At 73.0% G+C, this 57,671-nt stretch carries 49 protein-coding genes (2 of these 49 cut by a window edge); 25 read left to right on the forward strand and 24 right to left on the reverse strand.

Annotated elements, in window-relative coordinates; translation table 11 throughout:
- A protein-coding gene (locus AAD528_RS06055) for a DNA glycosylase AlkZ-like family protein (protein ID WP_345751148.1) crosses the window boundary here: on the forward strand, positions 1-235 show its 3' portion. 797 nt of this gene lie to the left of the window's left edge; 235 of the gene's 1,032 nt are visible here — the last part of the coding sequence; its start codon lies beyond the left edge, outside the window; the stop codon is at positions 233-235.
- Positions 236-243: 8 nt separating this feature from the next.
- Here the strand turns inward: AAD528_RS06055 and AAD528_RS06060 are convergent, their stop codons facing one another.
- Together AAD528_RS06060 and AAD528_RS06065 are read right to left on the reverse strand one after the other, a co-directional pair.
- On the reverse strand, positions 244-657 hold the full coding sequence (locus AAD528_RS06060; protein WP_345751149.1) for a VOC family protein: 414 nt from the start codon (positions 655-657) through the stop codon (positions 244-246).
- Between the two features lie 74 nt (positions 658-731).
- Positions 732-3,263, reverse strand: a complete 2,532-nt coding sequence (locus AAD528_RS06065) for an ATP-dependent Clp protease ATP-binding subunit (RefSeq protein WP_345751150.1) — start codon at positions 3,261-3,263, stop codon at positions 732-734.
- 178 nt (positions 3,264-3,441) lie between these two features.
- Here AAD528_RS06065 and AAD528_RS06070 point away from each other — a divergent pair, with 178 nt between their 5' ends.
- The 3 genes from AAD528_RS06070 to AAD528_RS06080 are packed head-to-tail and all read left to right on the forward strand — an operon-like array spanning position 3,442 to position 6,011.
- A complete protein-coding gene (locus tag AAD528_RS06070) occupies positions 3,442-3,804 on the forward strand; it encodes a PadR family transcriptional regulator (protein ID WP_345751151.1) in 363 nt (120 codons plus the stop codon).
- On the forward strand, positions 3,801-5,225 hold the full coding sequence (locus AAD528_RS06075; RefSeq protein ID WP_345751152.1) for a permease prefix domain 1-containing protein: 1,425 nt from the start codon (positions 3,801-3,803) through the stop codon (positions 5,223-5,225). The genes AAD528_RS06070 and AAD528_RS06075 overlap by 4 nt, the downstream gene beginning before the upstream one ends.
- Before the next feature lie 39 nt (positions 5,226-5,264).
- The gene (locus AAD528_RS06080; protein WP_345751153.1) at positions 5,265-6,011 is read left to right on the forward strand and encodes an EI24 domain-containing protein; all 747 of its coding nucleotides are present in this window, start codon (positions 5,265-5,267) and stop codon (positions 6,009-6,011) included.
- A 20-nt stretch (positions 6,012-6,031) separates the two neighbouring features.
- On the opposite strand, the gene AAD528_RS06085 is transcribed toward AAD528_RS06080, so the two are convergent.
- Positions 6,032-6,424: a histidine kinase gene (locus AAD528_RS06085; protein WP_345751154.1), complete on the reverse strand. Its 393-nt coding sequence runs from the start codon at positions 6,422-6,424 to the stop codon at positions 6,032-6,034.
- Positions 6,425-6,666: 242 nt separating this feature from the next.
- Between AAD528_RS06085 and AAD528_RS06090 the strand changes: the two genes are divergently transcribed.
- Positions 6,667-6,915, forward strand: coding sequence for a WhiB family transcriptional regulator (locus AAD528_RS06090; protein WP_029152980.1), 249 nt, complete (start codon positions 6,667-6,669; stop codon positions 6,913-6,915).
- Positions 6,916-6,991: 76 nt separating this feature from the next.
- Here AAD528_RS06090 and AAD528_RS06095 read toward each other — a convergent pair whose 3' ends face one another.
- From AAD528_RS06095 to AAD528_RS06105, 3 genes are read right to left on the reverse strand one after another with little or no spacing between them, the layout of a single operon-like run.
- Positions 6,992-8,521, reverse strand: a complete 1,530-nt coding sequence (locus AAD528_RS06095) for a sensor histidine kinase (RefSeq protein ID WP_345751155.1) — start codon at positions 8,519-8,521, stop codon at positions 6,992-6,994.
- Between the two features lie 9 nt (positions 8,522-8,530).
- Positions 8,531-9,814 carry a CpaE/TadZ family protein gene (locus AAD528_RS06100; protein ID WP_345751156.1) on the reverse strand — a complete coding sequence of 428 codons (1,284 nt, stop codon included), beginning with the start codon at positions 9,812-9,814 and terminating at the stop codon, positions 8,531-8,533.
- A complete protein-coding gene (locus AAD528_RS06105; RefSeq protein WP_345751157.1) occupies positions 9,811-10,572 on the reverse strand; it encodes an SAF domain-containing protein in 762 nt (253 codons plus the stop codon). Before AAD528_RS06105 ends, AAD528_RS06100 begins: the two co-directional genes overlap by 4 nt.
- A gap of 99 nt (positions 10,573-10,671) precedes the next feature.
- On the opposite strand from AAD528_RS06105, the gene AAD528_RS06110 reads away from it, so the two are divergent.
- Entirely contained in the window at positions 10,672-10,932 is a 261-nt protein-coding gene (locus AAD528_RS06110; RefSeq protein WP_345751158.1) for a helix-turn-helix domain-containing protein, read from the forward strand.
- 16 nt (positions 10,933-10,948) lie between these two features.
- Here AAD528_RS06110 and AAD528_RS06115 read toward each other — a convergent pair whose 3' ends face one another.
- Positions 10,949-11,566 carry a hypothetical protein gene (locus AAD528_RS06115; RefSeq protein ID WP_345751159.1) on the reverse strand — a complete coding sequence of 206 codons (618 nt, stop codon included), beginning with the start codon at positions 11,564-11,566 and terminating at the stop codon, positions 10,949-10,951.
- Between the two features lie 157 nt (positions 11,567-11,723).
- On the opposite strand from AAD528_RS06115, the gene AAD528_RS06120 reads away from it, so the two are divergent.
- Positions 11,724-12,167 (forward strand): Rv3235 family protein, encoded by a 444-nt coding sequence (locus tag AAD528_RS06120; protein WP_345751160.1) that lies wholly within the window; start codon positions 11,724-11,726, stop codon positions 12,165-12,167.
- Between the two features lie 394 nt (positions 12,168-12,561).
- Here AAD528_RS06120 and AAD528_RS06125 read toward each other — a convergent pair whose 3' ends face one another.
- Positions 12,562-13,824 carry a pyridoxal phosphate-dependent aminotransferase gene (locus AAD528_RS06125; RefSeq protein ID WP_345751161.1) on the reverse strand — a complete coding sequence of 421 codons (1,263 nt, stop codon included), beginning with the start codon at positions 13,822-13,824 and terminating at the stop codon, positions 12,562-12,564.
- A gap of 71 nt (positions 13,825-13,895) precedes the next feature.
- The gene (secA, locus tag AAD528_RS06130) at positions 13,896-16,712 is read right to left on the reverse strand and encodes a preprotein translocase subunit SecA (RefSeq protein WP_345751162.1); all 2,817 of its coding nucleotides are present in this window, start codon (positions 16,710-16,712) and stop codon (positions 13,896-13,898) included.
- A 435-nt stretch (positions 16,713-17,147) separates the two neighbouring features.
- Between secA and AAD528_RS06135 the strand changes: the two genes are divergently transcribed.
- Positions 17,148-18,614, forward strand: a complete 1,467-nt coding sequence (locus AAD528_RS06135; RefSeq protein WP_345751163.1) for a stealth family protein — start codon at positions 17,148-17,150, stop codon at positions 18,612-18,614.
- Between the two features lie 7 nt (positions 18,615-18,621).
- On the opposite strand, the gene AAD528_RS06140 is transcribed toward AAD528_RS06135, so the two are convergent.
- The 3 genes from AAD528_RS06140 to AAD528_RS06150 all read right to left on the reverse strand — a co-directional run bounded on the left by AAD528_RS06140 (position 18,622) and on the right by AAD528_RS06150 (position 21,929).
- Positions 18,622-19,566 carry a phosphodiesterase gene (locus tag AAD528_RS06140; RefSeq protein WP_345751164.1) on the reverse strand — a complete coding sequence of 315 codons (945 nt, stop codon included), beginning with the start codon at positions 19,564-19,566 and terminating at the stop codon, positions 18,622-18,624.
- An 82-nt stretch (positions 19,567-19,648) separates the two neighbouring features.
- The gene (locus AAD528_RS06145) at positions 19,649-21,364 is read right to left on the reverse strand and encodes a hypothetical protein (protein ID WP_345751165.1); all 1,716 of its coding nucleotides are present in this window, start codon (positions 21,362-21,364) and stop codon (positions 19,649-19,651) included.
- Positions 21,339-21,929: an RNA polymerase sigma factor gene (locus tag AAD528_RS06150; protein ID WP_345751166.1), complete on the reverse strand. Its 591-nt coding sequence runs from the start codon at positions 21,927-21,929 to the stop codon at positions 21,339-21,341. The genes AAD528_RS06145 and AAD528_RS06150 overlap by 26 nt, the downstream gene beginning before the upstream one ends.
- A 177-nt stretch (positions 21,930-22,106) precedes the next feature.
- Here AAD528_RS06150 and AAD528_RS06155 point away from each other — a divergent pair, with 177 nt between their 5' ends.
- Together AAD528_RS06155 and AAD528_RS06160 are read left to right on the forward strand one after the other, a co-directional pair.
- Complete coding sequence (locus tag AAD528_RS06155; RefSeq protein ID WP_345751167.1) at positions 22,107-22,715, forward strand: PadR family transcriptional regulator; 609 nt, start codon at positions 22,107-22,109, stop codon at positions 22,713-22,715.
- 160 nt (positions 22,716-22,875) lie between these two features.
- Positions 22,876-24,222: a hypothetical protein gene (locus tag AAD528_RS06160; RefSeq protein ID WP_345751168.1), complete on the forward strand. Its 1,347-nt coding sequence runs from the start codon at positions 22,876-22,878 to the stop codon at positions 24,220-24,222.
- A gap of 60 nt (positions 24,223-24,282) precedes the next feature.
- Here the strand turns inward: AAD528_RS06160 and hpf are convergent, their stop codons facing one another.
- The 5 genes from hpf to mtrA all read right to left on the reverse strand — a co-directional run bounded on the left by hpf (position 24,283) and on the right by mtrA (position 30,134).
- Positions 24,283-24,948, reverse strand: coding sequence for a ribosome hibernation-promoting factor, HPF/YfiA family (gene hpf / locus AAD528_RS06165; protein ID WP_345751169.1), 666 nt, complete (start codon positions 24,946-24,948; stop codon positions 24,283-24,285).
- A 141-nt stretch (positions 24,949-25,089) separates the two neighbouring features.
- Entirely contained in the window at positions 25,090-25,854 is a 765-nt protein-coding gene (locus AAD528_RS06170) for a ComF family protein (RefSeq protein ID WP_345751170.1), read from the reverse strand.
- A 106-nt stretch (positions 25,855-25,960) separates the two neighbouring features.
- On the reverse strand, positions 25,961-27,682 hold the full coding sequence (locus AAD528_RS06175) for an LpqB family beta-propeller domain-containing protein (RefSeq protein WP_345751171.1): 1,722 nt from the start codon (positions 27,680-27,682) through the stop codon (positions 25,961-25,963).
- On the reverse strand, positions 27,679-29,433 hold the full coding sequence (mtrB, locus tag AAD528_RS06180; RefSeq protein ID WP_345751172.1) for an MtrAB system histidine kinase MtrB: 1,755 nt from the start codon (positions 29,431-29,433) through the stop codon (positions 27,679-27,681). The genes AAD528_RS06175 and mtrB overlap by 4 nt, the downstream gene beginning before the upstream one ends.
- Before the next feature lie 5 nt (positions 29,434-29,438).
- A complete protein-coding gene (gene mtrA, locus AAD528_RS06185) occupies positions 29,439-30,134 on the reverse strand; it encodes an MtrAB system response regulator MtrA (RefSeq protein WP_345751173.1) in 696 nt (231 codons plus the stop codon).
- A gap of 122 nt (positions 30,135-30,256) precedes the next feature.
- On the opposite strand from mtrA, the gene AAD528_RS06190 reads away from it, so the two are divergent.
- The 6 genes from AAD528_RS06190 (at position 30,257) to AAD528_RS06215 (ending at position 36,643) form a co-directional block, all read left to right on the forward strand.
- A complete protein-coding gene (locus tag AAD528_RS06190) occupies positions 30,257-31,525 on the forward strand; it encodes a DUF7847 domain-containing protein (RefSeq protein ID WP_345751174.1) in 1,269 nt (422 codons plus the stop codon).
- Positions 31,522-32,199, forward strand: a complete 678-nt coding sequence (locus AAD528_RS06195; protein ID WP_345751175.1) for a DUF4129 domain-containing protein — start codon at positions 31,522-31,524, stop codon at positions 32,197-32,199. Before AAD528_RS06190 ends, AAD528_RS06195 begins: the two co-directional genes overlap by 4 nt.
- Positions 32,196-33,392, forward strand: a complete 1,197-nt coding sequence (locus AAD528_RS06200; protein ID WP_345751176.1) for a DUF4350 domain-containing protein — start codon at positions 32,196-32,198, stop codon at positions 33,390-33,392. Before AAD528_RS06195 ends, AAD528_RS06200 begins: the two co-directional genes overlap by 4 nt.
- 31 nt (positions 33,393-33,423) lie before the next feature.
- A complete protein-coding gene (locus tag AAD528_RS06205; protein ID WP_345751177.1) occupies positions 33,424-34,416 on the forward strand; it encodes an AAA family ATPase in 993 nt (330 codons plus the stop codon).
- A 10-nt stretch (positions 34,417-34,426) separates the two neighbouring features.
- Positions 34,427-35,761, forward strand: a complete 1,335-nt coding sequence (locus AAD528_RS06210; protein WP_345751178.1) for a DUF58 domain-containing protein — start codon at positions 34,427-34,429, stop codon at positions 35,759-35,761.
- Positions 35,762-35,851: 90 nt separating this feature from the next.
- Positions 35,852-36,643, forward strand: a complete 792-nt coding sequence (locus AAD528_RS06215; RefSeq protein WP_345751179.1) for an aquaporin — start codon at positions 35,852-35,854, stop codon at positions 36,641-36,643.
- Positions 36,644-36,694: 51 nt separating this feature from the next.
- Here AAD528_RS06215 and AAD528_RS06220 read toward each other — a convergent pair whose 3' ends face one another.
- Entirely contained in the window at positions 36,695-37,690 is a 996-nt protein-coding gene (locus AAD528_RS06220; RefSeq protein WP_345751180.1) for a stage II sporulation protein M, read from the reverse strand.
- Positions 37,691-37,706: 16 nt separating this feature from the next.
- Here AAD528_RS06220 and AAD528_RS06225 point away from each other — a divergent pair, with 16 nt between their 5' ends.
- A complete protein-coding gene (locus tag AAD528_RS06225; protein WP_345751181.1) occupies positions 37,707-38,552 on the forward strand; it encodes an RDD family protein in 846 nt (281 codons plus the stop codon).
- A 217-nt stretch (positions 38,553-38,769) separates the two neighbouring features.
- Here AAD528_RS06225 and AAD528_RS06230 read toward each other — a convergent pair whose 3' ends face one another.
- From AAD528_RS06230 to manA, 6 genes are all read right to left on the reverse strand, one after another.
- Positions 38,770-38,976 (reverse strand): DUF3499 family protein, encoded by a 207-nt coding sequence (locus AAD528_RS06230; protein ID WP_345751182.1) that lies wholly within the window; start codon positions 38,974-38,976, stop codon positions 38,770-38,772.
- A 55-nt stretch (positions 38,977-39,031) separates the two neighbouring features.
- Positions 39,032-39,472 (reverse strand): hypothetical protein, encoded by a 441-nt coding sequence (locus tag AAD528_RS06235; RefSeq protein WP_345751183.1) that lies wholly within the window; start codon positions 39,470-39,472, stop codon positions 39,032-39,034.
- A gap of 42 nt (positions 39,473-39,514) precedes the next feature.
- Complete coding sequence (locus AAD528_RS06240; RefSeq protein ID WP_345751184.1) at positions 39,515-40,927, reverse strand: DUF5719 family protein; 1,413 nt, start codon at positions 40,925-40,927, stop codon at positions 39,515-39,517.
- Positions 40,924-43,749 (reverse strand): glycosyltransferase, encoded by a 2,826-nt coding sequence (locus AAD528_RS06245; RefSeq protein WP_345751185.1) that lies wholly within the window; start codon positions 43,747-43,749, stop codon positions 40,924-40,926. Before AAD528_RS06245 ends, AAD528_RS06240 begins: the two co-directional genes overlap by 4 nt.
- A gap of 455 nt (positions 43,750-44,204) precedes the next feature.
- Positions 44,205-44,528: a WhiB family transcriptional regulator gene (locus AAD528_RS06250; RefSeq protein ID WP_345751186.1), complete on the reverse strand. Its 324-nt coding sequence runs from the start codon at positions 44,526-44,528 to the stop codon at positions 44,205-44,207.
- A gap of 158 nt (positions 44,529-44,686) precedes the next feature.
- The gene (gene manA / locus AAD528_RS06255) at positions 44,687-45,868 is read right to left on the reverse strand and encodes a mannose-6-phosphate isomerase, class I (RefSeq protein ID WP_345751187.1); all 1,182 of its coding nucleotides are present in this window, start codon (positions 45,866-45,868) and stop codon (positions 44,687-44,689) included.
- A 44-nt stretch (positions 45,869-45,912) separates the two neighbouring features.
- On the opposite strand from manA, the gene AAD528_RS06260 reads away from it, so the two are divergent.
- The 8 genes from AAD528_RS06260 to AAD528_RS06295 all read left to right on the forward strand — a co-directional run.
- Positions 45,913-47,307, forward strand: a complete 1,395-nt coding sequence (locus AAD528_RS06260) for an O-antigen ligase family protein (protein WP_345751188.1) — start codon at positions 45,913-45,915, stop codon at positions 47,305-47,307.
- Complete coding sequence (locus AAD528_RS06265; RefSeq protein WP_345751189.1) at positions 47,304-48,638, forward strand: O-antigen ligase family protein; 1,335 nt, start codon at positions 47,304-47,306, stop codon at positions 48,636-48,638. The genes AAD528_RS06260 and AAD528_RS06265 overlap by 4 nt, the downstream gene beginning before the upstream one ends.
- Before the next feature lie 65 nt (positions 48,639-48,703).
- Complete coding sequence (locus AAD528_RS06270) at positions 48,704-50,635, forward strand: glycosyltransferase (RefSeq protein WP_345751190.1); 1,932 nt, start codon at positions 48,704-48,706, stop codon at positions 50,633-50,635.
- Positions 50,632-51,624 (forward strand): glycosyltransferase family 2 protein, encoded by a 993-nt coding sequence (locus AAD528_RS06275; protein WP_345751191.1) that lies wholly within the window; start codon positions 50,632-50,634, stop codon positions 51,622-51,624. Before AAD528_RS06270 ends, AAD528_RS06275 begins: the two co-directional genes overlap by 4 nt.
- Positions 51,625-51,635: 11 nt before the next feature.
- The gene (locus tag AAD528_RS06280; RefSeq protein ID WP_345751192.1) at positions 51,636-52,778 is read left to right on the forward strand and encodes an acyltransferase family protein; all 1,143 of its coding nucleotides are present in this window, start codon (positions 51,636-51,638) and stop codon (positions 52,776-52,778) included.
- 235 nt (positions 52,779-53,013) lie between these two features.
- Positions 53,014-55,056 (forward strand): NlpC/P60 family protein, encoded by a 2,043-nt coding sequence (locus AAD528_RS06285; protein WP_345751193.1) that lies wholly within the window; start codon positions 53,014-53,016, stop codon positions 55,054-55,056.
- Positions 55,057-55,177: 121 nt separating this feature from the next.
- A complete protein-coding gene (locus AAD528_RS06290) occupies positions 55,178-56,545 on the forward strand; it encodes a hypothetical protein (RefSeq protein ID WP_345751194.1) in 1,368 nt (455 codons plus the stop codon).
- A 245-nt stretch (positions 56,546-56,790) separates the two neighbouring features.
- Positions 56,791-57,671, forward strand: the 5' portion of a protein-coding gene (locus tag AAD528_RS06295; RefSeq protein WP_345751195.1) for a hypothetical protein. The gene runs 463 nt beyond the window's last position; only the first 881 of its 1,344 coding nucleotides appear in the window; it begins with the start codon at positions 56,791-56,793; its stop codon lies off the right edge, out of view.

Genomic DNA, 57,671 nt, shown 5'->3' on the forward strand with positions numbered 1-57,671 from the left:
CGGGTACGCCGACCGCTCGCTCGTCGCGACCCCCGGGGGGCTCGCCGTGCAGGTGCCCGGCGGCAACGGCGTCTTCCGTCCCGTGATCCTGGTCGACGGCGTGGTGGTCGGCACCTGGCGCCTTCCCCCGCGATCATCCAGGGACCGCACTCCGGTCGTCGAGCTCGTCGAGCGCACGACCGCCGCCACCCGCCGCGCGATCGACAGGGCCCTCGCCGCCTGGCCGCACGGGTGAGGCGACGCTCACGGCAGCACGGACTCCCCGACCGGCCCCGGGTTGTACGCGACCTCCCAGCGGTATCCGTCGAGGTCGGCGAAGTAGCCCGTGTAGCCGCCCCACTCGCGCTTCTGCGGCTCGGCGACGATCTCCGCTCCCGCGGCGCGGGCCCCGGCCAGCACCGCGTCCACCTCGGTCTCCGTCGGCACGTTGTGCGCGAGCGTGACGGGTGGCGTGCCGCCCGTGGTCACGGGGCCGATCTCGTGCTCGGCGGCCATCCGGTCCCACAGGGACAGGATGAGGCGCTCCCCCATCCGCAGCATGAGCACCTCGCCCGCGACGTGCAGCTCGGGCTCCCACCGGAGGCCGTCGACGTAGAACCTCCGGCTCGCCTCGACATCCTCGACGACGAGCGTGATGAAGCTGATCCGCTGATCCATGACGGCATGCTCGCACGGACCCGGACACGGCGGAGCCCCCGGAGCGCACCGGCTCCGGGGGCTCCGCGCGCGGATCAGGCCGCGATGGCCATCGACGCGGCCTCGACCACGAGCTCGCCGCCGCGGGCGTCGACCGCGACCGTGCCGCCGTCGGCGAGCGCTCCCGTGACGAACAGGTCGGCGATGCGGTCGTCGACCTCGCGCTGAATCAGACGGCGCAGCGGACGCGCCCCGTACTCGGGCTCGTAGCCGTGCTCGGCCAGCCAGTCGATCGCCGCGGGCGTCACGTCGAGCGACACCTCGCGCGAAGCGAGCCGCGCACGCGTGGCGCCCAGCATCAGCGAGACGATCTCGCGCAGCTGCGGCTTCTCCAGCTTGCGGAACAGCACGATCTCGTCGATCCGGTTCAGGAACTCGGGACGCATCGACTCGCGCAGGCGTCCCATGACGCGGGCCCGGAGGTCTTCCTCGCCGTACGAGCCGTCGCCCGCCGAGAAGCCGATCCCGGAACGCGCCGAGAGGAACTCGGACCCGAGGTTCGAGGTCATCACGACGACCGTGTTGCGGAAGTCGACCGTGCGACCCTGCCCGTCGGTCAGGCGCCCGTCGTCGAGCACCTGCAGCAGCAGGTTGAACACGTCGGGGTGCGCCTTCTCGATCTCGTCGAACAGCACGATCGAGTACGGGTTGCGGCGCACGCGCTCGGTCAGCTGACCGGCCTCGTCGTAGCCGACGTATCCCGGAGGGGCGCCGACCAGGCGCGCGACCGTGTGGCGCTCCCCGAACTCGCTCATGTCGAAGCGGACGATCGCGGTCTCGTCATCGAACAGCGACGAGGCGAGCGCCTTCGCCAGCTCGGTCTTGCCGACGCCGGTGGGTCCGAGGAACAGGAACGACCCGACGGGGCGACGCGCGTCGCCCATGCCCGTGCGGCTGCGGCGGACGGCCTTGGCGACCGCGGTCACGGCGTCGTCCTGGCCGATCACGCGGCCGTGCAGCTCGTCCTCCAGCGCCGCGAGGCGCTCGCGCTCGGTCTCGGTCAGGCGCGCGACGGGGATGCCCGTGGCGCGGCTGACGACGGCCGCGATCTCGGGCTCGTCCACGGTCGCCGGGATCGCGGATCCGCGCGTCGCGGCCTCGTCGATCCGGCGCTGGACGTCGGCGATCTCGTCGCGCAGGCGCGACGCCTCCTCGTAGCGCTCGGCGGCGACCGCGGCGTTCTTCTCCGACTCGAGCGTGCCCAGGCGCTCCATGAGCGCGCTCACGTCGGCCGGCGCTCCGAGACGCAGGCGCAGCCGCGCGCCGGCCTGGTCGATCAGGTCGATCGCCTTGTCCGGCAGCACGCGCTCGGTCAGGTACCGGTCGCTCAGCTCGACGGCGGCCTTGAGCGCCTCGTCGGTGTAGCTCACGCGGTGGTGCTCCTCGTACGCGGACCGCAGACCGCGCAGGATCTCGATGGCGTCCGTCACGGACGGCTCGCCCACCCGCACGGGCTGGAAGCGGCGCTCGAGCGCGGCGTCCTTCTCGATCGTGCGGTACTCCTTGAGCGTCGTCGCGCCGATCAGGTGCAGCTCGCCGCGCGCCAGGCGCGGCTTCAGGATGTTGCCCGCGTCCATCGCGCCCTCGCCACCGCCGCCCGCGCCGACGACCGTGTGGATCTCGTCGATGAACAGGATCACCTCGTCCTTGCGCTCGGCGACCTCCTCGACCGTCTTGGTGAGGCGCTCCTCGAAGTCGCCGCGGTAACGCGTGCCCGCGAGCATCGCGGCGAGGTCCAGCGAGATCACGCGCTTGTCGCGCAGCTGCTCGGGCACCTCGCCCGCCACGATCGCGCGGGCGAGTCCCTCGACGACCGCGGTCTTGCCGACGCCCGCCTCGCCCACCAGCACGGGGTTGTTCTTGGTGCGACGCGACAGGATCTCGATGGTCTGCTCGATCTCGGATGCGCGGCCGATCACCGGGTCCAGCAGGCCGTCGCGGGCCCGCTCGGTCAGGTCGGTGCCGTACGCGGCGAGCATGCCGTCGGCGCGCGCGTCGTCGGCCGGGGCCTCCGTGGCGTCGGCTGCGACGGTCTCGCGGACGCCCTGCGTCAGCGCGTCGGCCGTGATGCCGACCGAGGACAGGATCTGCCCGGCCGGCGTATCCTGCGCCAGCACGAGCGCGAAGAACACGTGCTCGGGATCGATATAGGTCGAGCCCGACGAGCGCGCGACCTGGAACGCGTGGAACAGCGCGCGATGCACCGCGGGCGTCACGACCGCGGCGTCGACGTCGGCGGGCGCGCCGGCCCGCGGCAGCCGCTGCTCGGCGGCGGCCGCGACGGCGCCGCCGTCCGCGCCCACCCGCGAGATGGCCCCGGCGACCGCCGGGTCCTCCGTGAGCTCGCGGAGCACGTGCAGCGCGTCGAGCTCGTGCTGTCCGCGGCCGAGCGCGTAGCGTCCCGCGCGCTGCAGCAGCGCCTGCGTGCGTGCGCTCAGGTAGCGGCTGAGGTCGACCGAGCGCGCCGCGCGGGCGCGTTCGCCCTGCAGGTAGCGCGCGAGGAACTCGTCGAACGCGTTCGGCCCGTCCTGGCCGAGGAAGTCGTCTGTCGAAGGGGTGTCGGGCATCCCGGATCTCCTCCCGAGGTGGAATCGCAGAGTTGCGTGACGTCGTATCAAGTTCGCAACTTGAGTCCGACGATATCAACTTCAACGACGGGAGGGGCCGGCTATTCCCCGAATCTTCTCCACCTCGCAGCATGAGGTATCGGATACCTTGATCTGCAAGGTATGAGAGGAGTGCGCCGTGCGCATCGACAAGGACCTGGTCGCGGCCTCCGCGACGCCGCTCGTGCTCGGCATCCTGGCCGAGGGCGAGCTGTACGGCTACGCGATCCTGAAGCGGGTGACCGAGCTCTCGGGCGGCCGGATGGCCTGGAACGACGGCATGCTCTACCCGCTCCTGCATCGGCTCGAGCGCCAGGGCCACGTGTCCTCCTCGTGGGGCGCGTCCGAGAGCGGGCGCCGCCGCAAGCACTACGCGATCACCGCCTCGGGACGCGAGGCGCTCGCCGAGCGCCAGGCGCAGTGGTCGGTGGTCGTCGAGTCGCTGCGCAGCGCCTGGAGCGACGGCGGCACGGGCCTGCGGCTCGCGGGAGCCCCGGCATGACCCCCGACGCGCTGCCCGAGGAGGTCGAGACGCGCCTCGCCGACTGGCGGGGCTACCTTCTCGCGCGGCGCACGCTCTCCCCCGCCGACGTCGACGAGCTCGAGGATCACCTGCGCGAGCGCATCGCGGATCTCGCGAGCCGCGGCCTGGACGACGACGAGGCCTTCCTGATCGCGATGCGGCGGATGGGCGACGTCGACGCGCTCTCGAGCGAGTACGCGCGGGAGCACTCCGACCGGCTGTGGAAGCAGCTGATCCTCACCCCCGCGGACGACGACGGCCCCGCACCGAGGCGCCGGCGGGAGCCGCTGGTCGTGATCGCCGCGGGCCTCGGCGCCGGCCTCGCCTTGAAGATCGCGCTGAGCATCGCCGGCATGACCACGCACGGCACGCCCGATGGCGCGGCCGTGGCGGCCATGATGCGCACGCTCGCGCTCTACGTCGCGCCGTTCCTGATCGGGTATCTCGCGTGGAAGCGCCGCCTGCCCGCGCGCGCCGTCGCAGGCGTCGCGCTCGGCGTCGCCGCGGTCGCCGCCGCCCTCGCGCTGCTGCCGTTCGCCGCGGTGGGCGACGCTGAGGTGTTCGCCGCGCCGTTCGGCGACACCTCGGTGCTCGCGGCGCTGCACGCCCCGGTGATCCTGTGGGCGCTCGTGGGCGTCGCCTACATGGGCGGCCGGGTCCTCTCGGGCGACCGGCGGATGGACTTCGTCCGGTTCACGGGCGAGTTCGCCGTGTACTACGCGCTGCTGGCGCTCGGCGGCGTGGTGCTGCTGGGCCTGACCGCATCCGTGTTCGGCCTGCTGGGCGTGGGAGTCCAGGTGATGGAGGCGTACGTCGACTGGGTGCTGCCTCTCTGCGTGCCGGGGGCCGTGCTCGTGTCCGCATGGCTCGTCGAGGCGAAGCAGCAGGTGATTGAGAACATCGCGCCGGTCCTCACCCGCGTGTTCACGCCGCTGACCCTCATCATGCTGATGACGCTGCTGGCGGTCCTGGCGACGGCGGGAACGCTGGTCGAGGTGGATCGCGAGCTGCTCATCCTGATGGACGCCGTCCTGATCCTGGTGCTCGGCCTGTCGCTGTACGCGGTCTCGGCCCGCGACCCCCTGTCCCGGCCCGGCTGGTTCGACGGCCTGCAGCTGGCGACGATCGTCGCGGCCCTGGCGGTGGACGCGATCATGCTCACCGCCATGCTCGTGCGCATCGCCGAGTTCGGGTTCAGCGCCAACAAGACCGCGGCGCTGGGCCTGAACATCCTGGTGCTGATCCACCTCGCGGGGCACGCGTGGCTCACGATCGCGTCGTTCCGCGGCCGCGCCGGCTTCGCGCGCGTCTCGCGCTGGCACACGGACTACCTGCCGCTGTACCCGGCGTGGGCGGTCGTCGTCGTGGTGGCGTTCCCGCTCCTGTTCCGGGCCGCGTAGCGCCCGGGAGCCGCGCCGGGCTCCGCCTATCCTGGACGCGTGCGCGAGTTCTGGAGGGGTGTCCGGACGCTGGTCGGCGGGTTCGGGTGGTGGCGCCGCCACCCCGGCGTGATGGCGGCGGGGCTCATTCCGGCGGCGATCGTCTTCCTCGTGCTGGCGGGCGCCCTCGTGGCTCTCGGCCTGGCCCTCCCGGGCCTGCTGGAGCAGCTCACCCCGTTCGCCGACGGCTGGACCCCCGTGGCGGCGGATCTGCTGCGCTGGCTCATCGGGATCGCGCTCATGGGCGGAGCGCTCGTGCTCGCGGTCGTGACGTTCACGGCGCTGACGCTGCTGGTCGGCGAGCCGTTCTACGACCGCATCTGGCGCTCGGTCGAGCGCGACCTCGGCGGCGTCGTGCCGGATGCGCCCTACGGCATCCGCAGCTCGATCGGCGACGCGGCGGGGCTGCTCGGCAAGGGGCTGCTGTCGGCGCTGTGCGCCGGGCTCGTGGCGCTCATCCCCGTGGTCGGCGGCATCGCGGGCGCCGTGATCGGCGCCGCCCTGAACGGCCGCGTGATCGCCGACGAGCTGTCGTCCCGCGGCCTGACGGCCCGGGGGCTCGACGCGTCACGGCGCGCGGCGCTGCTGCGCGCGTACCGGGCCCGCGTGCTGGGCTTCGGCGTGGCGGTGCACGTGTGCTTCCTGGTGCCGTTCGCCGCCATCGCGGTCATGCCGGCGGCCGTCGCGGGCGCGGCGCTGCTGGGTCGCCGCCTGGCGGGCGAGAGCGACGAGGCGCCCGCCGCCTGACGCGGACGGACCCCGGCGGGTCACTCCTCGCGCGCGGGCTCGTCACCCGTGTGCGCCTCGCGCGCGGCGAGGAACAGCAGCACGAGGCCGGCGACCGCGGGCACGGCGAGCGCCGCGGCCGTTCCCGGATGCGCGTACGGTCCGGTGATCGCCCCGACCGCGACCGCGATGATCAGGAACTGCGTGACGATCCCGCCCGAGCGGCCCCATGACCGCCCCGCCCGCGTGGCCGCCGCGAACGCGCCGACCGCGACGGCGCCGACGGCCGTCAGCACGATCAGGGCGACGGCGCTGACCGGATCCACCGTGTCCGCGCCCGCGAGCGCGACGATCTGCCAGCCCACGAGCGCCAGGACGCCGACCGCCTCGAGGGCCAGCAGCGCGGCCGCGATCCGGGCGATCCTGCGAGGCATCCGAACTCCGCTCGGATCGTGGGCGTACAGAGGATTCTGAGGCACGGAAGGATATTGACCCTTGATTTCGGGCCCCCGCTGTATGACCATTGTTAACGGCATGTTTCCCACACCGTGGTGGGTCGTGGGGGTCCCATTCCCACACCATGACCAGCGTATCCGACCCGAATGGATGCGTTCCCACTCTCGACACCGGGCGCGATGCGCTCGCTCGAACCCACCACATTGCGAGGAGCATCAGCATGGATTGGCGCGACAAGGCGGCCTGCCTGACAGTCGACCCGGAACTCTTCTTCCCGGTCGGCAACACCGGCCCGGCGGTCGACCAGATCGAGAAGGCCAAGTCCGTGTGCGCCCGCTGCACCGTCACCGAGGTCTGCCTCCAGTACGCCCTCGAGACCGGTCAGGACTCGGGCGTGTGGGGCGGCCTCAGCGAGGACGAGCGCCGCGCGCTGAAGCGCCGCGCCGCCCGCGCCCGCCGCGCCGGCTGACTTTCCGCATCACCCGCAGTACACAGCACAGAAGAGGCGCCTCCCCCGGGAGGCGCCTCTTCCTCGTCTCTCACGCTTACCGCTTGATCCACTTCAGCGGGATCTCGATCACGACCTCGGTGCCCGTCGCGATCTGCCCGCCGGCGCGATTCCCGTCGATGTCGTCCGATCCGCCGCCGTCCGATCCGAGCGTCCGCCAGTCGATGGATCCGCTGAGCTCGCCCTGGATGAGCGTGCGCACGATCTGGGTGCCGAGGCCGCGTCCGACGGTGCCCTCCGGCAGGCCGCTGCCCGAGTCGCGCACGCGGACGAGCAGCTTCTCCTCGTCGCGCTCGGCGATGATCTCGACCTTGCCCTCCTGACCCTTCAGTCCGTGCTCTACCGCGTTCGTGACGAGCTCGGTCAGGGCCAGCGCGAGGGGCGTGGCGTACTCGCTCGGCAGCACCCCGAACTTCCCGATGGAATGCGTGTGCGCGAGCGTGTTGGGCGCCGCGGCGACCTCGGCGACGAGCCGCAGGACGCGGTCGAACACCTGGTCGAAGTCGACGTTCTGCGACAGGCCCTCCGAGAGCGTGTCGTGCACGACCGCGATCGCCGCCACGCGCTGCATGGCCTGCGTGAGCGACTCGCGCGCCTCCTCCGACTTCGTGCGCCGCGCCTGGATGCGCAGCAGCGACGCCACCGTCTGCAGGTTGTTCTTCACGCGGTGGTGGATCTCGCGGATCGTCGCGTCCTTGGTGAGAAGCTCCTGCTCCTGGTGGCGCAGCTCGGTGACGTCGCGGCACAGCACGATCGCACCCGTGCGGTTGCCGTGGTCACGCAGCGGGATCGCGCGCAGCGACACGGTCACGCCGCGCGCCTCGATGTCGGTGCGCCACGGCGCGCGGCCCGTCACGACCACGGGCAGCGACTCGTCGGTGTCGCGCGAGGCGGGCAGGATCCGGCTCGTCACCTCGGCGAGCGACTCGCCCTCCAACTCGTCCGCGAAGCCCACGCGGTTGAAGGCGGACAGCGCGTTCGGGCTCGCGAACGTCACGATGCCGTCGACGTCGAGACGGATGAGGCCGTCGGCCGCGCGCGGGGCCCCGCGCCGGGGGCCGGTCGGCGCCGACAGGTCGGGGAAGTCGCCCGTGGCGATCATCCGGAAGATGTCGTCGGCGCAGTCGTTGAACGTGATCTGCTGTCGCGAGGGCGCCCGCACGTCGCCGAGGTTCGTGTGGCGGGTGAGCACGCCCATCACGGTCTGCGCGCCGTCGAGCTTGCGCGCGATCGGCACGGCGCGCACGCGCGTGGGCGTCTCCTCGAACCACTCGGGGCTCGACGAGTCGATGATGGCGGCGGAGGCGAACGCGTCGCGCACCTGCGCCTGCCACTGCGGACGGATCCGCTCCCCGACGATGTCGCGGTAGAACAGGGTCGCGGCGCCGCCGGGCCGGGTGTGCGCCACCGCGACGAACGAGTCGTCCGACGTGGGCACCCACATCACGATGTCCGCGAAGGAGAGATCGGCGAGAAGCTGCCCGTCGCCGGCGACGCGATGCAGCCACTCGACATCCGCCTCGCTCGCGATCCCCTGGGCGAAGACGAGGTCACTGAGTGTCGACACGGATCCAGCTTATGGGTCGAGGATCGCCGCCTCCGGCCGCATGACGATCCGCCGGGCGGTCGCGCGGCGCATCCGGCCGCGCGACGGCTCGCGATCGCCGCGCGGTGCCTCGTGCGGTGCCAGCTCGGCCGCGAGGCGTCGCACCGCCTGCGCGAGGCCCGAACGCCCGGCGATCTCGCCGACGGGCCGCGCGGCGAGCAGCGCCGCGTCGGCCGCGCGGCGGTCGTCCGGCACGAACGACACGTCGGTCACGCCCGAGAACCGCTCGAGCGCGCGCCGCACCTGGCCGCGGGGATCGATGCCCAGCGGCCCCGAGCGCAGCCGGTTGATCACGACCCGCACGGGCGTGGCGGCGCCCACCACGCGCCGCAGCTCGGCGTAGCCGCGAACGAGGCGCGCGAGCCCGACCGGATCCGCGGATCCGACCGCCACGACCTGATCGGCCGAGGCGAGCGCCGACAGCGTCGCGGCGTTGCGGCGCGGACCGTCGAGGTCGCTCACGATCTCCTCATCGGCCTCGAGCGACGACGACACATCGACGATCACGACGTCGGCCCAGTCCCGCATCACCTCGAGCGCGATCGCGACACGCGGCCCCGACAGCTCGGGCCAGCGCGAGGCGCGGTTGATGCCGGTCAGCACGTCGACGCGTCCGTCGGGATCGCCCAGCGGCACGCTCACTCGCAGCAGCTCGCCCGCGTCCAGCAGCCCGAACTCGGCCTGCCGGCACGCGGCGGCGAACCCGGGGCTCTCGTCGGCGAGCCCCGTGGCGATCGCGATCGACGGCGCGTGGCTGTCGGCGTCGACCAGCGCGACGTGCGCGCCGCCGCGGGCGTGCTCCAGGGCGAGCTCGATCGCGATCGTGGTGCGGCCGGGCGCGCCCTCGGGCCCCCACACCGCAAGGACCCGGCCGCGCTCACGCCGCTCGTCCGCGCCGTCCACCCGGGGGTCCCCGGCCGCGGCGACGATCCGCCATCCCGGCGCGCCCGCCGGCAGCGGATCCACCAGCCCGAATGCCCGCGCCGCCCGCACGTCGGCGGGGCGGTCGGCCAGCAGCACGATGCGCACCCCGAGCCGGTCGCAGCGCCCGACGAGCGCCGCGGTGAGCGCCCCGCTCGCGGCCAGCACGAGCGTGTCCGCCTCCACCAGGCGCGCGGCCAGCTCGGATCCGTCGTCGCCTGCGCCGGCGAGGTCCGCCGGATCCGCGGTCGCGAGCACCGCGACGCCCTCGTCCCGCAGCTCCTCCGCGACCCGGTCCGCCTCCGCGGCGTCGGCCGCGACGACGGCGATCACTCCCCGTCCTCCGCGTCGGGGGCGGCGTCCTCGTCCGTCGTCGCGGTACCGCCGTCCGATGCCCCGGTCGCCACCGGATCGGGAAGCGCCGCGGTGCCGCCGCCCGCGGTGGGGACGGCCGACAGGACGGATCCGGCCGCGACGGCCGCGAGCACGTCCGCCACGCGGCCGCGGTCGATCACGAGCTCGAGTGCCGCCCCGCCCGAGGCCATCACGCCGTCCTCGCGCGTGACGCGCGCCACGACCGCGTCCGCGACGAGGATGCGCGGCGCCGCGAACGTCCCCGGCTCGCCGCCCGGCGGCGTCTCCCACAGGTCCACCAGCGCGCCGCGGTCGACGCCGTCCGGCACGTCGACCGAGCTGCGCACCACGACGGAGGTGCGGTCGCTCAGCTCGGACGCGCCGGCGGCGCCCGCGGGCAGGAGCTCGCCCGCGCCGATCGGGCGCAGCGCCACGAGCCCCTCGCCGAGGGATTCCGGCGCCAGATAGGCGTCGCGAGACGTGCCGAGCGCGACCTCGACGACCGTGACGTCGGCGGCCGTGATGGCCTGGCCCGGCACCAGCGTGCCCGCGGCCGCCAGCACCGGCACGGTCTGACGCGCGGCCCCGACGACGAACCACACGCCGGCGATCGACGCGGCCACGAGCACGACGCCGATCACGAAGCGCGCATCGGCCCAGAAGGCGCGGCGTGCGGGGCGCGCCTGGGGAGGGACCGTGCGGGCCGTGCCGCCCGGGGCGGCCGTGAGGGTGCTCATGCAGGCATGGTCGCAAAGAGCGCGGGGCGTCCGCGGAGGTTGTCCACAGGCCGGTATGTCGCCCTGCCGACCGCTCCCCCGATGTTCATAATGGGGACCATGGTCGAGGATCCCGCACGCCGTCTCGTGCCGCCCGCTCAGGTCGCTGAGCTGCTGGGCGTCGACGTCGACGAGGTCCTGCAGCTCGTGCAGGACGGCCGGCTGCGCGGGGCCCGCGTGGGCTCGCCGGCGCGCTGGCGCATCGAGCACGCCAGCGTCGGCGAGTACCTCGACGCCCAGGTCGAGGAGGCCCGCCGCATGGCGCTGTGGCGCCAGTCGAACGCTGCGAGCTTCCCCGAGCTGTGGGGCACGCGCGGCTGAGGCGGCCGCGCACGGCTCAGACGACCGGAACGCCCGCCGACGCGTCGATCCGCACCCACGCGACCGCCGCGAGCGGCAGCATCCGGTAGGCGCGCACGTCCGCGGACCGGCGCGGCGCCCCGGCGTCGTGCAGCGCGAGATCGAGGTGATCCGCGCCGACCCGGTCGACCGTGCCCGTGAGCACACGGCCGGATCCGTCCGCCGCCGCGACGCCGACCGCCACCCCGACGCGGCGCCGCGCGAGGTCCCGGAGCGCGAGCGCGAACGTGACGCGCTCGGCGAGCCGGTCGGTGTTCTCGGCCGGCCGGGCGCTGCGCAGCAGGTCTCCGTGCGCGGCCTGGATCCCGCGGATCGCGGGGATCGGCGCGAGCAGCAGCCGTTGCGCGCCCTCGCTCTCGGGAGCCGCGATCCAGTCCGCGCCCACCGCCGCGATCCGCACCTCGACGGCGAGACCGTCTGCGAGCTCGAGCGTCACCGGCCCCTCGGCGTCGTGGGCCAGGCCGATCAGACGCGCGCGGAGGTCGACCCGGGCCAGACGCAGCCGCTCGGCCTCCGATTCGAGGGCGGCCCGCTCGGCCTCCCACTCGGCGGCGAGCTGGTCCTCCAGGTCGTCGAAGAATCGCTCCCATCGCACGGGGCGAGCGTAGGGCACCGCCCGGGGGCGGCCCGCCGGCTGTCCACAGGCCCGGCCCGGCGCGTTCCATCTCCACGGGCATAGGTGCCGTCTCCGGGGCCCGCGCGGCCGGTGCTGAACTGGCGATTCGTTCCGCACCGAGCATCCGGAGGTCTCGATGTCCCAGCCTTCGCCGTCCGCGCAGCCATCCACCGCCCGCCCGCTGCGCAAGCTCGCGGACGTCGAGGAGCACTTCGCCCGGCAGCGCACGCCGAGCGACCACCTGCCGGATCCCGAGCCCCTGCTCACTGCCCTCACGCGCGGCGTGCTCGAGGTGCTCGCCGGGGTGCGCGAGCCCGAGCAGCTCGCACGCTGGCTGACGGACGAGCCCTACCGCACGCTCGTGACGCGCGCGGGCCTCGCGGTGCGCGCACGCAGCGCCCGTCGGCAGAGCGTGATGCGGCCGATCTTCGCGATCCGTTCGATCCGGCACTCGTCCCCGGCCGACGGCGTGATCGAGGGCGTGATCATCGTCGAGACGCCGCAGCGCACGCGCGCGGTCGCCATGCGTCTGGAGGGCATGGACAGCCGCTGGCGCGCGACGAGCCTCTCGGTTCTTTGAATCGGTAGTGCAGAGAACGTCCTCGATCGTTCGCCCGGCGCTTCCTTTCCCGCTTCGCGGGGTAGTGCAATGAGCGTGATCGATCGCTCGCCCGACGCTTCCTTTCCCGCTTCGCGGGGTAGCGCAATGAGCGTGATCGATCGCTCGCCCGACGCTTCGCGCCGGGACTCGTGATCGAAGGCTGTCGCTTCGCTCCATCCCGCGGACGTTGCGTTTTCGAAGTGGTCGGCAGTCGCTTCGCTCCACGCTCGCTTCGCTCGCACGGGACACCGCTCGTCCCGCGCGCGGTCGCTTCGCTCCACGCTCGCTTCGCTCGCACGGGGCACCACTCGTCGCGCACCCGCGGCCGCTTCGCTCCACGCTCGCACGGGCTTCGGTCAGGCCCGCGCCGGGGCTACTGCTTGTAGCTGCTCAGGAAGTTGCCGAGACGCTCGACGGCCTCGGTCAGCACGCGCGCCTCCGGCAGCGTGACGATGCGCAGATGGTCGGGCGTGGCCCAGTTGAAGCCCGTGCCCTGCACCAGCAGGATGCGCTCGGCCACGAGGAGGTCGTACACGAGCCGCGCGTCGTCGTGGATCTCGTGGACCTCCGGATCCAGGCGCGGGAACGCGTACAGCGCGCCCTGCGGCTTGACGCACGAGACGCCCGGGATCTGAGTGAGCTTCTCCCACGCCGCGTCGCGCTGCTCGTGCAGGCGCCCCGACGGGGCCACGAGCGAATCGATCGTCTGCACGCCCGTGAGCGCCGCCAGCACCGCGTGCTGCGCCGGGACGTTGGGGCACAGGCGAGTCGAGGCGAGCAGCGTGATGCCCTCGATGAAGCCCTTGGCGTGCTCCTGCGGCCCCGTGATGACGAGCCAGCCGGAGCGGTAGCCCGCGACGCGATAGGTCTTGGACAGGCCGTTGAACGTCAGGCACAGCAGATCGGGCGCGACCGAGGCCATGGGGATGTGCTGGGCGCCGTCGAACAGGATCCGGTCGTAGATCTCGTCGCTCAGCACCAGCAGCGAATGCTCGCGGGCGATGTCCGCGATGCCCTCGAGCACCTCGCGCGAGTAGACCGCGCCGGTGGGGTTGTTCGGGTTGATGATCACGATCGCCTTGGTGCGGTCTGTGATCTTCGAGCGGATGTCCTCGAGATCCGGCTGCCACTCGCTCTGCTCATCGCACAGGTAGTGCACGGGCGTGCCGCCCGACAGGCTCGTCATGGCCGTCCACAGCGGGTAGTCCGGGGCGGGGATCAGCACCTCGTCGCCCTGGTCGAGCAGCGCCTGCATCGTCATGGTGATGAGCTCGGAGACGCCGTTGCCGAGGTAGACGTTCTCGGGGTCGACGTGCGGGAACCCGGGCGTCTCCTCGTAGCGGCTGACGATCGCGCGGCGCGCGGACAGGATGCCGCGGCTCTCGCTGTAGCCGTGCGCGGTCGGCATGGCCGCGATCATGTCGCGCACGATCTGGTACGGCGCCTCGAATCCGAACACGGCGGGGTTGCCGGTGTTGAGCTTGAGCACCGTGTGCCCCGCGGCCTCGAGCCGAGCGGCCTCCTCCAGGGCGGCGCCCCGGATCTCGTAGAGGACGTTCTTCAGCTTCGAGGAGTGATCCAGCGTCCGCAGCCGGCGTCCGCCGGGGTGCGCGCTGATCGGGACAGGGGTGGTCATCGCCCCAGGATAAGCCGGGCCCCACCGGTCCACGCGCGCATGCGTGGACCGGTGGGGCCGGTGGAGGCGGGTCAGCGCTTCTTGGCGGCGCGGCGCTGCTCGCGGTTGAGCGGGGCGTCCTGCGCGGCGGCGTCGGCCGCGTGGCCGAACGCGCTCGTGCCGGGGCCCGCCTGCGGCGCGGTCGCCTGCGTCTGGGCGCCCTGGCTCTGCGCCGCGCGGCGCACGCGGTCGGTCGAGGCCTTGTTGACCTGGCCGCGGTCGTTGCGCACCTCGACCTCGCCGGCGTCGTTGGGCGCGGAGTACTCGAGCTGCTGATCGGCCGGGTGCTCCGACAGGCCCTTGGCCTCCACCTCGGCCTGCGCCTGCTCGCCCTCGCCCACGCGGCGCACCTGCACCTCGAGGTTGAAGAGGTAGCCGACGGCCTCCTCCTTGATCTGCCCCATCATCGTCTGGAACATCGAGTAGCCCTCGCGCTGGTACTCGATGAGCGGATCGCGCTGCGCCATGGCGCGCAGGCCGATGCCGTCCTTGAGGTAGTCCATCTCATAGAGGTGGTCGCGCCACCGGCGGTCGAGCACCTGCAGCACCACGCGGCGCTCGAGCTCGCGCACGGCGGCCTCGCCGAGCGTCTCCTCGCGCTTCTGGTACGCGATCCTCGCGTCGCTGAGCAGCTCGCGCTTGAGACCCTCGGCGGTGATGCCGCCCTTGCGGCCGCCGGCCTCGGCGACGACCTCGTCGATCGTGACGCCCACGGGGTACAGGGTCTTCAGCTCGGTCCAGAGCGCGTCGAAGTCCCAGCTCTCGTTGTGGCCGCCCGCGGTGTGCTCGTCGATCACCGCGGTGATGGCGTCCTCGATGAAGTGCTGCACGCGATCCGCGATGTCATCGCCCTGCAGGATGTGGCGGCGGTCCGAGTAGATCGCCTCGCGCTGGCGGTTGAGGACGTCGTCGTACTTCAGGACGTTCTTGCGCGCCTCGGCGTTGCGGCCCTCGATCGCGGCCTGCGCGTTCTTGATCAGGTTCGACACCAGGCGCGACTCGATCGCGACATCGTCCGGCAGGTCGGTGCGCGACAGCAGCGCGTCGGCCGCGCCCGACTGGAAGCGGCGCATCAGGTCGTCCTCGAGCGACAGGTAGAAGCGGCTCTCGCCCGGGTCGCCCTGACGGCCCGCGCGACCGCGCAGCTGGTTGTCGATGCGACGCGACTCGTGACGCTCGGTGCCGAGGACGTACAGGCCGCCGGCCTCGACGACCGTCCTGGCCTCCTCGGCGACCTCGTTGCGGGTGCGCTCGAACACGGCGTTCCACTCGGCGTCGTACTCCTCCGGGTCGGTGATCGCCGGATCCAGGCCCTTGGCCTTCATCTCCTGCACCGCGAGGAACTCGGCGTTGCCGCCGAGCATGATGTCGGTGCCTCGACCGGCCATGTTCGTCGCGACCGTGACCGCGCCCAGGCGTCCCGCGCGGGCGACGATCTCGGCCTCGCGCGCGTGGTTCTTCGCGTTCAGCACCTCGTGCTTGATGCCCTTCTTGGACAGCAGGCGCGAGAGGTACTCGCTCTTCTCGACGCTGACCGTGCCCACGAGCACGGGCTGGCCGGCCTCGTGGCGCTCGGCGATGTCCTCGACGACCTGGGCGAACTTGCCCTTCTCGTTGCGGTAGACGAGGTCGCGCTGGTCCTTGCGGATCATCGGCTTGTTGGTCGGGATCGGCAGCACGCCGAGCGTGTAGGTCGACATGAACTCGCCGGCCTCGGTCTCGGCCGTGCCGGTCATGCCCGCGAGCTTGTCGTACAGGCGGAAGTAGTTCTGCAGCGTGACGGTGGCGAGCGTCTGGTTCTCGGCCTTGACCGGCACGCCCTCCTTGGCCTCGATGGCCTGGTGGATGCCCTCGTTGTAGCGGCGGCCGACCAGGATGCGCCCGGTGTGCTCATCGACGATCATGACCTCGTCGTTCATCACGACATAGTCGGTGTCGCGCTTGAACAGCGCGAGCGCCTTGATCGAGTTGTTGAGGAACGAGATGAGCGGCGTGTTGGCCGACTCGTACAGGTTGTCGATGCCGAGGTAGTCCTCGACCTTCTCGATGCCCGCCTCGAGCACGCCGACCGTGCGCTTCTTGATGTCGACCTCGAAGTCCACGCCCTCCTCGAGCGTGCGCGCGACCTTGGCGAACTCCACGAACCAGCGGTTCGCCTCGCCCGAGGACGGACCGGAGATGATCAGCGGCGTGCGTGCCTCGTCGATCAGGATCGAGTCGACCTCGTCGACGATCGCGAAGAAGTGGCCGCGCTGGACCATGTCCTCCTTGCGCCACGCCATGTTGTCGCGCAGGTAGTCGAAGCCGAACTCGTTGTTCGTGCCGTACGTGATGTCGGCGCCGTACTGCTCGCGGCGCACGGCGGGGGTCTGGCCCGACACGATCACGCCCGTGGTCATGCCGAGGGCGCGGAACACGCGGCCCATCAGCTCGGCCTGGTAGGAGGCGAGGTAGTCGTTCACCGTGATGACGTGGACGCCCTTGCCCGCGATCGCGTTGAGGTACGCGGGGAGCGTCGCGACGAGGGTCTTGCCCTCACCGGTCTTCATCTCCGCGATGTTGCCGAGATGCAGGGCCGCCCCGCCCATGATCTGGACGTCGTAGGGGCGCATGCCGAGCGTGCGCTTGGCGGCCTCGCGCACCGCGGCGAAGGCCTCGGGCATCAGGTGGTCGAGCGTCTCGCCGGCCTCGAACCGGGCGCGCAGCTCGGCGGTCTCGCCGCGCAGCTCCTCGTCCGTGAGCTGCGTGTAGTCCTCCTCGAGCGCGCCGACGGCGCTGACCACCTGCTGGAGGCGCCGACGGATGCGTCCCTCGCCGGCGTGAAGCAGCTTCTCGAAGGGATTGGCCACGTGATGTCTCCTCGTTCTCGGCCCTCGCTCACGTCGAGCGTCGCGTGCCGTGCCCGCGCCGTCCGGCGACGGGCATACGGACCCATGTTATCCGCCCGTGATCTATGCCGCGGCTGGGTGTCCGGGCGCCCCCAGGAGGACACCCGTGATCGGGACGAGCGGATGGGGACTAGGATCTGTCCACCGGCTGCTCCGCACCGGTCGCGCCTCACCGCCCCCTCCGCCGGGATCCGACGCAGGACCGCCCTCCTCCGGATCCCGCGGGCACATGCGCGCCGACACGTGACCGCCGGCCGCCGACGTCGGCGGGACGACCATTTCGTGAACACCAATCCTGAGCAGAGGCGATCGATGACACTGGTGGGCCCCTCCCTGAGACGACCCGACCCGACCGGACCGGCCGCCGATGACGCGCGCACGCGGATCCTGGGAGGGGTGACGCACCTCGTCGCGGCACTCACGCCCCACGAGGCGGAGCGCGACGACCTGCTCGAGCTCGCCGCAGTGCTCGAGGCCGCGGGCACGGAGCCGTGGCTGCTGCGCCGCTCGAGCGGGCGGGCGGCACTCGCGCTGCCGTCGGAGCACCGTGCGCGCGCGATCGCCGCGCTCACCGAGGCCGGATCCGCCGAGCCGTGGGCGGCCGCCCGCCGCGAGAAGGGTGCCGTGCGACCGCTCGACGGCGGCGCCGCGCGCGCCTTCGGCCGGGGCGACGTCGCGACGCTGTTCCGTCCCCGCGTCGTCCCGTCCGGCACCGTCCGCTACGGGGCCGAGCACGGCATCCGGCTGGAGTTCTGGCACCGCGACAGCGGCAGGCTGCGTGCCCCGCGACCGAACGTGCTCACGCGGCGGACGATCGCGGTGGACGACCTCGCCCTGACGATGGTCCAGCGGCACGGGCGTGCCTGGCGCACAGTCGAGGGCATGTGGACGCCGGGCGCGAACGAGTTCGCGCAGGAGGTCGACATCGTGTTCTCGTGGGTGGACGGCTCCTCGAACGAGTTCCAGCGGGAGCGCGCCAAGCGCCTGAACGCCTACGTCGTGGGCGACGGCGACGACCACGCCGCGCGCTTCCGACAGGTCGACGAGCTGCGATACGCCCTGCGCAGCGTGCACATGTTCGCCCCGTGGGTGCGCACCATCTGGATCGCCACAGACAGCCCCGCACCGTGGTGGCTGCGCGCCCACCCTCGGGTGCGCGTCGTGCGCAGCGAGGAGTTCTTCGCCGATCCCTCCGTCCTCCCCACGCACAACTCCCACGCGGTCGAGGCGCAGCTGCATCGCATCCCCGGCCTCGCCGAGCATTTCCTCTACTCGAACGACGACATGTTCTTCGGGCGCCCCGTTCGTCCGGAGCTGTTCTTCACGGCCGCCGGTCTCACGCAGTTCGTCGAGTCGGACATCCGGATCGGCGTGGGCGACCCGGGCGCTTCCCGCAGCGGCCACGACAACGCCGCACGCGTCAACCGCGAGCTGCTGCAGCGCCGCTTCGGCCGCGTCATCACCCGCGACCTGCAGCACTGCGCGACGCCGCACCGCCGCAGCGTCATGGCCGAGCTCGAGCGCGAGTTCCCTGAGGAGTTCGCCCGCACTGCCGCCGCCCGCTTCCGCAGCGCGACCGACGTCTCGGTGACCAACTCGCTGTACCACTACTACGCCCTGATGTCCGGGCGCGCCGTGCCCACGTCGGTCCCTCGCACGGCCTACGTCCAGACGACGCTGCAGTCGTCGCTGCATCGCATGGAGCGGCTGCTCACGCGTCGCGACGCCGACATGTTCTGTCTCAACGACGGCAGCGTGCCGGAGCTGCCGGAGGAGGTGCGAGAGCGCGCCGTACGGGAGATGCTCGACGCATACTTCCCGGTCGTCGCCCCGTGGGAGCGGCTCTCCCCCGACGAGGCCTGAGCGCCCGTCAGCCGACGACGGGGATCGACGAGGTCGGGGGCGCGATCCGGTCCGCGCGCGCCCGCGCGGCCGACTCCGGGATCACCACGCCGGCCCGGGCGAGGCGCCGGCGCGTCTCCTCCGCGGTCGTGATCTCGGCGGGAGACGCGTCGGACAGCGGCACGACCGAGTGCACGACGGTCTCCTCGTACACATGCACCAGGTTGTATGCCTGTCCCGCGTCGCGCGGGCGCATGCCGCCGTCGGCGACACCGGGATCCTGGGTGTAGCAGGTGGCCGATGCGACGGACACCGGGATGCCGGCGAAGGTCGCGGAGGTGGAGAAGTGCACGTGGCCCGCGAGGATGGAGCGCACATCGCTGCCGCGCAGCACGTCGGCCAGGCGCTTCTGGTCGCGCAGCTCGACCAGCGTCGCGAGGTCGAGCACGCACGGCACCGGCGGGTGATGCATCGCGAGGATCGTGCCGTGCGGCGCGGGGATCGACAGCTCCAGCGCGAGCCAGTCGAGCTGCGCGTCGTCGATCTCGCCGTAGTGCTCGCCGGGGACCGACGTGTCGAGCACGATCAGGCGCAGACCGTCGATGTCATGGACGGCGTCGACCGGCGCGTCGCCAGAGCCGTCGAGAAGCTCGCGACGGAAGACGTCGCGCTCGTCGTGGTTGCCCATCACCCAGATGACCTCCGCCCCGAGACGCCGCGCGGCGGGCTCCACGGCCGCCCGCAGCCGGACGTACGCCTCGCGCTCGCCGAGGTCGGCGAGGTCGCCGGTGAAGACGATCGCGTCCGGTCGACCGCCCGATCGCCCCAGCTGCGACATCACGCGCTCGACGTTCGCTGCGGCGTCGATGCCGAAGACCCCGTCGCGGGCGCGCAGGTGGGTGTCGCTCAGGTGCACCAGCAGGTGACTCGAGCGGGCGTACTCGGCGATCCGGAGCTCCGGCGTGTCGGACATGCGCGAGATGTTACCGGCATGTTTCCGCCGGTCGGTGACGCCCAGCTGAACAGCACGCGAATCCGAGCCGTCCGCCACGCGGTCATCCCGAGACGCACCCTGTGATCGACTCACCCCAGGCGGGTCCGTTGTACGGGCCCCCGTAGGGCATGATCGCGACCGAGACGATCTGCCCCACCTGCGCGCTCCACGTCTCGTCGGTCGGGATCAGAAACCCCAGCCGGCCGCGATCGCCGGCGAGCTCGTAGCGGACATATCCGAGCTGAGCGCCCGTCCCGTCGTCTTCGGCGACGACCTCGGCTGCGTCCGGATGGGCCGCGAGCAGCTCGTCGATCGTGGATCCGATGCCTATCCCGCCCGACGTGCGCAGGCGACCGTCGGTGATCTCGATGATCTGGATCGGACCGCCGGGCGTGCCGTCCGTGGCCGCCTGGAACTGCGGCGGCAGATCGCCCGCCTCACCCGGCCGGCCATCTTCCGTCCCGGGCCGCCAGTACCCCTCCGCGCAGCTCTCGTCCCACGTCAGGTCGGCACGCGCGGACTCGGACAGCGACTCTCCGACGACGACGCCGCCGAGGCCGTCCGGCGTCAGCACCGGCGGCGCGGGCGGCGCGCCGTCGCCCTCCGGCGCCTCGACCCCCGGCCCCGGCGCGTCGTCCGTCGGGACAGCGGAGATGATCGTGCGAGTGGTCCACTCGGTCAGGCTCGGCACCTGCGCGGTGAAGGCGCCGGGGTCGCCGCCGAAGCGGCGGCTCTCCGTCAGACTCGCGAGGCGCGTGTCGCCATCCACGCGCAGCGTCGTGCTCTGGGACGCATCGCCGCCGAGCGGCTCCGCGACGTCGATGCGCTGGACGGAGCCGTCGTCGAAGCGACCGACGCGCGCGTCGGGAACGAGCGCGAGGGACTCCAGCATCGCGGCATGCAGGTCGTCGGGCATCTGGTTCAGCGCCACGGCCTCGGTCATCGCGCCGAGCCACGAACGCTCGAAGGTGTCCGCGCGGCTCCGATACCACGCGAGCAGCGCGGCAGGGTCGCGCGGGAGCTCGTCCCAGATCCCGTAGCCGCCGTCCAGCAGCGGGGTGGCGTGCACCGTGCCGTCGTCGTCCTCGCCGCCGGCCCCCGACGCGATGCGGCCCCACGTGGTCGAGCGCGTGACGCCGGGCTCCTCGAGGTCGCGCTGCCGGCAGATCTCCAACGCGGGATCGGGATCGGCCGGCGCGCCATAGACGCCGACGAGTTCGCAGTCGTCCGCGAAGACCCACGTCCACTCGCCGCCGGCCCGGGGATCCGCCGGGACATAGACAGACACGGTCGCGCTCGTGACGATCGCCGACTCCGCATCCGCCCAGGACTGCGCCATGGCTCCGGTGTCGAGGTCCCAGGGCGTGGCGGCCTCGATCGTGCGCTCGAGACGCACGTAGGGCGCTTCGCTCCCCGCGGGCGGCGGAGTCGGCGCCGGGCCGGCGCTGCGGTCGTCCGGAGCGAGCTCGCGCAGCAGCGTGACGCCGCCGATCGCGGCCGCGGCGACCGCGACGGTGGCGGCCGCGGCGAGCGCGATGGCGCCGACCCGGCGGCCGCGCGCTCCTCGCGGCTCGAGCGGTGTGACGGGCGCCACGCCCCCGGTGTCTCCGCCGCCCGTGCCGCGTGCCGTGCGCGAGGCGATCGGCACGGGCGGTGTCGCCGCGCTCTCCTCCCGCTGGATCTCGACCATGAGTCGTGCCCGGGCGGCGGTCAGCTCGGCGGCGGTCGGGCGGCGCACCTCGGCGCCCAGGTCACGCACGAACGTCAGCTCGTCCATCGTTCCCCTCCTCTGCGGTGTCGCCACCGGGCAGCTCGAGACGGAGCCTGCGGCGGATCCGGTTGATGCGCGACCACACGGTGCCGACGGGCACGCCCAGCGCGTCGGCGATCTGCTCGGTGCTGAGGTCGCCCCACGCGTACAGCAGCAAGGTGTCGCGGTCGGCCTCACTCAGGCGGCGGATCTGCGGCGCGAGGCCGCGCAGCCGGGCCGACGCGTCGGCGCGGTCGGCGGCGGCCTCGATGTCGCTGATCGCGACCTCGACCGCCACGCTGGCGGACGCCTGGAGCGCGCGCCAGCGCCTGGCCTCGGCGGCGCGCGCCCTGTGCGCGAGCCGCGTGGCGATGCCGAGCAGCCACGGCAGCGCCGATTCCCGGTCGAAGTCGTAGTCGACCCGGCGCCGGAACGCGACGAGGAACGTCTCGCTCAACACGTCGTCGCCCGCGTCCGCCCCGACGAGACGGCGCGCGTAGCGGCCGACGACCGGGGCGTGCCGATCGAAGAGCGCGGCGAACTCCTGCGGTCGCGCGAGCGAGCGCCGGAGGATCTCGGCATCGGTGGTCACGATCGGTATTGCCTCGCGCGGGGATTGTCCTTCACGGTCGCGATGATCCCGCATCCGGGATGGTTCCCACGCCGCCGCCGGCGCGCCGCATCCGGATCGTTGCATCAGATGATGTTTCCCGGTATGTATATTCTCGGAAAGCAAATACGGGATCCCATCCCGGAACGGAGAGCCGAGATGAGCGTCCGCCAGAGCCTGCTCGCGATCCTCGACCAGGCGCCCTGCTACGGCTACCAGCTCCGCGCGGAGTTCGAACGCCGCACGGGCGGCACCTGGGCGCTCAACGTCGGGCAGATCTACAACACCCTCGAGCGACTCGAGCGCGACGGGCTGGTCGCGCGCGGCGAGGCCGACGATCAGGGCCACGTGTACTGGCAGATCGCCGAGGCCGGGCGCAGCGAGGTCCGGACGTGGCTGACCACGGCCGTCGACCGGGGCCAGGCCGCGCGCGACGAGCTCGCGATGAAGCTCGCGCTCGCGGCCACGCTGCCGGGCGTCGACGTCGCGGCCGTGATCCAGAATCAGCGCCGCGCGACGCTCGCGCGCCTTCAGGATCTGCAGCGCACCACGCGCGCGGACGCGGATCCCGACGGCCCGGAGGCGATCGCCTCGTCGCTCGTCGTGGAATCGATGATCTTCGCGGCGGAGGCCGAGGTGCGCTGGCTCGACCACAGCGAGCAGCGGCTCGCCGCGCATCCGGATCACGCGCTCGCGCTGGATCTGTCGACCGAGCGTCCGCGACGGGGGCGTCCCGCGCGCGCCGCGGCGAGTGGGGCGCGCGCATGAGCACGCGGTCGGACCTCACCCCGCGCACGTGACCGCGATCTGGTGCCTGCCGCCGCCGCGGCACCCCTCCGCGACCGCGCGGCCGGCGATCGCCTGACGCGCCGTTCCGCCCGGGGCGAAGCGCCCGGCCGGGTGTCCGCCGGGACCATAGGATCGAGCCATGGCCGGAATCTGGGGCAGGCGCAGGCGCGAGGAAGAGGCGGCGCTCAAGGCGCAGGACGACGATCTCGCGCGGCGCGCCCGCGCGGCGCTGGTCGCCGCCGACGAGCGCATCCGCACCACATCGGACGAGCTCGAGTTCGCCGTGGCCGAGCTGGGCGAGAACCCGACCGCGGCACTGCGCGAGGGGCTCACGGCCGTGCGCACGCACCTGGCCGAGGCATTCCACCTGCACCAGCTCAATCACGACGAGATCCCCGACACCGCCGAGGAGCTGCGCACGCGCAACGCGCGCATCATCCAGCTGTGCGAGTGGGCCGAGGACGTGCTGGACGAGCGCACCGAGGCGCTGCGCGAGCGGATCGCGCTGGTGCGCCAGGCGCCCGAGATCATCGAGGGCGTCCGCGCGGACGTCGAGCGACTGCGCGCCCGCCTGCCGCTGACCCGGGAGACCGTGTCGCGCCTGGCCGGCCGCTACAGCGAGGCGGCGCTGAACCGCGTGGCGGCCAACCCCGACGAGGCCGAGCAGCTGCTGGACTTCGCGTTGCACAGCGGCGACGTATCGGTGCGCCGCCGCGAGGCGCGGCGACCCGAGGAGGCCAACGTCGCCCTCGAGACCGCGACCGAGGCCGTCCGCCGCGCCGGCACCATCATCGACGGCGTCGAGGACTTCGAGATCGAGGCGCTGCGGGCGCAGTCGACGCTCGCGGACGTCGTCGCCGACTCCCGGCAGGACATCGTCGCCGCACGGCCGCTCACGCAGGCGGGCTCGCCGCACGCCGCGGAGGTGACGGCGGCGGTCGCCGGGCTCGAGAGGGCGCTCGCGGCGCTGCCCGGACCGGGCACGCCGAGCGATCCGTTCGCCGATCTCGCCTCGCTGCGCGACGCCAACGCCGCGCTCGACGCGGCGGTCGAGAAGGCGCGCCAGCGCGCCGCCCGCCCGCTCCCGTCGATCCCGCAGGTGCGCCACTCCGTGGACGCCGCGGACCATGCGATCGCCGTGGCGCACAGCGTGATCGCCGGCCACCGCGGCTACATCGGCGCCGATGCGCGAACGCGGCTCGCCGAGGCCCAGCGGCTGCGGGCCGAGGTCGAGGAGCTCGTCGTGCCCGAGGACACGCGCGAGCAGGCCCTCGCGCTCGCCCGGCGCGTGCAGCAGCTCGCCGGCGAGGCGCTGCAGGCCGCGCAGCGCGACATCGACTCGGGCCGCCCGGACGGCGACGACTGGGGCAACGGCGGCTGGGGCGGCGGCCGCCGCGGCCGCGGCTTCGGCGGGGGCGGCGACATCCTCGGCCCCGTCGTCGGCGGTCTCCTCCTCGGCGGCCTGATGGGTGACATCTTCGACTGACGGCACCCACGACGAAGGGGACCGGATCCGCGGATCCGGTCCCCTTCGTCGTTCCTGGCGTTACGAGGCGAGCTTCTCGGACTCGGGCGGCGCGATCGCCGTCAGCGAGATCACGCCGTAGTCCCAGCCACGGCGGCGGTACACGACACTCGGGTGATCGGTGCGGGCGTCGATGAACAGGAAGAAGTCGTGTCCGACCAGCTCCATCCGGTCGACGGCCTCCTCGACGGTCATCCACTCCGGCTCGAACGTCTTGGTGCGGATGACGACGGGACTGTACTGCTCATCGTCCTCACCCTCGGTCACGACGGGAACCTCCCCGGTCGCGACGGCGCGGATCACGTCGGCCGCCGCGGGCTCGACGTCGATGCCCGTCAGCGCGCCGGAGCCCTTCTCGTAGTGGGCGCCGCGCGGATGAGCCCGGCCGGTGACGCGCTTGTCCTTCGCGCGGCGCAGCTGCTCGGCGAGCTTGTCGAGCGCGATGTCGAGCGCCGCGAACTTGTCGCCCGCGCAGGCCTCCGCGCGCACGACGGGCCCCTTTCCGACCACCGTGAGCTCGACCACGTCGTCCTCCATGCGGCCGTTGCGATGGGCCTGGTGGGTGACCTTGACCTCGAGACGGAGAGCCCGCGGCGCGAGGCCCGCGATGCGGGCGCTCTTCTCGTCGACCACGGATCGGAAGCGATCGGTGATACCGACGCCGACTCCCGAGATGTTCGTTTCCATCGTGCCTCCCGTTTTTCCGGTGAGACCTGACGGTCCGCACGGTCCCGGCACCACGTCCGGATGAGCGGACCTCGGTCGCGATTCCCCCCGGGCGGGGCCCGGGGTTGTGATGCCCTACCGTAGACCGGCGCGCGGCCGGTGTCACGCACTATCCATCCATTCGTCGGATTCCGTTCCCCCCGATGCGATACGCGTCCCGGACACCGCGCCGCCGCGGTCGGCGGAGCCGGGCATATCCGCCGTCCCGGACCGCAGCGGCGTGTCGGCGACGACCGCGGCGCCCACCACGCGCGCTCCCTGCGCCTCGAGCGCGCGGCGTGCCTCGGCGAGCGTCGCGCCCGTCGTCAGCACGTCGTCGATCAGCACCACGGCGAGCCCCGCCGCGCCCCGGTGCGCTCGCATGCTGCCGCGCACGTTGCGCGCGCGGGCGTCGCGGCCGAGCGCCCGCTGGTCCCCCGTCGACCGGGCGAGGACGAGCAGCCGGGCGGTGCGGATGCCGGCGCGACGCGCCACGAGCTCCGGCACACGATAGCCGCGGCGGCGCATCGCGGCGGGCGACGTCGGCACCGCGACGGCGACCACGGGCGGGGCCGCTCCCGCCACGGCGGCGCGCACGGCCTCGCGCAGCGCCGGCGCGAGCGCGCGGGCCGCATCCGTGCGGCCACGCTCCTTGAGCGCGCGCAGCGCGCGGGCGCACGCGCCCTCGAACGCGAGGCCGCTCCACACCGTCAGGTCTCCCGCCACGCGTCGCCGCGGCACCGGCGCGAGCCGCCCGCGGCACGCCGCGCACAGCGCGATGCCCTGCAGCCCGCAGCCCGCGCACGCGACCGGCAGGAGGAGGGCCAGAGCCTGCACCGCGGCGTCCCGCGCCGCGCGCGTCCAGCGCGAGAGCGCGTCGTCGTCCATCCGACCAGGATCGCGGCCCGTGCGCCGCTGCGCGGGCGCGCGGACGCGCCTCCGGACGCATCCCGCCGGTATCCCGCCTGTGGACGACCCGCCGCTCCTGCGACGGCTACTCCTCCGCGCCGCGCGGCGTGCCCATCTGCGTCGCGAGCACCGACACGTCGGAGCCGGTCTCCTGCCACGACGAGAATCGACGGCCGTACATCAGGCCGTCCTGGCCCAGCAGGCGCACGGAGGAGTCCTGCGTGCCGAACTCGATCGAGGTGATCCCCGGGGGCGCGTCCGACCGCTCGCTGGGCCCGCCGACCTGCTGCTCGATCGCGTACCAGGTCTGGCCCGAACCCGACACGATGCCCACGCGGGCATCCTCGATCCAGGCGATCGAGACGCCCGGCTCCGGCAGCGTCGTCAGGCGCATCGCGCCGCCGAGCCCGGTGGGACGGCCGTCGCGGTCGCGCCGCACGCTCGCCACGACCGCGACGTGCTGACCGCCCGTCGTGATGAGCGCGGCGATCCGGGAGCCGTCGCGGGACATGGCCATCTCCCGCACGCTCGTCGCCTCGGGCCAGGCCCCGTCGAGTGCGGACGGTTCGAGATCCGGATCCCACGTGGTGATCGCGTCCGGCTCGTCGGCCGGGACCGTCCAGATGTAGCCGAACGGATCGATCATCGGCGGGATCAGCCCGTCCCGCGCGCTGTCCAGCGCGTCGGGACTGTCGGACGTCACGCGGTAGACCACGCCGGTGGACTGCTGCACGGCCGCCACCGACTGGTCGGGCGACACCGCGATCGACTGGATCGTGCCCTCCATGTCCTGGAGCTCCCGGCTCAGTCCGTCGATCGGCGTGAGCTCGGAGCCCGACAGGAAGCCGAACTCCCCCGCGCGCAGCACGAGCGCGCGCGGGTCTGGGCGCGTCTGCGCCGTGGGGATGGGCTCGACCTGCACGGGCGAGTCCTCGCCCTCGATCGTCACGCGCACCGCCTGCACGTCGGCGTTCGTGAGGCTCGCCTCGAGCTGCGTGACCATCCGCCCGAGCGCGGTCGGATCCGCCCCCGACGCGACCGCGTTGAGCCCCACGTGCGCGACCTGATCGCTGTCGACCGGCACGGCGTCGGTCTGCAGGTCGATGTCCTGTGCGAAGGCGCTCGCGACCGCGCCCGCGAGCCACGGGCTGGGGGCGCCGTTGACGAGCTCCCGCACGATGTACGTCGCGGTGTTGCCGCTCGCCGGGAACCAGCGCACGTCCCGCACGAGGTACGTCCAGGTGGGATCGAAGTACGCCAGCTGATGGTCGCTGTACACGTCGGGGAAGTTCTGGCGGTCGAGCACGATGCCGTCGGGCGCCTCGACGATGCGCCATTCCCCGTCGTCGCGCTGCGCGAGCCGGAAGCCCAGCTCGACCGCGCCGGAGGACGAGGACGTGTAGCTGCCGTGCTCGTCCACGGTCGCGGTGGGATCGACCGTGAGCGTCACGGCGTCCTCCGAGGCGGTGTACCGCCGGTCGTCAGCGACGTCCACGAGCACGCCCGCCTCCGGGCGCCAGGTCTCGGCGAGATCGCCCGCGAGGTACAGCCGCGCGGTCTTCCAGCTGTCCAGCGGCGAGATGGCCGCCTCGATGAAGCCCGTCACGATCTGCTCGGGCGTCGCGCCCCGCGTCGGGGCGCCCGCGAAGTACTGCGGCGGCGGCTCCTCGGGGGCGGCTCCCGGCTCGAGCCCGGCTCGCACCTCTCCGGACGTCGCGAAGCTCGTGCAGCCGGCGAGCGCCAGGATCAGCGCGAGGAGCAGCACGCCCGTCCGGCCGCGGCGCAGGATCGCCTCGGGGCCCGTCATCGCGCATCCCCCTTCTCCGGGTGGCGGGCGCCGACCCCGTCGATGTCCCGCAGCTCCCGCACCTCGCCGACGTCGGCCAGGCCCTCGGTCTCGGCGACGTCGAGTGTCAGGATCGGCTGCGTCAGCCCCAGCGCCGCGTGCAGCGACTCGTCCGACGGCTCCAGCGGCACGGGCGACTCGAGCTCCGGCAGTGCGGCGCCGTGCTCGGCCCGTGGGAGCGTCAGCACGAAGTTCGTGCCGCCGCCCAGCTGCGACCACACCGCCAGCGTGCCGCCGTGCAGCCGCGCGTCGCCCAGCGCGATCGACAGCCCGAGCCCCGTGCCGCCGAGCGTGCGCTTGCGGGAGGGATCCGCGCGCCAGAACCGGTCGAACACGCGCTCGGCGTCGTCCGGCGACATCCCCAGGCCGTAGTCGCGCACCCCCACGGCCACGGCGACCGGGTTGCTGTCCACCGTGACCACGATGGGCCGGCCCTCGCCGTGCTCGATCGCGTTGCCGAGCAGGTTGCGCAGGATCCGCCGCACGCGCCGCGGGTCCATGTCGACCGGCGAGTAGCCGCCGGGCGCCACGAAGCGCAGCTCCGTGCCGTGCTGCTCGGCGACGTGGCGCATGGATTCGAGCTCCTCCTCCGCGAGGTGCGCGAGGCTCGTGGCCTCCAGCTCGAGCTGCACGGATCCGGCGTCGTAGCGGCTGATCTCCAGCAGGTCCGTGAGGAGCTCCTCGAAGCGGGCGACCTGCGTGTAGAGCAGCTCGGAGGCGCGCGCCGTGGCCGGGTCGAACTCCCCGCGCCGGTCGTTGATGATCTCGGCCGCGAGCCGGATGGTCGTCAGCGGTGTGCGCAGCTCGTGCGACACGTCGGACACGAAGCGCTGCTGGACGAGCGAGAGCTCGGCCAGCTCGTGGATCTGCGACTCGATGCTGTCGGCCATGCCGTTGAACGAGCGCGCCAGCGTCGCCAGCTCGTCCTCCCCGTGCACCGGGATGCGCACCTTGAGGTCGCCCGAGGCGAGCCGCGCGCTGGTGCCCGACGCCTCCACGATGGGCGACACGAGCGAGCGCGTCACGAGCCACAGGATCGCCACGACGATCAGCACCATCGCGATGCCCGAGGCCCACAGCGTGCGCTGCACGAACAGCAGCGTCTCGGTCTCGTCGGCCAGGTCGTACGCGAGGTACACCTCGTACGGGCCCACCGCCGGCACGCGCAGCTGCTGGCCCACGATGATGCCCGCGACCTCCTGGCCGTCGGCCTGCGTCATGCCGATCGACTGCCACCACTGCGACTTGGGCTGCGTCTGCACGCGCTCGCGAAGACCCGGGGTCACGGCCTCGGCCGCGAGCCCGCCGTAGCCGAAGTCCGGCGGCGCGAGCGCGGCGGGGGCGTCGTCGATGCGGAAGCCCGCGATCTGGTCGGTCGACGCCAGGCGGCGGACGTCCGCGAGCACCGAGCTCCACAGCACCTGCATCTGGGCGCGGCTGCCGGCCACCTCGGCCGAGTCGAGCGTCTGCTGCGCCTCGGTGACGGCGCGCGAGGCGTCGGCGAGGACCTCGTCGCGGCGGTTGTCGAACAGGTCGTTCTGGATCGCCAGCGCCATCCACAGGCACGCGACCGTGATCGTGATCGCGGTGAGCGCGGTCGTGATCAGGATCGTCCGGAACTGCAGCGACCGGTTCCACAGCTGCAGCGCGACGACGGGCCACGTCCGCGGCGAGCGCCACGCGAACAGGGCGGGAGTCGCTGCGGGAGGCATGGCCGCTAGGACGCGGCGGCGTCGGAGACCGCGCCGGCGCGGTAGCCGACGCCCCGCACCGTGGTGACGATCCGGGGGTTGTCGGGATCGAGCTCGATCTTGGCGCGCAGCCGCTGCACGTGCACGTTCACGAGGCGCGTGTCGGCCTTGTAGTGGTAGCCCCACACCTGCTCGAGCAGCTCCTCGCGGGAGAACACCTGCTGCGGCTTGGACGCGAGGGCGACGAGCAGCTCGAACTCGAGCGGCGTCAGCGCGATCGGGCTCGGCCCGCGTCGCACCTCGTGCGCCGCGACGTCGACCGTGAGGTCGCCGATCCGCAGCACGTCGTTGGTGGCCTCGGTCGCGGGGCGCAGCCGCGTGCGGATGCGCGCGACGAGCTCCTTCGGGTTGAACGGCTTGACGATGTAGTCGTCCGCGCCGGCCTCGAGGCCGCCCACGACGTCGTTCGTGTCGGCGCGGGCCGTCAGCATGATGATCGGCACGCCCGACTCGGCGCGGATCTCGGTGCAGATCTCGGTGCCGTCCTTGCCGGGAAGCATCAGGTCGAGCAGCACCAGATCCGGGCGCTCCTGCCGCCAGGTGTCGACGGCGAGCTCGCCGTCGGCGCAGAACAGCGTCTCGAAGCCCTCCGTGCGCAGCACGATGCCGATCATCTCGGCGAGGGCGGTGTCATCGTCGACGACCAGGATGCGGGCGGTCATGGGGGGCGAAGATCCTTTGCTTCGAGATCCGCGAGGGAACGTCAGATCCCGATCAGCCTAGACGACCGTCCCCTTGTGTAACGATGGGGACGACACGCGCCGGCGGCTCGCGAAGGGGATCGATGTCTCAGGGAACCACGTGGCGACCGGCATCGCGCGCCGGGCTCGTCCCGCTCTACCCGTTCGGCTTCGGCACGGCGCTGGGGCGCTCATTCAGCGCGCTGCGCGGCAACCCGAAGGTGCTGCTGGGCTTCGCCATCGGCGTGCAGACGCTCGCCTCCATCGTCGGTCTCGCGATCATCGCGGGCGTCACGGCCCTCACCTTCAGCCGCCTGGACACCGTCGTGGAGAACTCGGACGAGTTCGACGCGATCATGGCGGGATCCGTCGCGATCACGATCGTCGTCGGGATCCTGATCACGCTCGTCCTGACGGCGCTGAGCGTCGTGGTGCAGGGCGTGGTCGTCGCCGAGGTGTCGCGAGCGGTGGTCGGCGAGCGCGCGACGCTGCGATCGCTGTGGGCGCTCGTCCGCCCGGTGTTCTGGCGCCTGACGGGCTACTTCGCCCTGCAGCTCGTGGCGGTGCTGGTCGTGGTCGCGATCATCTTCGTGCCGGTCGTGCTCGGCGGCGCGACCGAGCAGTGGGGCGTGATGCTGGTGGCGCTGCCGCTCGGCCTCGCGGCGATCCCCCTGTGGGCGTGGCTCGGCACCAAGCTCTATCTCGTCCCGTCCGCGATCGTGCTGGAGCAGGCGGGGCCGATCCGCGGCATCCGCCGCTCGTGGATCCTCACGCGCGGCCGCTTCTGGCCGACGTTCGGCGTGATGATCCTGATCTCGGTCATCATGGGCGTCGCCTCGAGCATCGTCTCGGCGCCGCTGCAGCTGGTCTCGACGTTCCTGCCGACGGTGCTCATGCCCTTCGGCGAGAGCACGACGGATCCGGGCCCCGGGATCGGCGTCTTCGTCGCCATCAGCCTGCTGAGCGCGGCGCTGCAGCTGCTCGTGTCGGCCATCGGGACGATCGTGTCGGGCACCGGCGGGGCGCTGATGTACATCGACGCGCGCATGCGCCGCGAGGCCCTGGACCTGCGGCTGCAGGCCTACGTCGAGCAGCGCGAGCTCGGATCCACGGCGCTGCCGGATTCGTGGGCGTACGACCCGTCGTACGCCGGGTACGCCGCACGGCCGGCCTGGACGCCGCCGCCGCAGCAGTTCGCGCCGCAGCCGTACCCGCAGCCGGGCTACGCGGGCCAGCCGCCCTACCCGCCGCAGCAGGGGTACCCGCCGTACCCGCCGCAGCAGGGGTACCCGCCGTACCCGCCGCAGCAGGGGCACCCGCCGTACCCGCCGCAGCAGCCGCCGCACCCGTACCCGCCGAACGGCGGGTCGTGATCACAGCGGTGCTCGCGAGCGCGCCCGTGCTGGTCTCGGCCGTCCTCGATCCGGATCGCGACGACGCGCGGGAGTGGGCCGAGCGGGAGCTGGCCGATCCCGTGTACGCGGCCGCCGAGCCCACGCCGTTCGACCGGATCGCGCAGGCGATCGGCGACTTCCTCGAGGGTCTGCTCGCTCCGCGCGGCGACGTGGAGTGGAGCCCCGTGCTCGCGGTCGCGGCGATCGTGATCGCGCTCGGGCTCGTGGTCGCGGCCGTGCTGATCTGGGGCCGTCCGCGGCTGGCGCACCGCGCGGCCGAGCGGTCGTCGCTGCTGTTCGGCGAGGCCGAGGGCCGCACGGCCGCGCAGCTGCGGGCCGGCGCGGCGGCGAGCGCCGCGACCGGCGACTGGGATGAGGCGATCGTGCTGCGGTTCCGCGCCCTGGCGCGCGGCCTCGAGGAGCGCGGCATCCTGGAGGCGCCGCCCGGCACCACCGCGCGAGGGCTCGCCCGCCGCGCGGAGCATGCCTTCCCCGCGCACGGCGAGGGGCTCGACGCCGCGGCGCGCGCATTCGACGACGTGCGCTACCTGCGCCGCCGCGGCACGGCCGAGCTGCACGCGGTCGTCGCCTCGCTCGACGACGATCTCGTCCGCGCGACGCCGGCGCGCGCACCCGAGGCGGTGCTGTCGTGACCGCCGCCATGGACGAGCGGGCCACGGATCCGGATCCTTTCGCCCCCGACGTCGCCGAGCGGCGGGAGCGCCGCCGCGGAGCGCTCGGCTGGATCGCGCTCGGCGTCGTGGTGCTGCTGCTCGGCGGGGGCCTGTCGCTGCTCGCCGTGCGCGACTGGACGGCGCGTCCGCCCCTGGATCCCGACGGCCCGGGCGCCGACGGGGCGCGCGCGATCGTGAGCATCCTCCGCGATCAGGGCGTCGAGGTGCTCACGACGACGCGACGCGCCGAGACGCGCGAGCTGCTCGACGCCCGCACGACGCTCGTGCTGACGGATCCGTGGACGCTGTCGCACGACACGATCCGGGACCTCGTGGACGCGGCCGGCGACACGGTCGTGCTGGACGCGGACGGCGACGTCGTCGACCTGCTGGTGCCGGGTGCGGCGAGCGCCGGCTACGGCTCCGGCCCGGTCGCGCCGGGGTGCGCCCTCCCCGCCGCGCGCCGCGCGGGTGAGATCGAGCCCGGCCGGGCGTTCACGGCGCCCGCCGGGGCGGAGGGCTGCTACCCGGTCGCCTCCGGCTTCGCGCTGCTGCGCGTGGCCGGCGGGGCGGGGCACGTCACGATCCTCGACGGCACCGTGCTGTTCGGCAACGCGCACCTCGCAGAGCAGGGCAACGCCGCGCTGGGCCTCGGGCTGATCGGCTCGCACGACCGCGTCGTCTGGTACGTGCCCACGCTCGCCGACGCCGAGGACGGCACCGCCGCGGCCCCCACGCTCGGCGACCTCGTGCCGCCGTGGGTCACGCCCGCGATCGTGCTGCTGCTGCTCGCGGGCCTGGCCGCCGCGCTGTGGCGCGGTCGCCGCTTCGGACCGCTCGTCGCCGAGCGGCTGCCCGTCACCGTCCGCGGCAGCGAGACGCTCGAGGGCCGGGCCCGCCTCTACTCCCGCTCGGCCGAGCCCGCGCACGCGGCCGACCTGCTGCGCGCGGGCGCCGCCGCGCGCATGGCGCGCCGCCTGGGCCTGCCTCCCGATTCCGCGCCCGCCGAGGTCGCCGACGCGGCCGCCGCGCGACTCGGCGCGCCGACCGACGTGACCCGTGCGATCCTGACCCATGTCCCGTCCACCGACGCCGAGCTGGCCGTCTTCGGCCGGCGCCTGCGCGACCTCGAGCACGCCGTCGACGCGGCCCGTGCCGACGGGCGCGCCTGACCCCTCGTCCCCGCCTCCGAGAGGAACCCGTATGGAGAACCCCGCCGACGCCCCCGCGACCGGGCAGGCCGAACCGCGCGCCGACGCGCTCCGCGAGGCGATGCACCGCGTGCGCCTCGAGGTCGGCAAGGCGGTCGTGGGACAGGACGGCGCCGTCAGCGGCCTGCTCATCGCGCTGCTCTCGCGGGGCCACGTGCTGCTCGAGGGCGTGCCGGGCGTGGCCAAGACGCTGCTCGTGCGCACGTTCAGCCGCGCGCTGGGGCTCGACACGAAGCGGATCCAGTTCACGCCCGACCTCATGCCGGGCGACGTCTCGGGATCGCTCATCTACGACGCCAAGGCCGGCGAGTTCGAGTTCCGCGAGGGGCCGGTGTTCACGAACATCGTGCTCGCGGACGAGATCAACCGCACGCCGCCGAAGACGCAGGCCGCCCTGCTCGAGGCCATGGAGGAGCGCCAGGTGTCCGCCGACGGCGTCACGCGCCCGCTGCCCGATCCGTTCCTCGTCTGCGCCACGCAGAACCCCGTCGAGCACGAGGGCACGTACACACTGCCCGAGGCGCAGCTCGACCGGTTCCTGCTGAAGCTGCTGATCGACGTGCCGCCGCGCGACGCCGAGGTCGCGGTGCTGCGGCGCCACGCCGACGGCTTCACGCCGCGCGAGCTCGGCGGGGTCGTCCCGGTCGTGACGGCCGAGGAGATCCGCGCGGCCCAGCGCTCGGCCGCCGCCGTGACCGTGACGGACGACGTGCTGGCGTACGTCGTCGACCTCGCGCGCGCCACGCGACAGAGCCCGTCCGTGCAGCTCGGCGCCAGCCCGCGCGCATCGACCGCGCTGCTGGCGGCCGCCAAGGCCTGGGCCTGGCTGGGCGGCTACCCCGCGATCACGCCCGACCACGTGCAGGCCATGCTGGTGCCCGTCTGGCGCCACCGCATCCGGCTGCGTCCGGACGCCGAGATCGAGGGCGTCTCGGTCGACGCCGTGCTGAACTCGGTCGTGCAGCAGACGCCCGTGCCGCTCTGACCGGCGCCGCATGTACGTCACCGCGCTGCTCCCCTGGGTCGTCGCCGCCGGCCTGATCCCGCTCGTGCCGCTGAGCGCCCTGGGCGCGAACCCGTGGCTCGTGCTGGCCGCGTGGCTGGTGCTGTGCGCCGCGCTGGTCGCCGCCGACGTGCTCGCCGCGCCGGATCCGCGCGTGCTCGCGCTGCAGCGGACGTTCCCGGGGCGCGATGCGGGCACGGGTCCCGCGCGGGCGCGGCTCGGCGAGCGCGTGGAGCTTCGCCTGCGCCTCGTGAACCGCGGCCGCCGCCGCATCCGCGCGACCGTGCGCGACGCGTGGCAGCCCACGGCGGGCGCCCCCGCGACGCGGCTCCGGTTCGACGTGCCGCCGCACGAGTCCCGCGCGGCATCGATCCCGCTGCTGCCCCGGCGCCGCGGCGAGCTGCGCACGGAGTTCGCCGTCATCCGGTCCGCGGGCCCGCTGGGGCTCGCGGGCGTGCAGCGGCGGATGGACGCGCCCGGCGCCATCCGGATCCTGCCGCCGTTCCACTCCCGGCGCCACCTGCCCTCGCGCATCGCGCGGCTGCGGGAGCTCGACGGCAACACCAGCGTCCAGGTGCGCGGCCAGGGCACCGAGTTCGACTCCCTGCGCGAGTACGTGCGCGGCGACGACGTGCGCTCGATCGACTGGCGTGCCACCGCGCGCGCCGGCAGCACGATGCTGCGCACCTGGCGACCCGAACGGGACCGCCACGTCGTGATCGTGATCGACACCGGCCGCACGGCGGCGACCCGCGTGGGCGACGGGACCCGGCTCGATGCGGCGTTCGAGGCCGCGCTGCTGCTCGCCGCCCTCGCGGCGCGCGCGGGCGACCATGTGCACCTCGTGGCCTTCGACCGGGTCGTGCGGGCGCGGGTGACCGGCGTCGACGGCACCGCGCTGCTGCCCGCGCTCGTGGACGCGCTCGCGCCCGTCGAGGCGCAGCTCATCGACACCGACTGGGACGGGGCCTTCGCGCAGGCGCGCGCCCTGGCCCTGCACCCGTCGCTGCTGGTCGTGCTCACGGCACAGGAGGCCCCGGACGCCGCCCGCGGCTTCCTCGGCGCCCTGCCGCAGACGGTCCGGGCGGGCACGGTCGTCCTGGTCGGCGCCGCGACCGACGCGGACCTCGAGGCGACCGCGCGCGGCGGCGGATCCGTCGACGACCTCTACCGGGCCGCCGCCGCGGAGGCCGCCCTGCGCACCGCGGCGGGCGTCGGCCGCGCGATCGCGCGCGCCGGCGCGGAGGCGCTCGCGGCGTCGCCGGACGATCTGCCCCCGCGCATCGCCGACCGCTACCTCGCGCTGAAGGCCGCGGGGCGGCTCTGATGGCCCCCGGCGCCTGATCCGTCACATTCTTTGCAGGATCCTCATGCCGCTGACAGCATGCAGGAGGGTACGACGACGAGAGGAACCCCCATGTCCGATCCGAAGCCCGAGCTCCCCGTCGAGCCGACCGAGCTCGCGCACACCCCGCCGGCCGCGCCGGCCACGAGCGCGAAGCTCGTCGCCGAGGCGTTCGGCACGCTCCTGCTGGTGTTCGGCGGCGTCGGCACGGCGGTGTTCGCCTCGAACCACTTCACCGACACGCCGGCGGCGGTGTACACCGCCGTGGCTCTCGCGTTCGGCCTCACGGTCGTGGTGGGCGCGTACGCGTTCGGCCCCGTCTCGGGCGGCCACTTCAACCCCGCCGTGACGCTGGGCCTGGCCGCCGCGGGACGCTTCCCGTGGCGCGAGACGGGCGGCTACATCGCGGCGCAGGTGGTCGGCGGCGTGATCGCCACCACGCTGCTCGTGCTGATCGGGCTGTTCGGTCCCGCGAACTGGCTGACCACGGCCCAGGACGGCGGCTTCGCCAGCAATGGCTGGGACAACCTCTCCCCCGCCGGCTTCGGCATGGTCGCCGCGATGATCGCCGAGCTCCTGCTCACGGGCCTGTTCCTGCTCGTGATCCTCGGCGTCACGCATCCGACCCGCGGCACGCCTTTCGCGGGCCTCGCGATCGGCCTGACGCTCGCGCTCATCCACTTCATCAGCATCCCCGTCGACAACACGTCGGTGAACCCCGCGCGCTCGATCGCCGCCGCGATCTACGGCGGCGGCGAGGCGCTCGCCCAGCTGTGGGTGTTCCTGCTGTTCCCGATCGCGGGCGCCATGCTCGCGGGCCTCGCCTACCGGTCGCTGTTCGACGGGGTGAACGTCTCTTCCTAGAGGATCTCGCACGCAGCGCCCGCGCGGCACGCCCGCGCGTCGCGGCGCGCGTCAGCCGGCGACGAGCGTGGGGGTGCCCGCCTCGTACTCGGTGAGGTCGCCGGTCTCGCCGGCACGGGCCGCGCGGCGGCCGAGGTACAGCATCCAGAACAGCAGGACGCCGAGCGCGAGCGCGCCGATCCCGATCTTCAGCCACCACGGCCAGGGCTGACCGGTCACGAAGCCCTCGACGGAGCCCGCCAGCGCGAGCGCGAGCACGAGGCCGATCGCGACGCTCGCGAGCGCGCGTCCCTCGGCGGCGAGCGCGGCGCCGCGCGTGCGGGCGCCGGGCGCGACCCACGCCCAGAAGGTGTGCAGGCCCGCGGCGACGGCCACGAAAACGCACGTCATCTCGAGCAGCCCGTGCGGCAGGATGTACAGGATCATCACGTCCAGCCGGTCGTACGCCGTCATGACGGCGGCGGCGGTCCCGAGCCCGACGGCGTTCTGCAGCAGCACGTAGAGCGGGAAGATCCCTGTCACGCCGAACAGCACGGCCTGCGCCGCGATCCAGGCGTTGTTGGTCCACACCATGCCCGCGAACACGGCGGCGGGGTTGTCCGTGTAGTAGTCGGTGAACTCGTGCTCGGCGTACCGCTCGAGCTCGGCCTCGGGGCCGAGGGCCGCGATCAGCGCGGGATCGCCGGAGATCCATGCGGCGGAGACCGCCACGATCGCGACGAACGACAGCGCGATGGCGAGCGTCGTCCAGCGCACGCGGTACAGCGCCGCCGGCAGCTGGTGCAGGAAGAAGCGCGGCAGCTGGCGCAGCACGTTGTCGGAGGCGCCCGTCAGGGCGAGCCGCGCGCGCGACAGGATGGTCGACACGTGATCGCCCTGCGGCGAGCGGCCGGCCGACGTCTTGATGTCGGCGAGATCCGCCGACGCCGCCTGGTAGCGCGCCACCAGCTCGTCGACCTCGGGGCCCGTCAGCCGGCGCCGCTGGGAGAGCTCGTCGAGGCGCGCCCATTCGGCCCGCCGTGCGGTCGTGAGGGCGTCGAGGTCCACGTGATTCACTGTACGCATGTCGACCGACGCCGTCCCCGCGATGACGCCCGCCGCCCCGCCCCGGCGCCCCGGCGTCGTGGTGGTCGAGCACGACGAGGTCCTCACGGGCGAGGCCGTCGCGCTCGACGTGCAGCCGATCGGTCTCATCCTGCGCGTGGCGGGCGCCGTGATCGACATCGCGGCGACGCTCGCGGTCTTCCTGCTGGTCGTCCTCGCGATGGTGGGGCTGCTCGATGCGGGCGTGCTGTCCGAGAGCGTGATGCAGATCCTGACGATCGCGACGCTGGTCGTGCTGCTCGTGATCGTCCCCACCGCGATCGAGACCGTCACGCGCGGCCGCAGCCTCGGCAAGCTCGCGGTCGGCGGACGCATCGTGCGGATCGACGGCGGCGCGATCTCGTTCCGCCACGCGTTCATCCGCGCGGTGCTCGGCGTGCTCGAGGTCTACTTCACGGTGGGCGGGCTCGCACTGCTGGTGGGCGCCTTCACGCCCCGCTCACAGCGCCTGGGCGACCTCGTGGCCGGGACGTACGCCGAGCGCACGCGCACGCCGAAGCTGCCGCCGCGCGAGATCGCCCTGCCGTACGGCCTGGAGCACTGGGCGTCGATCGCGGACGTCGGACGCCTGCCGGATCACCTCGCGCGCCGCATCGCACGGTTCGCCGCGGGCGCCGAGAGCATGCACCCCGGGGCGCGCGTGCGCGTGGCCGAGGATCTCGCCGCGCAGGTGCGCCCGCACGTCTCCCCCGTGCCCGCGGTGGATCCGGAGACGCTGCTGCGCGCGGTCGTCGCGGTCCGCCGCGGCCGCGAGCTGCATGCCATCACGGTCCGCGCCGAGCGCGTCGCCCGCCTCTCCCGCTGACTCGAGCGCGCCCGACCCCGAACCCGAGCCCGAGCCCGAGCCCGAGCCCGAGCCGACGGCGGCTCACCGCAACCCCCGTGCGAGCGAAGCGAGCGTGGAGCGAAGCGAATCGCGGGCGCGAAGCGCACGCCTCCCGACGGAGCGAAGCGACGGCGTCTCGAACGCGGAGCGGCGCCGCGAAGCGGTGCCCGACGCGGTCGAGGGCGAGCGCAGCGAGCTAAGAGAGGAGGGTCTCGTGCCGCACCACGGTCCAGCCTTGCGGCACGGACAGCCGGTCGGTGTGGATCGCGCAGAGGTCGTGGGCGTGAGGGTCGTTCGCGGCGCCCAGGGGGCCGACAGCCGCCATCTGGTCGCCGTAGTCGTAGGTCAGGGTGGTCACGGCCTCACGGGCGCAACCCACCTTCGAGCACACTCTCTCACGCATCCCGTTCACCCTACGTTCCGGGTGCGAGAGCGCCGCCTCGCCTCGCCGGGGGAGGTCAGAAGAAGCGGAAGCGGTCGGGGCCGAGGTCCCACGGGTCGCGGTCGAGGTACTCGGCCGCCGCGCGGAACACCTCGCCCTCGATCATCATGCGGCGCTGCACCTCGTCGACGCGGTGCAGGCGGTTCAGCCGCTCGATCGGGATCCGGTGCATCACGATGCGGCGCCGCTCGCGGTCGATCGTCCAGCGCGGGATGCCGTCCTCGTCGGCCTCGCGCGGCAGCCGGCCGATCTCGAAGCTCACATCGCGAAGCTCCGGCCATGCGCCGCGCAGGTACTCGGCGGCGCCGCCGACCGCGACGTCGAAGCGCTCGAGGCGCGTGTCGATCGGCGGCAGCGGGGGTCGGACGACCGGGCTGCGGCCGAGGCGTCCGTGCCGGCCGTGCCGCGCCGCGGCGCCGCGCGCCGCGGGCCGCCGTGACCGTCCCCAGAGCGCCATGCCCCCAGCCTACGCAGGATCGGGAGCCGCGCCCGCGACGCGCTACGGGTAGACGACCACGGGGCGCGGGTGGGCCGCATCCGGCCACAGCGCGATCGACGCCAGCGCCGACTCCCCCGCGAAGCCGATCGACGCGTGCACGGCCTTCGCGCCCGGGTCGATCGTGTACAGCCGGCCGCCGTCCACGTCGATCACGGTCGTGTCCCCCGCGGCGACGTCGAAGTCCTGCGGGTCGTCGCCCTGGCCCGCGACCGACACCGTGATGTCCTCGTCCGAGGGGTTCGCGATGCTGAGCGCCGCGTCGTCGCCCTCCGGCACGGCCGCGAGCGTGGCCTCCGTGATCGCGGGGGTCGCGGTGTTCCAGGCGAAGTCCGCGTCCTCACCGAAGCCGGTGGTCTGCCAGACGGCGGCGACGAGCGGCGCGTCCGCCGTCACCGTGACGGTGTAGTCCCCCTCGTCCAGACCGCCGAGGTTCACCTCCGCGGGGGCACCGCCCTTCAGGGGGACCGGCTCGGGGTCCCGCGCGGGCGATCCGCCGCTGCCGGCCTCGGTCACGGTGATCGTGGCGGTCGTGTCCGACTCGGACAGCAGCCGCGCGATCGTGGCGGCTCCCTCGGTCTCGGCCGCGTCGCCGACGACCCGCAGGCCCGGGATCACCTGGGTCGTCGCGGGACGGACGGCCGACTGGGTGTCGATCCCGCCCGGGTCGAGCGTGCGCACGAGGCTCGACTGCAGGCTCGCTCGCACGGGCGCGCCGGTCGCGGTGATGCGCAGCACGGGGCTCTGCTCGCCGTCCGCCAGGCCCGCGAGGGGCAGCGCGACCTGGGTGCGCGCGGGGACCGGGATGGCCTCCGCCCCGGGCGGCGTGACCGCACCCGCGACGCCGTACACAGTGACCTGCACGGTCGCGTTGACGTCCCCGGGGTTGGCGATGAGCAGGATGCCCGTGGTGCCGGTCTCGGTGTCGCCGCCGGCGATCCACGATTCCATCTGCGGCGGACGACAGGCCGACGCCGTGAAGCCCGCGAGGTCCGCGTCGTCGAGCGTCGCGGAGGAGGCCGCCGCGGCGGACACGGGCTCGCGGCCAGAGGGGCGCTGCACGTAGCGGGTGGCCGCGGCCTCGCCCTCGATCGTCGGCTGCGCGATCGCGTCCGACTCGGGCTCCTCGCCGCGGTCGTTGCCGACCGTCGTGGTCGCGGCGGCTGCGACCGACAGCGCCGACGCGTTCTCCGCCGAGCGGCCCAACGCCAGCACGGGACCGTCGCACGCGAGCACCGTCTCGGCCGGGGCCGGCGTGACCTCGAGCGCGGCGGGCGGCGTCGACACCGCGGGCCACGGCACCGCGGCGGCGGCCGTGACGGCCACGACGGCGCCCACCGCCGTGACCGTCCCGAGGATCAGGCGCGCGCCGAGCGTGCCCTGGGCGCCGGTGATCTCGATGCGTCCGATCTTCACGCGTCCGTCCTCTCGTATCCGCGACCCACCACCCGGGGCGTGCGCCGGGCCTCCCGGCGCGAGGCGAACGTCGGCACCGCCAGCAGCAGCGCCACGAGCAGCGCGACGCCCTCGGTCGTCGCGATCCAGCGCGCCGTCGCGACCTGACGCTCGTCGAGTGCGGGGCGCGGCGCCGGGTCGGCGTCGAGGCGCCACAGCACGCCCTTCGCGGTCTCGCCCACGCGCACGAAGCCCGCGCGCTGGTCGATGGCGGTGATGGCGTCCAGGCGGCGCGTGCGCGCGGCATCCGTCTCGTCCGGCCCGGTCTCGCCCGCGGTCAGCAGCACGAAGCGCACGCCGGCCTCGCTCAGGCGGTCCTGCACCCGGCCCGAGCTCGCGCTGACGAGGTCGCTCGCGATCTCCGCGAGGAGGCGGTCCGCCACGTCGGCGACCGGATCCGTCGCCTGCAGCGTCGACTGGCCGCCGAGCGTCTCGCTCGCGCCCCACACGAGGCGCGTGCCCACGCCGCCATCCGGCTGCGCGGTCAGCACCAGCGTGCCGAGGTCGCGCTCGTCCGCGGCGCGCGCCGTGACGTACGCGGGAAGCGTCGAGGCGGGGCCGTTGGTCAGCTGGGCCTCGTCGCGCGCGACCGCCGTGAGGGCGGGCACGGCGACGGCCGCGACGCACACCACGGCCAGCACGGCCGCGAGGCGTGCCGCGACGCGCGGCCGGATCCCCGCGTCGAGCGTGACGGCGGCCGCCGCCACGACGCCGAGCCACGCGAGGCTGAGTCCGGTGCCCGGCCAGACCGGCACCGGTGCGGATCCGCTCGCGGAGACCTGCACGCCCGAGACGAGGTGGGCGCCGACGAGCCCCGCGGTCGCGATCACGACGGCGCCGATCCCGGCCCGCCAGCGGGGCGTGAGGGGCGCGGCCAGCGCGAGCAGCGCGAGCGGGACGAGCAGCAGCGGCACCCAGGCGGCCGAGGGGTCGGCGGCGCCCAGCCACGAGAGCATCGCGCCCCAGCCGCCCGGATCCGCGGTCGGGAAGCCGGTGGCGAGCAGCAGCGGTCCCGCCGCCTCGGTGCCGGGCCACGGCCGGCCCGGATCGGCCAGCAGCGCCCAGGGCGTGCCGCGCGAGAGCTGGGCCCGCACGAGCGGCAGGAAGAACACGGCGCTCGGGATCACCAGCCACAGCACGCGCGCGAAGCCGCGCCGCAGCCGGAACGCGATCGACAGCAGCAGCGCGAGCACCCACAGCAGCGCGAGGGCGGGAGCAAGCGACGGCGCGGAGGCGAGCACGCCGATCAGCAGGATGGACGCCGCGCCGGACGCGCCCCACGACCGGTGCGCGACGGAGGCGGTGAAGAACAGCCACGGCAGCAGCACGTGCAGCAGCACCGCGGCGGGCCGGCCCTCCACGAGCGCGACGAGGAACGTGGGGGCCAGCGCCCACGCCACCGCGGCCGTCACGCGCACGCCGGAGCGGTCGGACACGCGCGTCGCCGCGAACCACCCGCCGAGCACCGCGAGGGGCAGCGCGAGCACCCAGAGGATGACGAGCGCGAACGAGGGATGCGCGGGCGACAGCGAGCCGAGCACGGCGACCACGGCCGCGAACGGATCGGCGGGTCCGACGGCGTCCAGTCCCGTCGCGCGGTGCCCATACCCGACGTCGGCCCACAGGCCCGCGAGCGTGTCGCGCAGCGGAAGCAGCCCGCCCCCTCCGAGCACCGGCCAGGCCAGCAGCGGCAGGAACGCGGCGACCGAGACCACGAGGGCCGCCAGCACGGCCCAGGCGCCGCCACCGGAGAAGAAGCGCAGCTCGCGCCGGACCACGGGCTCGCCGCCGTCCGGATCCTGGTGCTCGCGCAGCTGGGCGCTGGTCGCCCGCAGCGGCGCGATCTGGGCCCAGGGCCCCGTGCGCACGGCGCGGATCTCGCGACGCGAGCGCGAGATGGACGGGATCCGGGCCATCACGGTCGACGCGGCGGCCCACTCGGCGGGCACGCGCGCGGGCGCCTTGGCGATGAGGTGCAGGATCGTGTGCCACAGCGCGAGCGGCAGCAGCGACAGCCAGTGCAGAGGCACCGCCCACGCCGGCGCGTACGCGAGGCGCCGGTGCAGCTGCGCCGTGCGGATCGCGTACTCGCGCGCCATCGGGCGCTCCGAGATGCCGGCCATGCCGCCCACGGGGGCGTGCACGCGCGCGCCGGGGGCGAGCGCGACGCGCCGACCGCCGAGGCGGGCCCGCACGCCCATGTCGAGGCCCTCGTCCGCGCCCGCCAGCGCGGGATCGGGAAGCAGGTGGGCGCGCGCGTCGCCGCGCAGCAGCATGCCGCGCAGATCGGCGCCGAGCACGTCGTCGGGGCCGTCGTGCTGGCCCTGGTCGTACTCGCCGCTCGCGAGCGAAACGGTGCGGCCGAAGCGGGTCATGCTGACGCCGAGCGAGATGATCACCGACGGGTCGCGGGCGTCGACGAGCTTGGGCGCGGCGATCGCGACGGAGGGCGCGCGCTCGAGGGCGGCGGACAGCGCCGCGAGCGCCCCGGGCTCGGGTTGCGTGTCGTGCGCGAGCAGCCAGACCGCGCGCCCCTCGGGCACGCGGGCGGCGGCGAGGCGCACGGCCGACGCGAACGACGTGCCGGCGGGAGCCTCGATCGCGCCCTCGGCGCCGGACGCGTCGATCTGGGCGCGCATCCGCTCCGCGGAGCCGCAGACGACGACGGTCAGGGCGTCGACGGGGCGCTCCTGCGCGCGCAGGGCGGCCAGGGTGCGTTCGAGCTGGGCGGCGGCCTCGGGGGTGGCGCGCGCGACGAGGATGGCGTGTACGGCAGGCGGCATGACGCGGGCCACTCTAAGCGGGCGTCATCCGGGATCCGGCGGCACGCGCCGGAAACCCCAAGACTGCGGCGAGGCGACGGAACACGAACCGACTCCGCGCGCGACGCGGTCATCTCCACTCGCCCACGGCTCGCTCGATGACGGGTGGTGGAGACACCGATGTCCCCCGTGTCACCGGGCGGGAACAGCCATCCCATGCGCAAGCGCACCGACGGGCTCGAAGCCGCTCACCGATGCAAGCGGATCATCTCGACTCGCCTGCGGCTGGCTCGATAACCGGCAGTGCGAGCCGTGCGAGCGAAGCGAGCGTTGAGCGAAGCGAATGCCGACCATCTCACGGACGCGACGCCCGTCGCGGATGGAGCCTGCGACAGCCATCGATTCGAGAGTGCCCACGCGAAGCGTGGGCGCGAGCGATCGATCACGCCCGCCTGCACTACCCCGCGAAGCGGGGATCAGGAAGCCGCGCGCTTGATCTTGCGGCGCTCGCGCTCGCTGAGGCCGCCCCAGATGCCGAAGCGCTCGTCGTTCTGCAGCGCGTACTCGAGGCACTGGTTGCGGACGTCGCACGAGGTGCAGATGCGCTTGGCGTCGCGCGTGGAGCCGCCCTTCTCGGGGAAGAACGCCTCGGGGTCGGTCTGAGCGCAGAGCGCGTCGCTCTGCCAGGCGAGCGCGCTGTCCTCTTCGGGCTGCGGCGCGCGGACGCCGGGAACGCCCAGGTTGACCGGATCGACGAACCAGTTGTCCGGAACGCCGGAACGGTACTGCGATGAGGACATTTCGCTCTCCCACTCCTCTGGCCCCGCCGGGCGATGTCGTGGAAGTAATTACACCCGTGTCATTCGCAAAGATCAAGCCGCAGATCGTAAAGCCTCAACCGAGACATGAACCTTCATTGACGCGCCTCGGCGTGTCGCACCCGGCGTGTCGCGCTTCATCAGGCGGCGGATTCGACCCCGGCCGCGGGCGCGTGACCGGGCTGCGCGATGAACGCCTCGCCGGTCCCCGAGATCCGGACCTCCGGCTCATCCGGCGTCACGAACACGGCGCGTCCCGGCGCGAGCTCGATCGCGGCGTGCGCCCCCTGGACGACGACCGAGCCGACGGTCGCGAGCACGATGAGCGGGCCGGTCGGGCGGATCGCGGCGTCCGCCTGCTCGGACACGCGGGCGCGCAGCAGCGCGAAGTCCGGCACGTCGGCGGGGAACGCCTCCACGCCGCGCGTGCCGTTGTCGGCCGCGACGGGGAGCACCACCGGCACGGGCCCGGGCGTGGGATCCAGGATGCGCAGCAGCTCGTCGACGTCAATGCGCTTCGGGGTGAGCCCGCCGCGCAGCACGTTGTCGCTCGCGGCCATGAGCTCGACGCCGAGGCCGGAGACATACGCGTGCAGCATGCCGGCGCGGAGGAACACGCTCTCGCCGCGGTGCAGCACCACGAAGTTCATCAGCAGCGCGACGACCACGCCCGGGTCCCGCGGGTACCAGACGGCGAGGCGGCGCGCGTTGGCGAGCTCGGCCGCGAACTCGGTCGACTGCGCGTCGGCGAGCGCGCCGATGACCGCATCGACGAGGTCCTGCGCATCGCCCGACAGCAGCCACCCGATCGTCGCCGCGAGGCCCTCCGTGTCGCCGACCCGGCGCCGCAGCGGTTCGGCCGGCTCCCCGAGCGCCTCGAGCAGGCGGGCCGTGGCGTCCAGCTCGCGCAGGCCGCACAGGGCCTCGAAGCGGTCCGACAGCGCCACGATCATCTCGGGCTTGTGATTGTCGTCCGCGTAGTTGCGCGCGACCTCTGCGGGCAGCGACGCCTCGCGTGCGAACGCCTCCTCGGCCTGCGCCTTGGACGGGTGCACCTGGATCGACAGCACGGACGAGGCCGCGAGCAGCTTGAGCAGGTACGGCAGCCGTCCCGCCACCCCGTGCGCGGCGCCCTCGTCGGCGATCCAGCGGTCGAGCGTGAGGCCGGATCCGTCCGCGAGATCGGACGGGTCGGACGGATGGTCCCCGAACCAGATCTCGGCCTCGGGATCGTCCGCGGCGGGGCGTCCCTGCAGGGCGGCGATCAGGGAGCGCGACCCCCAGGCGTAGTCGCGCGGAGCGTTGGCAATCGGTACGAGCACGACCCCAGGGTATGCCGCGGCGTCACTGTAGCCTGGGAGGCACGATGGCCCAGATCACGCGGTACACGGCACAGACTCCTCCGGAAGCGCCGGAGCGGGAGGCCACGGCGCACCAGCTGCTGCGGGCGTATGCCGCATTCGTCATCTTCTCCGGCTTCGCGCATTCGGCCTGGTGGAATCTCCTGGGCGAGCCGGGCGCGGCGGTCGTGCTCGCGCTCACCACCGCGGGATCGATCGCGATCTGGGTCCCGCTCATCCATCGGCACGGGCTGCGCTGGCGGCGACTGCCGTGGGTCGCGCTCGGATATGTGGCGTGGGCGCTGGCCTCCGTGCTGTGGTCGGGATGGCCCGGCTCCACGCTGCTGACGTGGACGCTGCTCGCGGCCGGCACGCTGCAGGGCCTGTTCTTCGCGCACGTGCTGACGTGGCACGAGCTGCTGCGCGCGCTCGACGTCGCCCTCAAGTGGATCGTGGGCCTCTCGATCGCGATCGAGCTGTGGGTCGCGCTGATCCGGCACGCACCCCTGCCGCCCAACTTCGTGACCGTGGCGCCGGACGCCGACCCGCAGATCTACTGGGTGCGGGGCCAGCTCTTCGATGCGATCATCGGCGACCGCATCCAGGGCGTCGTGGGCAACTCGAACTACCTCGGCATCCTGTGCGTGCTGGCCTTCGCCGTGTTCGCGATCCGGCTCGCGACGCATCCGCCGTACGCCGCGATGCAGACCGTGTGGATCGCCCTGACCGCGCTGCTGTTCGTGCGCTCGGGATCCGCGACCGCGCTCGGGGCGTTCGCGGGCGCGTTCGTCGTGCTGCTCGCGGTGCTCGTGATGCGCCGGGCGCGCACCGCCGGCGAACGCAGCCGCCGCTACCTGCTGTTCGCCGCGATCGGAGCGATCGGAGCCGTGCTGGTGATGCAGCTGTGGGACCGCGTGCTCGGCATGCTCGGACGCGACGACTCGCTGACCGGGCGCGACGAGATCTGGACCACGGTCTGGGAGCGCGCGATCACCCGCCCCGTGCACGGCAACGGCTTCTCGAGCCCGTGGGTGCCCTGGGATCCCGCGTTCGACGGATGGATCGTCGATCACGACCTGTCGGTGTTCCACGCGCACAACATGTGGCTCGACGTCTTCTTCCAGCTCGGCGCGATCGGCGCCGTCCTGATGTTCGTGACCTACGCGGCCATGACGTGGCGGGCCTGGTTCTTCGCCGTCGACCGTCCCCGCTGGGATCTCGACGGGAACCGCCCCTACTCCCCCGTCTCGATGCTGCCGCCGCTCGTCGCCGCGATGCTGCTCGTGCAGGGGCTGACGGAGTCCGGGCCCATCATGCTGTGGGGCTGGACGCTCGCGGTGCTGTTCTCGTTCAAGATGAAGCTCGCTCCTCTCGTGGGCGTGGGGACCGACGTGTCGGCGACGGCGAAGCCCGCGCGATGACGTCCGCCGGCGACGCGACGCCGGGCACGATCGTCCGGCTGCTGCAATCCGCCGACTTCGCCCGGGCCTTCACCGTCGCGGCCCTGGGCACGGCGTTCGCCGCGCTGCTGATCGGCCGCACGGCGGGGCCGGTCACCCTGATCGCGATCGTGGTCGCCCTGGATGTGCTGGGGGTCGCGGTCCTGATCGCGCGGCGCGACGAGCTGACGCCCCTGCACTTCGCCCCCACGAGCCTGCTGGCGTTCCTCGCGTGGACGCTCGCGAGCGTGCTGTGGACCTTCGACGAGGGATCGACGCTGAGCGCCTGGCTCGAGCTGTTCGGATGGGGCCTGCTGGCGCTCGTGATCGCCCACGTGCGCGACACCCTGCAGACCGTCCGCGCGCTGGGCGACGTGCTGCGGTGGATGCTGGGCCTCTCGCTCGCCGTCGAGATCCTCTCGGGCGTGCTGCTGGACATCCCGTTCCCCTTCCTCGGCGTCGCGGGCGACATCGCGCAGGGCGGCCCGGTGCAGGGTGTGTTCGGCACGCGCAACATGCTCGGCTTCGTCGCGGTGATGGGGCTCATCACGTTCGCGATCGAGTGGCTCACGCAGTCGATCTCGCTGCGCCTGTCGGTGTTCTCGCTGACCCTTGCGGGCCTGCTCGCGGTGCTCTCGGCCTCGCCCACCGTGCTCGTGCTGGCCGTGATGGTGGGCGTCGCGACGCTCGCGCTCGGCATCGTGCGCCGTGCCGCGCCGGGTCGCCGGCGCCCGACGCACCTCGTGATCGCCGCGGTCGTCGCGATCGCCCTGGCGACCGCCTACGTGCTGCGGCACCGGATCATCCGCCTTCTCGATGCGGCCTCGGATTTCTCGACGCGCGCGGACCTGTGGAACGAGATCCTCGACTGGGTCCGCCCCCGCCCCGTGCAGGGCTGGGGCTGGCACGGCACGTGGCAGCGCGGGGCAGGCGAGAGCGTGCCGTATCCGTTCAACGTCATCAACTTCACTCTGGACGATCACCACGCGTCGGCGCTGAACTCGTACTTCGACGTGCTGATCCAGGTCGGCTGGGCCGGCCTGCTGCTGTTCGGAGCGCTGTGCGCGGTCGCGATGGTGCGCTCCTGGCTCGTCGCCGGATCGCGGCGCTCGGTCGTGCACGCCTGGACGCCGCTGATGCTCGTGGCGCTGCTGGTCGATTCGATGTTCGAGAGCTTCACGCTCACGGGCGTCGGCTGGATGATGCTCGTCGTGTGCGCGGTGCGCGCGGGACAGTCCCGCTCATGGCGCGAGCGGATCCGCGACGTCGTCGATCGGGACGGGTCCCAGGATCCCCCGTGGGGCGCACGGTAGGCTCGTCTGCGGTCCGCCGCCGCCCGTCCGGCGGCACTCACGCTGAAACCGTTCGGAGCCCGCCCTTGGTATACGTCCTCCAGAACGTGGTCTTCCCTCTCGACCGCGACCCCGACCTGCTGCCGCTCTACGCCGATCCCGACTCCTGGTCGGTCGTGAAGATCGAGGACGAGACCACGCCGCTGCGGGTCTCGGACAACGCGCGCCTGAGCAACGTCCTGGGCCGCCACCGCGCGCGCATCGTCGCCGGCCGCCGCGTCTCGTTCGGCGCGTACTTCAACGCCTTCCCGGCCGCCTACTGGCAGCACTGGACGCCGATCCGCAGCGTCCGCCTCACCGTGCGCACGAAGGGCGACGCCACCATCCTGGTGTTCCGCTCGAACGGCGCCGGCATCCGCCAGCGCCTCGACACGCGCGACGTGACCGGCACGAGCGAGACGAGCTTCGACATCGCGCTGACGCAGTTCAGCGACGGCGGCTGGATCTGGTTCGACATCGCCACCGACACCGAGGAGGCGACCTTCGAGGGCGCCGAGTGGACCACGGATCAGGATCCGGTGCGCACGGGCAAGGCCTCGCTCGGCATCACCACTTACAACAAGCCCGACTACTGTGTCGAGACCCTGCGCGCGCTCACGGAGAGCCCCGAGGTGCTCGAGCTCGTCGACCGCGTGTTCCTGGTCGACCAGGGCACCGACCGCGTCGACGCGCAGCCCGACTTCCCCGAGGTCTCGACCGCGCTCGGCGAGCAGCTCGAGGTCATCACCCAGCCGAACCTCGGCGGATCCGGCGGCTTCGCGCGCGCCATGTCCGAGACGCTCAAGCGCCCGAACAGCGACTTCGTGCAGCTGCTCGACGACGACGTGCGCATCGAGCCCGAGTCGCTGCGTCGCTCGATCGTGTTCGGCCGCTACACGACCAAGCCCACGCTCGTGGGCGGTCACATGTTCGACCTGCTCGACCGCCCCAAGCTGCACGCGTGGGCGGAGGTCGTCGACGAGGATCAGTTCCTGTGGCGCAATCTCTTCGCCGACACGCTGATGCCGCACGACTTCGGCGTGACGAACCTGCGTCAGACCAAAGAGCTGCACATGCGCATGGACGCCGACTACAACGGCTGGTGGATGTGCCTCATCCCTACCGCGGCGATCCGCAAGGTCGGTCTGTCCCTGCCGGCGTTCATCAAGTGGGACGACGCCGAGTTCTGCCTGCGTGCCGGACGCTCGGGCTTCCCGACCGTGTCGATGCCCGGCATCGCGCTGTGGCACGTGTCGTGGGTCGGCAAGGACGATGCGATCGACTGGCAGGCGTACTTCCACGCCCGCAACCGGACGGTCGCGGCCCTGCTGCACTCGAAGAAGCCCCGGGGCGGGTCGTTCCTGGCGCACAGCCGCAACACCGACATCAAGCACCTGCTGATGATGCAGTACTACCCCACGGCGCTGCGCCTGCAGGCCCTGCGGGACGTCCTGTCGGGTCCCCAGCACATGGTCGAGAACATCGGCACCGCCATGCCGGCCGCGCGCCGCACGGCGCAGGATTTCTCCGAGACGGTCGTGCACAAGGAGACCGACCGCGTGCTGCGCTCGCGCAAGGGCCGTCCGATCTACCGTCGCGTCCGCCGCCTCGCGCTGCACTCCGCGCCGACGGGCGTCGCGCTGCGCATCTTCACGCTCGTGCACCTCGCGGCGCACTGGTTCCACACGCCGCAGCCGAAGAACGTCCGGATGCCCGAGGTCGAGTTCGCCAAGGGCGACGCGAACTGGTGGCGCATCCCGTTCTACGACAGCGCGCTGGTGAGCTCCGCCGACGGCGGCGGCAAGCAGATCTACACGCGCGACCGCGCCAAGTTCCGCGGCATGGTGATCGAGTCGATCAGCCTGCACGCCCGGCTGTGGTGGAACTGGCCCAAGCTCGCGCGCCAGTACCGCCGTCAGCTGAAGACCATCACGTCGGTCCCGACGTGGGAGGGCATCTTCACCGGGAGCGAGAAGTGAGCGAAGCGCTCGCCCCGGCGCCGGATGCGGCGCTGCCGCAGTCGTTCGATCCGGCGTCGGCGACGATCGTCGTCGTCACCTACAACCGCTCACATCTGCTGAAGGGCCTGCTCGAGTCCATCGGCCGGATGGAGCCCAAGCCCGGTCACGTCGTGATCGTCGACAACGCATCGGCGGACGACACGGGCGAGGTCGTCGAGTCGTTCCGCGACTCGATCGGGTCCGAGCTCGTCTACCGCCGCCTCGAGGAGAACACCGGCGGTTCCGGCGGCTTCAGCGAGGGCATGCGCGTCGCGCACGAACTCGGATCCACCTGGATCTGGCTGATGGACGACGACGTCGAGGTGCTGCCCGACGGCCTCGCGCGCATGGGCGTGTGGACGCCGCGGTTCCGCAGCATCCAGGGCCGCCGCTACGACTACGACGGCAGCGAGTTCTACTGGCAGTATCGCCTGTCGATCCCGCTGGGCATCCCGATCCCGTTCGCGCCCGCCGGCTTCGATGCGACCGGCTACCGCGAGATGAACTCCGGCTGCTTCGAGGGCATGTTCATCCACCGCGACGTGGTCTCGGAGATCGGCCTGCCCGATCCGCGGTTCTTCATCTACTGGGACGACTCCGTCTACGGCTGGCTCGCGTCGCGCGTGACGACCTCCGCGATCGTGAACGAGTTCGTGCTGCGCCGCACGCGCGAGATCAAGCAGTGGGACATGGGCGTGCGCCACCTCAACGCGTCGAGCAACGCGTACCGGTACTACATCATGCGCAACCGCGGCATCATGAAGCACTACTTCAAGGCGCACGGCGCCTACCGCCCGGTGCGGTTCGCGCTCGGCACGGCGCTGACGTTCGCCAAGGAGCTGATCCGCCTCGTGTTCGTCGAGCGGACCGTCCGCGGCACGAGCCACCTGCTCCGCGGCACGCGGGACGGCGCGGCGATCGCCCGCGACCGCACGTGGCGCCCGATGCCCGCGCTGACCGCGAGCTGACGCCGCACCGCATGACCTCCATCTCGCCCTCGGCCGACGGCGCCCGCGCGGGTGCGCCGACGCGCCTGCCGGCGCTCGACGGGCTGCGCGGCCTGGCGGCGCTCGTGGTGATGATCCACCACAGCCTGCTGACCGTGCCCCTGTTCGCCGCGGCGTACTACGACCACACCTCCGAGGACACCTGGCGCGTCGACAACCCGGCGTGGTGGATCGCGCACACGCCGCTGCACGTGCTGTGGGACGGCAAGTTCGCGGTGATGATCTTCTTCATCCTGAGCGGCTTCGTGCTGTCCCTGCCGGTGCTGCGGGCGACGTCCTTCCGCTGGGACGCGTACCTGCCGCAGCGCCTCGCGCGGCTGTACCTGCCCGTGTGGGGCTCGCTCGCGCTGGCGCTCGCGGCGATCTTCCTGACGCCGCGCGGCCGCAACCAGCAGACCGAGTGGCTCGTGCGGCGGGCCGATCCGGTCTCGTTCCAGGACGTCCTCAACAGCCTCACGCAGATCTCCGCGGGAAACGAGATCCTGAGCCCGCTGTGGACGATCCGGTGGGAGATCCTGTTCTCGCTGCTGCTGGGCGCGTTCCTCTGGATCGGGCGGAAGGCGAACGGCAACGTCGTGATCGTCGCCTCGCTCGCGCTGATCGCGGCGGGCGGCGCGTGGCAGGTGGACGCGCTGATGTACCTGCCGATGTTCATCATCGGCGTGGTGCTCGCGGTGCACCGCGAGACCCTGCACCGGAGGCTGGGCGGCATCCCGGGCCCGGCCTGGGCGCTCGCGCTCGCGGCCGCGCTGCTCATGGCCGCGTCGACGTGGATGATGCCGCCGTGGGTGCCGCAGCGCGTGCACGATGGCGCGCTCGCGCTGCAGGTCGCCGGCGCGCTCGTCGTGGTGGCGTTCTGCGCCTTCGGCTGCCCGAACGCCCGCGCGCTGTGCTCGCGCCCCGTGCAGTGGCTCGGCACGGTGTCGTTCAGCCTGTACCTCGTGCACGAGACGGTCGTCGTCACCACGGCCGACCTGATCGGCCCGAGCTCGTCGTCGCTCGTGCTGCCCGTCGCGGCGATCGCCTCGCTCGCCGTCGCCCAGCTGTTCTACTTCGGCATCGAGCGCCCGAGCCACCTGCTGTCGCGGCGCATCTTCAAGTCCATCGCGGACTGACCCGCTCCCATCTGGTGGGACATGGGCATACCTGCCCGTGTCCGCTTCCATGGATCGGGCCCGCCGGGGGCAGACTTGTCCCGAGTGATTCGAGGGAGAAGTCATGGCCAGGTGGGGATCTCGGTTCATCGCGACGTTGGCCGCGGGAGTTCTGCTGGCGGGAGTGACGCCTTCGGGCGCCCTCGCCACGACCGCGGAGCCGGATGCCACGCCTACCCCGGCGAGCGTCGCCGCGATGCCGACACCCACCCCGACGGCAAGCGCCGAGCCGAAGGCGACTGCGCCGAAGCCGACCGCGCCGAAGCCGACCGCCGCACCGAAGGCCACGGCACCGAAGCCGACCGCCGCACCGAAGGCCACGGCACCGAAGCCGACCGCCGCACCGAAGGCCACGGCACCGAAGCCGACCGCCGCACCGAAGGCCACGGCACCGAAGCCGACCGCCGCACCGAAGGCCACGGCACCGAAGCCGACCACCGCGCCGAAGGCCACGGCGCCGAAGCCGACCGCCGCGCCGAAGGCCACGGTGCCCGTCGAGACCACGGCACCGGCGCCGGAGGCGACCGCCCCCGAGCCCGTCCCGACGGTGACGTCCCAGGCCGCGGTCGCCGAACCGTCGATCACGTACAACGTCCACGTGCAGGACGAGGGCTGGCACGACCGCGACACGGACGGCGGAGTTGCCGGCTCTTCCTCCCTCTCGAAGCGCCTCGAGGCGATCAAGATCATGCTCGCCGGTGCGCCGGCGGGGTCGCGTCTGACCTACCGCACCGCCGTCCGCACCAAGGGCTGGACCGGGACGGCCGCGAACGGCCAGGTCTCCGGCACCGCCGGTCGGGGCCTGCCGATCGAGGCGATCGTGATCGGCCTCGAGGGACCGATCGCGCAGACGCACGACGTCCTGTATCGCATGCGCATCACCGAACTCGGCTGGATGTCCTGGGTGCGCGACGGCGGACGTGCCGGCACCACGATGTCCGGCATGCAGGCGTCCGCGATCCAGATCATGCTGGTGCCCAAGGGCGCCGCCGCGCCGCCGATCACGGGCGACCATCACCCGCGCGGCTACGCCGAGCCGGTCATCCACTACGTGTCGCACGTACAGGGAGTCGGATGGCAGCGGGCCGTCGTCAACGGAACGACGTCCGGCGACCCGAACCGCCGCGCGCGCGTCGAGGCTGTCAGAGCCTCGCTCACGGGCGCGCCGGTCTCCGGCAACGTCGAGGTCGCCGCGCACGTGCAGCGCGTGGGGTGGCAGGGGTGGAAGCCCGCCGACACGACCGCCGGGACCACGGGCAAGGCGCTGCGGATCGAGGCGCTGAAGTTCAAGCTCACCGGAAGCATGGCGAACCGGTTCAACGTGTACTACCGCGCCTACGTGCAGGGCTTCGGATGGCTCGGCTGGACGTCGAACGGCAAGTCCGCGGGATCCGAGGGGATGGGCCTGCGCCTGGTGGCCTACCAGGTGCGCGTGCTGCCGAAGTCCGCGGCCGCCCCGGGCGGCGGCGCCGCATTCGTCCCGAAGCCGCGCTACCAGACGCCGGGCGGCTACGCGAAGATCTCCTACGCCGGCCAACCGGCCGCCCGAGGGGTGGGCTTCCCGCTCACGGAGGGTCGCGAGGGCGCCAAGGTCAAGGCCATCGCCAACAACTTCGGGATCGCACGCCCGACGCAGTGGGTCGACGCCACGTTCATGTCGAAGGTGAGGGGCTGGCAGAAGTCCCGCGGTCTTCCACAGACCGGCGTCGTCGACAAGCGCACCTGGACTTCGATGGGCTTCAGCTCGAGTTCGTGGACCGCGCTCGACGGCTACGTCGCGCCGCTGAAGGCGAAGCCGAACATGACCCGGTCGCAGCTGATCAGCGCCATGATCGCGACCGCGAAGTCGTACCAGGGCTCGCCGTACGTGTGGGGCGGATCCAACTCCCCGGGCGTCGGCGCGGACTGCGTCGGCGTGGTGATGCAGGCGCTGCTCGCCGTGGGTCTCAACGTCGAGCCGAGCAACACGGTCACCCACACCACCCCCGGCAACACGACGCCGCGCGAGATCTACGCGAGCAAGAAGTTCAAGCACGTGCCGTACAGCCAGCGCCAGCCCGGAGACCTGATCTTCCAGGCGCACGACCCGCGCGATCCGCACTCGGTCCGCCACGTGCAGATGTACCTCGGCAACGGCCTGGTGATGGAGTCGGTGCACGTCGGCGGCATCGTGCGCGCGGAGAACACGACATACCCGGCGAGCAAGAACATGCCGACGGTGATCCGCCCGCTGCCCTGATCCGCGTCTCCCACGGCACGGGAGGAACGGCCCCGCGACACGCGTGTCGCGGGGCCGTTCCCGTGGCCGGAGGGCGCCGGGCGCTAGCTTGAGGCGTCCGCCCCGGTCCGAAGGAGCACCCGTGTCACGTCCCCGTCTCCTGCTGCGCACCGCGGCCGTCTTCGCAGCGGCCGCATCCATCGCTGCTCTGGGCGGCACGGCCGCGCACGCCCAAGGCGGTGAGATCGGCGGCCGTGGCGCCGCGTACTATCTCAACGATTCTTGGAACGGCCAGGCGAACCACACGATCCGCTTCGGCCAGCCCACCGATCGTGCCTACACCGGCGACTGGAACGGCGACGGCAAGGACAACCTCATGGTGCGTCGCGGCAGCCGGTATCTGCTGACCGACGCGGGCGGCAGCCCGGTCGACTGGACGTTCGCGTACGGCCGCACGGGCGACATCACCCTCGTCGGCGACTGGAACGGCGACGGACTGGACACGCTGGCCGTGCGGCGCGGCAATGTCTACTATTTCTCGAACACGCTCGCCGGAGGCGCGGCCGACGTGGTGATCGCCTACGGGCGTCCGGACGATCAGGTGCTGGTCGGCGACTGGAACGACGACGGCAAGGACACGCTCGCGGTGCGCCGTGCGAACACCTTCTACTTCGCCGACCAGCTCAAGGGGGGCGAGGCGTCGCGGGTCGTCGCGTACGGTCGCGCGAATGACCTGGTGTACGTCGGCGACTGGAACGGCGATGGCAAGGACACCCCGGCCGTCCGCCGCGGGGCGACCTACTACGTCACCGACCGCTTCGCACCGGGCGCCGCCGACCGTGTGCTGACCTACGGTCGCACAACCGACAAGACCCTCGTGGGCGACTGGAACGGCGACGGACGGGACACGCTCGGCGTGCGCCGCGACGGGACGCCGGCCCTCTCGTCCGCGACGGCATGGGCACGCGGGGAGTACGGCGCGTTCACGGCGACGCGCCAGGTGGGCAGCAGCGGCACCGAGTTCCCCCTGCCGGCGGGCGCCCGCGGCGGTGTCATGACCGCATCATTCTGGGCGGACGGCGAGTTCAAGGTCGAGGTTCTTCGGGACGGCGAGGTCGTGGACGTCCCGTTCTGGATCGACGTCACGGGCGGCTACGTGGGATCGCAGCCGTTCGGCCCCGACCCGTTGACGCGCGGCGACACAGTCCGCGTCACAGCGCCCGGCGACTGGGAGATCAAGCTCCAGCCCATGGAGACCGCGCCCGTTCTGCCGCCGCGAGGCGCCGGCGACGGCGTCTACCTGTGGGACCGCGGCGCGCCGACGACGGTCACCATCGACTTCCCGGGAAGCGGTTACTTCCACGCCGCACAATGGAGCGGCGCAGATGCAGACCACTCGGGCATCCTCGCGACCGAGGACGGCCCGTTCTCCGCGAACATCACGTTCCTCAAAGGCCCGTCGGTGATCTCCGTGATCGCAGACGGGAGCTGGTCGATGACGCCGCGCTGATCCACACAGCGGGATGGGTCCGTCAGCGGTGCTGGTCCACACCGACGGCCGCTGGCCGATCACCTCCCGCGGATCCGGTCGCCGTGATCGCCCGCCGGTGAGTGGGCGATCGGGATCCGGCCGGCCGGTGCGGCGCAGATACTGCCTGAGGCGTCTCTGCGGACGGTGTGCTCCGTCGCGGCCTACGGTCGGCCGATCACGCCGCACTTTCCCCGCCGCCCCGCCGTCTCGTCAAGGAACACCCCATGCCCCGTCCTCGCCTCATCCTGCGCGCCTCCACCATCGTCGCCGCGGCCGCGTCGCTCGTCCTCCTCGGGAGCACCGCCGCGCACGCGAAGGGCGGCGAGGCGGGTGGATCCGGATCCACGTACTACCTGAACGACGAGTGGAGCGGGCAGGCGAACCACGTCGTCGAATACGGTCTCGGCTCGGATCGCGCGTACAGCGGCGACTGGAACAAAGACAGCAAGGACACACTGGCGGTGCGGCGCGGCAACGACTATGTCCTGGCGAACACGACGTCCGGTGCTGCCGACCTGAAGTTCGCCTACGGCCGCCCGGCGGACGTGACGCTCGTGGGCGACTGGAACGGCGACGGGGTCGACACGCTCGCCGTGCGCCGAGGGAACGTCTACTACTTCACGAACAGGCTCAAGGGCGGCGCGGCGGAGACCGTGCTCGCGTACGGACGCGCGGGCGACCAGGTGCTCGTGGGCGACTGGAACGCGGATGGCAAGGAAACCCTCGCGGTTCGTCGTGCGAACACGTTCTACTTCGCGGACGCCCTCCAGGGCGGCGACGCCTCGCGTGTGGTCGCGTACGGGCGTGCGGACGACCTCGTCTATGTCGGCGACTGGAACGGCGACGGCACCGACACCCCCGCCGTCCGCCGCGGCTCGACGTACTACGTCACCGACCGCTTCGCCCCGGGCGCCGCGGATCGCGTGCTCACCTACGGCCGGGCGGATGACCGCACGCTGGTCGGCGACTGGAACGGCGACAAGAAGGACACGCTCGGCGTCCGCCGCAGCAACCCGGCCGCCCTGTCCGCGGCGATCGCGTGGGCCAAGGCCCAGTACGGCACGTTCCAGGCGGCCACCTACAGCGGCACGGGAACGCGAGCGAT

Origin of the sequence: Microbacterium rhizophilum (assembly GCF_039605615.1) — a bacterium.
Classification (GTDB): domain Bacteria; phylum Actinomycetota; class Actinomycetes; order Actinomycetales; family Microbacteriaceae; genus Microbacterium; species Microbacterium rhizophilus.

Coding starts and splice junctions, on each gene's coding strand:
- AAD528_RS06125 (WP_345751161.1), bottom strand. CDS start 13,824: ATGACCACCCCTGTCCCGATCAGCGCGCACCCCGGCGGACGCCGGCTG.
- AAD528_RS06280 (WP_345751192.1), top strand. CDS start 51,636: ATGACCTCCATCTCGCCCTCGGCCGACGGCGCCCGCGCGGGTGCGCCG.
- AAD528_RS06245 (WP_345751185.1), bottom strand. CDS start 43,749: ATGCCGCCTGCCGTACACGCCATCCTCGTCGCGCGCGCCACCCCCGAG.
- AAD528_RS06225 (WP_345751181.1), top strand. CDS start 37,707: ATGTCGACCGACGCCGTCCCCGCGATGACGCCCGCCGCCCCGCCCCGG.
- AAD528_RS06155 (WP_345751167.1), top strand. CDS start 22,107: ATGAGCGTCCGCCAGAGCCTGCTCGCGATCCTCGACCAGGCGCCCTGC.
- AAD528_RS06250 (WP_345751186.1), bottom strand. CDS start 44,528: ATGTCCTCATCGCAGTACCGTTCCGGCGTTCCGGACAACTGGTTCGTC.
- AAD528_RS06120 (WP_345751160.1), top strand. CDS start 11,724: ATGTCCCAGCCTTCGCCGTCCGCGCAGCCATCCACCGCCCGCCCGCTG.
- AAD528_RS06145 (WP_345751165.1), bottom strand. CDS start 21,364: ATGGACGAGCTGACGTTCGTGCGTGACCTGGGCGCCGAGGTGCGCCGC.
- AAD528_RS06265 (WP_345751189.1), top strand. CDS start 47,304: ATGACGTCCGCCGGCGACGCGACGCCGGGCACGATCGTCCGGCTGCTG.
- AAD528_RS06210 (WP_345751178.1), top strand. CDS start 34,427: ATGTACGTCACCGCGCTGCTCCCCTGGGTCGTCGCCGCCGGCCTGATC.
- AAD528_RS06090 (WP_029152980.1), top strand. CDS start 6,667: ATGGATTGGCGCGACAAGGCGGCCTGCCTGACAGTCGACCCGGAACTC.
- AAD528_RS06235 (WP_345751183.1), bottom strand. CDS start 39,472: ATGGCGCTCTGGGGACGGTCACGGCGGCCCGCGGCGCGCGGCGCCGCG.
- AAD528_RS06175 (WP_345751171.1), bottom strand. CDS start 27,682: ATGACGGGCCCCGAGGCGATCCTGCGCCGCGGCCGGACGGGCGTGCTG.
- AAD528_RS06065 (WP_345751150.1), bottom strand. CDS start 3,263: ATGCCCGACACCCCTTCGACAGACGACTTCCTCGGCCAGGACGGGCCG.
- AAD528_RS06205 (WP_345751177.1), top strand. CDS start 33,424: ATGGAGAACCCCGCCGACGCCCCCGCGACCGGGCAGGCCGAACCGCGC.
- hpf (WP_345751169.1), bottom strand. CDS start 24,948: ATGGAAACGAACATCTCGGGAGTCGGCGTCGGTATCACCGATCGCTTC.
- mtrB (WP_345751172.1), bottom strand. CDS start 29,433: ATGCCTCCCGCAGCGACTCCCGCCCTGTTCGCGTGGCGCTCGCCGCGG.
- mtrA (WP_345751173.1), bottom strand. CDS start 30,134: ATGACCGCCCGCATCCTGGTCGTCGACGATGACACCGCCCTCGCCGAG.
- AAD528_RS06170 (WP_345751170.1), bottom strand. CDS start 25,854: ATGGACGACGACGCGCTCTCGCGCTGGACGCGCGCGGCGCGGGACGCC.
- AAD528_RS06160 (WP_345751168.1), top strand. CDS start 22,876: ATGGCCGGAATCTGGGGCAGGCGCAGGCGCGAGGAAGAGGCGGCGCTC.
- AAD528_RS06285 (WP_345751193.1), top strand. CDS start 53,014: ATGCCGACACCCACCCCGACGGCAAGCGCCGAGCCGAAGGCGACTGCG.
- AAD528_RS06260 (WP_345751188.1), top strand. CDS start 45,913: ATGGCCCAGATCACGCGGTACACGGCACAGACTCCTCCGGAAGCGCCG.
- AAD528_RS06190 (WP_345751174.1), top strand. CDS start 30,257: ATGTCTCAGGGAACCACGTGGCGACCGGCATCGCGCGCCGGGCTCGTC.
- AAD528_RS06060 (WP_345751149.1), bottom strand. CDS start 657: ATGGATCAGCGGATCAGCTTCATCACGCTCGTCGTCGAGGATGTCGAG.
- AAD528_RS06085 (WP_345751154.1), bottom strand. CDS start 6,424: ATGCCTCGCAGGATCGCCCGGATCGCGGCCGCGCTGCTGGCCCTCGAG.
- AAD528_RS06140 (WP_345751164.1), bottom strand. CDS start 19,566: ATGTCCGACACGCCGGAGCTCCGGATCGCCGAGTACGCCCGCTCGAGT.
- AAD528_RS06105 (WP_345751157.1), bottom strand. CDS start 10,572: ATGAGCACCCTCACGGCCGCCCCGGGCGGCACGGCCCGCACGGTCCCT.
- AAD528_RS06230 (WP_345751182.1), bottom strand. CDS start 38,976: ATGCGTGAGAGAGTGTGCTCGAAGGTGGGTTGCGCCCGTGAGGCCGTG.
- AAD528_RS06075 (WP_345751152.1), top strand. CDS start 3,801: ATGACCCCCGACGCGCTGCCCGAGGAGGTCGAGACGCGCCTCGCCGAC.
- AAD528_RS06110 (WP_345751158.1), top strand. CDS start 10,672: ATGGTCGAGGATCCCGCACGCCGTCTCGTGCCGCCCGCTCAGGTCGCT.
- AAD528_RS06215 (WP_345751179.1), top strand. CDS start 35,852: ATGTCCGATCCGAAGCCCGAGCTCCCCGTCGAGCCGACCGAGCTCGCG.